This window comes from Paenibacillus sabuli (assembly GCF_014705605.1).
In the GTDB taxonomy this organism is placed as follows: domain Bacteria; phylum Bacillota; class Bacilli; order Paenibacillales; family Paenibacillaceae; genus Paenibacillus_D; species Paenibacillus_D sabuli.
This window is the reverse complement of the sequence record NZ_JACXIZ010000055.1, coordinates 1-43,533: the sequence shown is the minus strand read 5'-3', so window position 1 is coordinate 43,533 and position 43,533 is coordinate 1. Positions and strand designations below refer to the sequence as shown.

Below are 43,533 nucleotides of genomic sequence, written 5' to 3'. Positions count from 1 at the left end.
ATTTTGGCGGCTATTCGGCGTCCCCGCGCCGCTTCCCCTCCTGCAGCCGCCATTTTGGCGGCTATTCGGCGTCCCCGCGCCGCTTCCCCTCCCGCAGCCGCCATTTTGGCGGCTATTCGGCGTCCCCGTGCCGCTCCCCCTCCTGCAGCCGCCATTTTGGCGGCTATTCGGCGTCCCCGCTCCGCTTCCCCTCCTGCAGCCGCCATTTTGGCGGCTATTCGGTGTCCGCGCGCCGCTTCCCCTCCTGCAGCCGCCATTTTGGCGGCTATTCAACCTCCCCGCGCCGCTTCCCCTCCTGCAGCCGCCATTTTGGCGGCTATTCGGCGTCCCCGCGCCCGTCTCCTCGCCCGGCAAAAGGCCGATGCGCAAGCGCATCGGCCTTTTGCCATTATGATTCGGTTAGCTGGCCAGCCAGCGATCGTAGGCCGCCTGATAGATTTCGGCCATGCGCTCGCCGCCCATCTTCTTGATGGTATTCAGGTAGCTGTCCCAGTTCGAGAGCGGCTCCGCGCCGGTGACGAACTTGGCCTCCATCTGCCGCACGTACGTATTGAGATCGGAGGTCATCTGCGTCACCTCGGCCTGCTCCTCCGGCGTCAGGAAGAGCACCGGGAACGGGATGCGCGCGCCGCGGTCGAGCAGCTTCGTCTTGGTCTCGTTTTTGATCCAGTCGTCGACCTCGCCCAGCAGACCGTTGTCGATCTCCGCCAGGTTGATCGTCGGCGCCGGGATGCCGTAGTTCGGCGTGATCTTGGAGCGATACTCCTCGCGATCGCCGCCGTCCGGTACAGGCAGATATTCCTTCTCATACGTGTCCTCGTCCGTATACTGCCACAGCACGCCCTCGGGCCCCTTGTTGAACATCGTCGCGCCTTCGATCGAGTAGATGTAGTCCACCCACCGCATCGACGCTTCCGGCGACGGATTGGTGCTGGAGATGGCGTAGGCGCCGGTATTGATGCCCTTGTTCTTGGCGATCGCCGGCTCGTCCACGCCCTCGCCCGTCACCGGCAGGAACATCGGATCGTCGGTATTGGGCTCCTCGCCCATCATCTGGAACGCCGTCCAGGCCGAGTACAGGCCGAGCTGATTGTTGCGCGCCTTGGCCTCGCGCTGCTCCGCCGTCTGGGAGAAGCTCTCCTGATCGAGCAGCTCGTCCTCCCACAGCCGGTTCAGATAGGTCAGGTAGTCCTTGTACCCTTCTTCCATCGGGGTGTAATGCACCTGGCCGTCGTCATCGACGTAGATCTCCTCCTCGTAGATGCCGAATGCGCCGAGCAGCCACGTGCGGATATCGCGCAGGCTGTTGCCGGGCGAGGCCGAGGAGAGCGGGATCTCGTCGGCCTGACCGTTGCCGTTCGGATCCTCCTCCTTGACCCGCTTGAGATAATCGTACAGCTCCTCGGTCGTCTGCGGCAGCTGCTCGACGCCGAGCGCCTCCAGGAATTCACCGTTGTACCAGAGCGGATTGCGATACCACGGCTGGTTGAATTCGATGACCGGCAGCGCGTAGATGTGGCCGTCCGGGGCCGTGATCGATTTTTTGATGTCCGGATTCTCGTCGAGGATCGCCTTGACGTTGGGCGCGTAATTCTCGATCAGATCCTCCAGCGGCAGCAGGATGCCTTGTCCGCCGTAATTCATCTGCTCCGCAGGCGTCAGCCCGGCCGCGTAGAAGACATCCGGGTACGTGCCGCTCGCGAACACGAGGTTTTTCTTCGTCTCGAAGCCGTCCTTGGGCGCATTCTGGAATTCCATGTGAATCCCCGTGAGCTCCTCCATCTCCTCGAACACGGGCATCTTGTCCCAGCTCTGGATGCCGACGTCCGGCGCCATCATCGTGAGCGTCAGCGGCTCGCTGACAATCGGGAAGCCCTCCTTGCTAACCGTGCTCGCAGCCTCATTCTCCGCGCCGCCTGTCGCGCCGCCGTTGTCATTGTCCGCCGAGCTGCATCCCGCCAGCACGCCCCCTAGCATGGCGCCGGCCAGCAGCAGCTGCAGACCTTGTTTTGTTTTTGTCATGGTGGTGCCCCTCCCTTGGGTCTTAGAACCCTTGATTGTATCATAAACGGAGCTGGCGGTATGCTGGCAAGCGCGACCAGGCAGCCTCGCCTCGGCGATCCCCGCCCCGCGCTTCCCGTCCTCCCGCAGCACTCCGGTTACGAGCGTAGATTCATCGCATGGTGGCGGCTCTCGGCGTACAACCCTCCACGCAGCACGATCGCTCGCCCCGCTCAGCCCTTGACCGAGCCGATCATCACGCCCTGCACGAAGTAGCGCTGCAGGAACGGATAGACGGCGATGACCGGCAGCGTCGAGACGATGATGACCGCGTACTTCACCAGCGAAGCGACCTCGGCCTTGCTCGCCGCAGCCGCCGCCATGTCCGAGCTGAGCGCCTCGTTGGTCTCCGAGCCCATCTGCTGCAGCACCAGGATCTGGCGCAGCACCATCTGCAGCGGATACTTGGACTCGTCGTTGAGGTAGATCAGCGCGGTGAAGTAGCTGTTCCAATGCATGACGCCGTAGAATAGCGCCATCACCGCGATGATCGGCGCCGACAGCGGCAGCACGATCCGCACGAACAGGCGCAGATTGGTGCAGCCGTCGATGTGCGCCGCCTCCTGCAGCTCGCGCGGGATCGTAGACTGGAAGAACGTCCGCGCCACGATCAGGTTCCACACGGTGACGGACACCGGCAGGATCAGCGCCCACATCGAATTGATCAGCCCCAGATCCTTGACCACCAGGTAGAGCGGCACCAGGCCGCCGTTGAAGAACATCGTGATCAGGATCAGGATCATGAACAGATTGCGCCCGTAGAAGTCGCTGCGACTGAGCGCATATGCCGCCGGCAGCGTGATCGCCAGATTGATCAGCGTCCCGATCGCGGTATACAGGATCGTATTGCCGTAGCCGGTCCAGATCTTGGCATTGTCGAAGACGAGTCGGTAGCCGTCCAGAGTGAGCCCCTTGGGCCACAGCCACATCTCGCCGGAATTGACGAACTTCGGCGTGCTGATCGAGGCGCTGATCATGTAGAGCAGCGGATAGAGCACGACCAGCAGCGCCGCGCTCAGGAACAGATACACCAGGACGAGGAAGACCTTGTCTCCCCTGGATTCCTTGATTGCCGATACCATATCGGGACCTCCTTTACCACAGACTGTTGCCCGTCCTCTTGGCGATGCGGTTGAGCGTGACGAGCAGGATGGCGTTGATGACCGAGTTGAACAAGCCGACCGCCGTAGAGAAGCTGAGCTGATTATTCACCAGACCGGTCCGGTAGACGAAGGTGGCGATGACGTCCGAGGACTCCATGTTGAGCGAATTCTGCAGCAGCAGGATCTTCTCGTAGCCGACGCTCAGCATGTTGCCGACATTGAGGATCAGCAGGATCGAGATCGTCGGGACGATCGTCGGCAGATTGATGTGCAGCACCCGTCGCAGCCGGCTCGCCCCGTCGACGATCGCCGCCTCATGCAGCTGCGGATCGACTCCGGCCAGAGCTGCCAGGTAGATGATCGTGCCCCAGCCGGTGCTCTGCCACACCCCGGAGACGACGTACACCGTCTTGAACCAGCGCGGGTCCTCGAGGAAGGCCGGCGTGTCGATGCCGATCCCCTCCAGCATGCGGATCAGGATGCCCGACGACGGACTGAGGAAGGTGATGATCATCCCCGCCATGACGACGAGCGAGATGAAGTGCGGCGCATACGTAACCGTTTGCACGCCGCGCTTGAACAGGCCGTCCTTGACCTCGTTGAACGCCAGCGCCAGGATGATCGGCAGCGGGAATCCGACGGCCAGCTCGTAGAGACTGATGCTGAACGTATTCCAGAGCAGGTCCCAGAAGTAATAGGAATTGAAGAACCGCTCGAAGTGATCGAATCCGATCCACTCGCTCCCGGTGATGCCCTTGGTCGGCAGGAAGTTCTTGAAGGCGATCTGGATGCCGTACATCGGCAAGTAATGGAACACGAAAAAATACAGCAGACACGGCGCGATAAACAGGTACAGCTCCCAATTGTGCATGATGCGTCTGCGCCACTGGTTGCGCTTGCGTCCCGGCTGCGGGGAATTGCGCTTTGGATGCGACCGGGTCGTCGCAGACTCCGGGCTTGCTTGCGCTGGCACGCTGGCTTTCACAATCGAACGCCTCCTTTCTGTGAGCGTATTCATCGCCGGCTTGCTCCGGCTTATGGTCAAATTGTAAAGAGGCCGCGCAGTCATCGTAAATATGTCGTCTGTGCATTGTCACGCCAAAAAGCCCGCAGCGCCAGGCGCAGCAGGCTTTTTGAATAAACAGGAACCGGCGTAAATGGTCCGTGACAAGGCTGGCATTGCCGGTGAAATGTGTAGAATTTGACCGTGCAAGAGCGGCCTATCGAGGGCTATGAGACCCTATTGGCCTATGAGACCCTGTTGAGTCCTATTGAGGCCTATCGAGGGCTACGAGACACTATTGAGGCGTAACGGGCGTGCGGGAGCATGCAGGCGGCGAGCGCGGAAGCGAAAAAATTTCATCCGCGACCAGCCGGGCTCGCTGTACAAAGCCATATGCGGCAGCTGGCATAGCGGCGGAGCATCGTATGACGCGCCATCGCGTCACGATTGGGCATCCCGCTTCGCAGAATTGATCCACATTGTTGTGTAGCGGATAGTAACGGACATTTTTGTCCGTTAGCCATTCTTTTCCACGGAAGCGGGCCTTCTAACAGACATTTTTGTCCGTTAGAAGGCCCGCTCATTGGCGAAATCATCGTTTTCTCACGCTAATGGTCAAAAATGTCCGTTAGGAAACGGAATATTGCCAAAAAGCCCGCTAGCGGACATTTTTGTCCGTTAGCACAGACTCAGCAACCTTCACCACAGTCTTTGCTTGAGCCGCTTTGAGCCGCTGGTCTACTGCACCTCCACGTAATCCCGCCAGCGATGCTGCGGTTGCCAGCCCAGCAGCCGCTTCGCCTTGGAGCTGTCGAGCAGCGTCTCGTAGCCCTCGAGCGGCGCGCGAATGTCGGCGACGTCAGGGTACCGGGCGGCGAGCAAGTCGCGCGTCGGAATATCCATGCTCGTCTCGTCGTTCGCGAGATTGAGCGCGACCGAGCCCAGCCCCTCGGCTTCGAGGGCCAGTCGGCAGGCCGTGCCCGCATCGCGCGCGTCGATGTAGCTCCACAGGATGACTTCGCGCTTGGCCGGCTGATGAATGAAGCCCGGAAAATTCGCATACATGTCCGGCGCGATTACGTTTCCCAGTCGGAACGAGACGACCTGCATGCCGGTGCGGCGGTGGAACATATCGGCGGTCTGTTCGTTGACGATCTTGGACAGCCCGTAGCTGTCCTCCGGGAGCTGCGGATGCGCCTCGTCGATCGGCACGTACAAGGGCTCCAGTCGTTTCAGCGGGAAGACGAGCCCGTACGACGACTCGGAGGAGGCGATCACGGCTTTGCGTATGCCCAGTCCCGCCGCCGCTTCCAGCACATTGTACGTCGTCATCACATTGTTGCGAAATGTGCGCTCGTTGGCATGGGTGTAAGCCTGCGGGATCGCCGCGAGATGCACGAGGGCGTCGGCGCCTTGCAGCACACCGTACACTTCGCCGAGGTTCTCGAGATCCGTCACGACAGTACGAACACCCGGCTCCTCGGAGCGGCGCTGATCGGCATTGACCACCTCGTATCCGCTCGCCAGCAACTCCTTCACGACCCACACACCTAGCCGACCGCTGCCTCCGGTTACGACGACCTTTTTTTTCATGATGTTAGCCCTCCTCATGGCAAGTAAAGTCCGCGAAAGGCGGACGCACTTGTTGTGCTTAGTATGGTCCGCGCACGTGCAGACGCACTTGTTGTTCGTAGTTTTAATCCATGCATTCCAGTGGGATGCGATAGCCGCACCCAGACTCCCTGACAGCGTAAGGGTGCCCGGAGCCAAAAGTGCAAACCTGATACCAGTATACATTTTTTTGAGTTAGAAAAACGAGCCTTTTGTCCATATTTGATGAATTTTGAATCGGGTTTCAATCCACGCATCCCAGCGGGATGCGACTAAAAAGTGTTCTCAGACCTTAACTTAGTTGAGATGTTTCAATCCACGCATCCCAGTGGGATGCGACCACTTACGAGCGGGTTTGTGGGCTGGACAATGCGGTTTCAATCCACGCATCCCAGTGGGATGCGACTTAAGACAAATTCTTAACCCAACTGAGGAGACGATGTTTCAATCCACGCATCCCAGTGGGATGCGACTTAAAAAATGGAAAATACAATCAATGATCAGTTGGTTTCAATCCACGCATCCCAGTGGGATGCGACGCGGAATTTATATCGGATTATGACTTAGGTGTTGTGTTTCAATCCACGCATCCCAGTGGGATGCGACTTGATTATATCGCTAATGGAACGGCGCTATATGTGTTTCAATCCACGCATCCCAGTGGGATGCGACATTTGCTAATGGAAGAGCTTACAATTAGAATTATGTTTCAATCCACGCATCCCAGTGGGATGCGACCAAACTGCTCGAGCGACTCGACAAGCGACGCGAAGTTTCAATCCACGCATCCCAGTGGGATGCGACTGCCGAGCTTCATCATGTATCGGCCCGGCTGCGCATGTTTCAATCCACGCATCCCAGTGGGATGCGACACTTTGTTCGCGTTCCAAGAAAAATCCATCTCCGTTTCAATCCACGCATCCCAGTGGGATGCGACGTGTCAATTGTAAAATCTCTAATTGTAATATCAGGTTTCAATCCACGCATCCCAGTGGGATGCGACTGATAATTCCGTCATTATTTTTTACCCAACATGTGGTTTCAATCCACGCATCCCAGTGGGATGCGACTCAAAGAGGCATTAGCCGCCGTACCAAGCGCCGCGTTTCAATCCACGCATCCCAGTGGGATGCGACGCGCCGTCAGGATTGACGGTGATACCGGGCGATGGCGTTTCAATCCACGCATCCCAGTGGGATGCGACCCGCACCGCCCCGATGCGGAGCTGCTGTTGACGGTTTCAATCCACGCATCCCAGTGGGATGCGACGCAAGATCGATCACAAGGCGATCGGGAGGGCTTGTTTCAATCCACGCATCCCAGTGGGATGCGACAGCGGCGCCCGGGAGCCCTTACGGGGCAAGGGCTCCCGGGCCCAAAAGTGCGAACCTATTTTTAGTATACGTTTTTCGGCCGCAAAAGACGAGCCCTTCCCCAAAAAAGCCAGTGCTGGCGCGGGGTGCGAACCTCCCGGGGAAATCATGTGCACCTGGGGTTCGCACCGCCGGCTCGCCAGTTACTCGTTAGTCACTTACCAGTCACTCTCCGTTCAAAAGATAACCGGCCCCTCTACATCGATCGATGCCTTGGCCCCGACATGCTCGACCTTGCTCTTGTAGTTATTGCCCAGCCTATAGAAGCGAAGGCTGTCGCTCTCTTCGTCAATCAGCTCAAGCAATCGGATCTTCAACGAGGCGAACTGCGCAGCATCGACGATGCATTCGAAGACCGAATTCTGTACGCGCTGTCCGTACGCTTGGCAGGTCTTGGCCACCTGGCGCAGGCGGCGCTGGCCGGCCGGCGTCGTCGTGCTGACATCATAGGTGATCAGCACCAGCATCGTTCCTCACCTACTTCCACAGGAATGGCGGGTATTCATCGAGATCGCCGCGCAGGTAGCGGGCGAGCAGCAGCGCCTGCACATGCGGCACCAGACCCCAGGTGATCTTCTCGCCCAGATACGGATGGGTGAGCTCCTCCTGCTTGCGCTCCTGCCAGGCCGACAGGAAGGCCCGACGCGGCTCGTCCTTCATGACGACCGCCCCGTTCTCCTTGGTCAGAAAGTCGTCCTTCGCCACCTGCTTGCGATTGATCATCGACAGCACGAAGCGGTCCGCCACGACGCCGCGCAGCTCCTCCATCACATCAAGCGCCAGCGATTCGCGCCCGGGACGGTCGCGGTGCATGAAGCCGACATAGGCATCCAGTCCGACGCCCTCCAGCGCGGCGCGCATATCATGGGCCAGCAGCGTATACGCGAACGACAGCATCGCATTGACCGGATCGAGCGGCGGACGACGCGTGCGCTGCTTGAACGCGAAGACATCCTTTTGCTGCAGGATCATCTCGTCGAACAGCCGATTGTAGACCACGGCGGCCTGCCCCTCCAGCCCGCGCAGCCGATCCAGGTCCGTGCACGCGCGGACCTCCGCCATGACCAGCGATAGCTGACGCGAGCCTTCCTTGAACGCCTCCGCATCGATACGCAGCGCATAATCCCGGGCCGTCCGCTCGAGCATCCACTTGTGATTGTACAGCTTGCCGAGGATGAAATTACGCGCGATGACCGCCGAGGACGGCTCGTCCTCGGACAGCAGGTATTGCCGCTTGCGCAGCACGACGTTGCCCTTGCTCTCGCCGATCACCCGGGCCAGGAAGCGCCCGTTCATGGTGAGGAAGACGATGGCGATATTGCGCTCAGCGCAATAGCCCATCAGGGCGGGACTGGCACCGGCATAGCCGAAGGCGACGATCGATTCGAAGTTGTGCAGCGGCAGCTGCGCCACCTTCTGCTGCTCCCGCTGGAGAACGACGTTGTCGCCCTCCAGCGACAGATACGTGGACGGCTGCGTGACGAACAGCGTATTGAGCAGCTTTTTCATTCGCCGACCTCCCCTTCTTCCCCGGCCTTCCCTTCTTCCCCGAGCTTCGCTGCGATGTAGCTGCCGACCGAGCGCTTGCCCAGCATCCCCGGCAGACAGCGATGCTGGAGCGAGCAGCTCCGGCAATGCGGCCCGGTCTTCACCTTGGGCGTATGATTGCGCCGGCGGTGCTCCTGCATCTCCAGCACCGTCTCCTTGACCTGCGCCTTGAGCACGGCCGTGAGCGGCACCGGGACGCGCTGTCGAATCTCGTGATAATACAGCTCGCCCCGCCCGACCTCGCATAGCAGCATCTCCTCCAGGCAGACCGCCTGCGCCGCCAGCTGCAGCACATCCTCGGCACCGCGCTTGGGCTTGCCGCGCTTGTACTCCACCGGCACGGGGAGATGGCGCCCGTCGGCGCCGTGGATCGGCACGCCCCGCTCCTCGTCCCGCAGGAATTCGACGACGTCGCAGCGCCCGCTTAGCCCCAGCTCCCGCGACTGCACCGCCATCGCCCGCACGACCAGCTTGTCGCCGCGCTTCTCGCGCACGAAGGGCTGGTCGGCCTTCTGATGCAGATGCTGCCCCTCCACCGTTCGGACATTCTCTTCCCATTGCTGCTCGATATGGATGAGTGCCCACTGTCTTTTGCAGAATTGGAAGTGCTGAATCTCCGAGATCATCAAGAAGTCGTCTTCGTCGTTATAGCCCATCGAGGATCTGGACTTCGAGTCCGTCCAGCGGAGCTACCGAGAAGGTATAGTCCTCATAGCCCCGCGGCTCGTCGGAGATGCGCTCGGCGAGCAGCGAACGGTGGACCTTGGCCGAGGAATACTGCCCCAGCTTGGAGCCATGCTCCCACCAGTACACCGTGCGCACCTCCATGCTGCCCTCCGGCCGCGCCGATGACAGGTCGTTCTCGAACAGCGTCCGCAGCGTCTGCTTGAGCTTCTCGGCATCCTCGATCGTGAAGCCGGTCTTCTCCGCCAGTTGGGTGTTGATGCTGCCATAGAAGACGTACACGCCTGAGTCGACGCGGTGCTTCATCCCCATCGTATCCGAGCCCCGGGACGTGCCCGGCTCCGAGTTGACGCTCTTGGTGATCTGCGTGCTCGTGATGTCGATCGGATGCAGACTCGTCGCAGTATGGATCGAGACCGGACCGCGTACAGGGACTGAGACGCCGGTGCCGCTCTTGTCGCCCTTGAAGGCGAACACCTGGCCGAAGCTGCGCACATCGATCCAGGTCTGGCAGGCGAGCTGGGCGAATTCGTCGGCTGAGCCGTTTTTCGACTTCATGATCTTCTCCAGGTCCGGGTTGCCCTCGGCCCGCTCGCGCAGGCTGTTGTAGCTGTCGTTCTTGCGGTCGTTCGACTGGACGAAGACGGCCTCGCCCATGTCCTGCAGCCGATTGCGGATTTTGCGCTTCAGCGCGACGTCGGAGATTTCCCCGTAGCCGTCGTAGTTTTGACGTGGGCGGTTGCCGTTGAGCGGGTCGCCGTTCGGGTTCGCTTTTTTCACCGACAGGACGACGGCGAAGTCGATTTTATGGTCCAATATAGTCAAGTTAATCGCTCCTTTAGATTGGCATTAAGACGAGCTGGTATCTGTATCCGCTGCCAGCTCGGGCTTCGGCTCCTTGTCCTTCTTCTGATACAGCTCATGACGCTGGCTGTAGAAGCCGAGCAGGTACAATTCCGATAGCGGCTGATTATTGAACTCCTTGATCTTGAACTGGAACCCGATTTCATCGATGATCTTGGTCCAGTAGGTCGCGGTCACACCGAGCCTTGCCTGGTACGGCTGCAAGCATTGCTGAATCGTGCTCCAGGTGCGCGCCGGATGCTTGGCGAATTCGTTCATGTACCGGATCGCGTTGGTGGCGCGCTTCTCGTCGCCGAGCGCGCGGCGCTCCAGCACGTCCGCGACGGCGAGCATACGCCCGAACAGATAATTGCGGTTGTCGTTCTCCAAGTCTAGTGCCACATGCGTCTCCTCCTCTTGATTGACTAAAGCGCAGGCGATGCTCAGCGTCTTCTCCCATTCCCACGTATCCATCGCCACCGGATTGGAAGCGCGCTGCACGGCGCTACGGACGATATCCACCGGCACCCTGCGCCCGTCCAGGATACAGGGCAGCATGCGCTCCATCAGGCCCTTGACGATCTTGTCATCGGCGCGCGGACCGTACGCCGCGAAGGCGATATCCTTCGTTGCAGGCGCGCCGTAGAATTCGATATACTTGCCCTCGGCATCCTTGCGGTAGCGGTGCAGCCATACACAGGTGGAATGCCACTCCACCAGACGGTCGATATAGGTATCCTTATGAAGATTCCGGTAGTACAGCACGGCCATACGCCCGGTCGTCGCCGAATCGAGGATCAGCAGATTGACGTTGTCCTGCTCGTCGAAGCCCGGTTCCCCGACCTTGTTGCGGTAGCCGCTCAGCCCCTTGGCGAATTCGACCGCGAATTCCCGCCACGTGTAATGGATGCGCTCCGGCGTCGCCACCGCGCCCGGGTCCAGCTCGAACGCATCCTCCGTCGGATCGGCCGTATCCGGCGCCGTGTTGCCCCATACCAGGAAGACGCGCTGATCGTGTTGCTTGCCCTGGCGGTTGATGAGCCACTTGAGCGCATTGTGCGCCTTCTGCGAGACGTCGTAGCTGATGCTCGCCGCCTCGCTGCCGGTCAGGAACCGCCCGCGGAAGGTGAAGCCCGACGTATCGTTGGAGGAGATGAGCTTGGCATTATCTCCGGCGTGCCGGATGCGCTTGGCATGACGCTCGGTCGCCGGCTGGCGCTCGCCGGTGACGTAGCAGACATCCTCGTCGCCGAGCACTTCTTTATAATAGGAGATGAATGAATCGTACATCTCCGGGTCCTTCCACACATCGGTGTACAGGCCGGTCGTATACACATTGAAGCGGACGAACGCATCCTCCTGGGGCCCGGCCACCACGCCGAAGATGTCCGGCTTGACCGGCGCGAGCGACTCGTGGGTCTTGTCCCACTTCTCGATCAGCTTGCCGTCGCCCGGCTCCAGATGCAGGATCGGATTGGGCTGATGGACGAGGTCGTGAATGAGCGTCCCTTGCTGCAGGTAGCGATAGATGCTCCGCACCTTGGCATTCGCATGCTCCGAATTCGCCCACTTCGCGAGTTCTTCGATGTATTTCGGGTAATGGGGGAATTTCTTCGAATTGCGTCCATAGGTCGCGAAGTCTCCGGCCACATAGCTCAGCTTGTCATGAAGCGGGAACGGGAAGACCGAGCTGCCCGCACGGCTCGACGAATCCTCCGTCGTCGGAATGAGCGTCTCCAGCTCCGCTTTGCTCAGCACCCTGGCCGAGTGGAAGCCGCCGTCCTCGGTGACCAGCACTTCAATATGCGCATTTTGCGTCGTGTGGGCGATCGGCAGCAGCGTGAACTCCTGGTCCTTGCGTCTTTTCTCAATCTTGCCAATCCGGCCCGTGTTGGCCTCGTATGTCTGATACAGGTTGAGCAGCCAGCTCATCCGCCTTTCACCTCCTCTTCCAGCTGCGCATGCAGCGTATCCACGCGCTCCATCTCGTTCAGTCCGAATACCTTGGCCTTCATCGGCCCGATCGTTCGCACGAGCTCGCACGCCTCCGGACGAATGAAGGCAATAACGCCGTTGTCCATGACCGGCCGCCATAGGCGAATCTCCAGCGCATCCCGGCCTGTCTCGTCCGGATAGTTGAAGCCGTGCACCATCGTCCCGAGATGCTGCTCGCCGGCTTCGTCATAGGCTCCCTCCCCCTCGCCGAACACGCATGGCTCCACATAGCCCTGGCACTCGCGCGCGCCGAGGAAGATATCTCTTCGCCCGCCGGCTCGCAGCGAGCGCTTGAGGATGTTGTGGTGCTTGTGCTCGTTGCGGTCATCCGCCAGCTCGGGGCGGTGCTCGTTGAATTCGAAGTAGGCCCGCACCTGATAGCGCACATCCCGCAGATACGTATAGTTCGCGAGCGTATTGCCGCCCCCGTACTCCAGCGGGCGGATGCCCTTGGACTCCATCCGGATCGGCTTCATGATGCGCACCGCATCGATGTACATGATCAGAGTCGGCTTCCAATATATTGATTCCACGATCCCCTTCAACGCTTGGTATGTAGGTACATGATAGGACAGCTTCTCGCCGCCGATCTTGGTGAGCGGGTCAGTAAAAAGGGCATACGTGCCGCAGAGTTCAAATTCAATGGCATTGCGAATCTTCTTTGTGTCTTGCGTCGTTTTGATGTTGGTTCACCTCCTTTCGCGTCTAGCAGATCGCCGCCTCGAACCTACCGTCATTATTCACATTCAGCCCATACTCCTTGCTGTACGCGCCTTCCTTCAGCACCAGCACCTTGCCGTCCAGCAGCGCCTCCAGCCCGCCGTTCTCGCTCAGTCGGCGCTGCTCATGCGGCATCAGATTGACGGTGAACTGCTGGGCAGCCCGCAGCTCCCGGCCCAGCTCCTGGATCGACAGTCCACTATTCAATGCCGCGATCAGCCGCTTGCCGTCGCCATATGGCGCGATAGCGGACACGCCATGCGTAGCGATAACCTCGAAGTGATCGGCCGCCGTACGAGGGGCATTGGTCATGAATAGATTCAGCGGCCCTTTTTGGCGGTGCGCCTTGTACGCATCATAGTAGGAGTCCTGGGATGTGCGCGATTCGATCAGCAGGCTGGTCATCGTCTGACCGAGTCGCGGAATCGGATAATTCAGCTCATTCTCCAGCTTCCGATAATACCGTTGAAAATACAGACGCATCGCCCCGGTGGACAGCATATGCCCGCCGTGCAGCTCGGGATTGCCGCGCAGATCGATCAGGATCGGCTCGGTGCTGCTCTGCCCCGCGCGGATCTCCGGCAGATGGCGCAGATCCTCCTCCGCGTGCCGGATCACGTCGACCTGTCCCGTCCCCTTCTCCCCGTGCCGATTGCACCGCCCGGCCGCCTGCGCGATCGAATCGAGCCCGGCCAGCGAACGAATGACGCGGTGGAAGCTGACGTCTACGCCAGCTTCAATGAGCGGCGTACTCACGCATACGACCGGCTCCTCCCGGTCCAGATGCTCCCTGATCTTGGCCAGTTCCGACTTGCGATGGTCCGCGCACATCGCCGTGCTCAGATGATAGACCGGCACGCCGCAGCCCTTCAGCCGGACATAGAGCCGCTGCACGACCGACTTGGTGTTCAGTATGACGAGCGTGCTGGGCGTCTCGTCCAGTGGGGCCAGCACGCTTGCCGCCAGACGTTCGGTATCGTAAGGCTGGTCCGCCGTGCGATCGTGCACGTCCACGCGCTTGAAGTCATTCGTCACCTCGTCCAGCGCCTGCACGATTTCGCCGTCCAGGTCCTTGTCCAGCTTGTGCTCGACGTATTCCAGCGCAGGCTGTGTCGCCGTACATAGCAGCATACTCGTATCGGCATGCTGCTTCAGGAAGTTGAGCGCGCGATTGAATAACGACACGCACGGAATCGGCACCTTCTGCACCTCGTCAAAGACGATGACGGCCTTGCTCAAATTGTGCAACCGACGAACATTACGCGTCCCGCGGGCGTAAAACACATTCAGAAACTGCACCATCGTCGTAAAGACAACCGGCGCGTCCCAATTATCCTTCGCCAGCTTGAGATTCTGACTCGTCCCGGGCAAGCCGTCCAGGTACTCGTCGTCCTCCCGCTCGTCCTGCACCACGTTCGAGTGGTGCTCCAGCAGATGTGCGTCGTCCTCGATTATTCTTCGAATCTCGTCCGCATTCTGCTCGATGATCGTCGTGTAAGGGATCACATAGACAATATGGTGCTTGTCCGTCCGCATGGCATGCCGCAGCGCATAGCGGAAGCTGGCCAGCGTCTTGCCGCCGCCGGTCGGAATCGACAGCGAATAGATGCCGGACGCGCGCTCGGCGAACTGCTCGCACTGCGCCGACATCTCCCGGCGCAGCCGGTTGATCCGGCTATCCGCGTCCTCACGCTCCAGATAGCTCGCCATGTGCTGCATCAGCTTGTCGTAGTAGGACTGGAACCGCATCCGGCGAGCCTCGGCGGCCTCCGGCTCCGGTGCGGCGGATGACGCTCCCTCTTCGAACAGTCGCGTATTCGTGCGGTCGGCATCGATCAGCGCGCTGAATACGAACTTCGTCAGCAGCATGATGCGGCTCTCCAGCGGCTCGGTGGAGGGCTGTACGCAGAAGGCCTCCAGCTCGCGGACTGCCTCGTCCACATACGCTTGCCACTGTGCCTCGGGCATGACGGTTACGAAGAAATCGTCGCGCGCCGTCTCGTAGTCCAGCTTGATCGGGTCCTTGTCACGCACGCGCCGCAGATAATCCGACTCCAGCTCCGGGCTCAGGTAATCGTGCAGGTACCCGTGATGCGACACGATGCAGTTGCCGACCACTTCCGACAGCAAGTAGCGCAGCCGATTAGCCTTGGGCGCTCCAATGTGCAGTCGCTCATACATCAACCGCCCGCCCGCCGTGGAGTGATCCACCTCGCCACGCTTCGCGCCCTGCTCTGGCTCGAAGACGGCCCTGCGGATATAGTCGCGAAATAGCGGCGTGCTCTTGCCCATGTCGTGCATCAGGCCCGCCAGTCCGGCAATATGCGCCACGCCCAGCTTTGCCCCGTAGTGCTCGGCCAGCGTCTTCACTTCCAGCAAATGCTGCCGGACAGACTGAATGGCATGGTCGCGCTCCCGAATATGGGCAATGTATCCCACAATTACCCTCCTCTCCATCGAAAAATAAGTCTTAAAGACTCACTATCATGTTATGGAATAGGCGTATAGACGCGTTTATCTAGTTATTTCGACATACCATAACATTTTCCTGCATATCCATATAAATTTTTTCAAATTTAGAGAGGTTGGTGGGAAATGACACGGGGGTGACGGGGAAAACAACAAAAAAAGCCTTGACCTCCGCTAGGAATGGACCAAGGCTGAACTACATGATTAAACGATACATATTGGGCCTCTGAAAACGCCACATTAACAGCCTGCATTCATAAAAATGTCTCGGGATAAAAGGGATCGATTCTTCTCGCCAAGACATCAGGATCAATGTTTACACCGATTCCCAGTCGATCCACAATCAAATTTCGGATGGTACTTTTACCGCTTCCGTTGTTGCCCGCGAACACATACATAACCGGCGATTGCTCAGTCATTGGCGCCCTTGGTCTTCGCAATTGGAATAATATCGCCGTTCGTATATTCTCTCACGATTTGCCCCTCAGAAGTCTTATAGACAATATAGGTATCGTTGGCTTTTGCATCCAGCTTGGCTCGATCACCTGTAAGCTTAATAAGCTTCTCCAGTTCTGTAAATCGATTCACAAGGCCACCATCCTGCCGTCCCAATTCCGATTTCATAATGGTCCCTCACTCCGCGCTATGTTGGCTGGTTAGTCTGTTTCAATCCACGCATCCGCGAGGGATGCGACAGCGGCGCCTCTGAGCCCTTTTGACGTATGGGATACCAGGCTCAAAAGTGTGAACCTATTTTTATCCTACATTTTTTGGAACAAAAAACGAGCCTATTTATAAAAAAGTCAGTGCTGGCGCGAGGTGCGAACCTCCCAGGAATTTTCATGTTCAACTGGGGTTCGCACCGGCTGCCTCACTTACTTATATGAGCAGTAGCTTGATGTCGAAGCCCGAGCCGCGAGAAAAAAGAACGTCGATTAAGCAGGCGTTCCTCAATCATCATTATGAATTGGCACCAACTCTAGTAACGAGCAAACGCCGAATATTGTCCATTTTCGTTAAAAAAACTTTAAATCTTCAAAATCAGCGGAGTGATTATTAAACCACCTCTGAACGAAAGTAACAAGTGTCTTACTGTTCTGATAGCAATGATTAACATCCTCCAGTGTACAATCGTATCCTAGGTATCTGGACATTGTAGAAAAGTTGGTAGGCTGCATAGCAGGCTCGATTACATCTGGATCTGATTCAACTCCAAGCGAAGACAATTCCAAGCTCCAAATCATGCGTAAATGCTGATTGATGGTAATGATAACAAGAGGTATCAAATTCACCAGATGCTTTTAACACCTCAGCTGATCTCCAGTCGCCCTTACTTTTATTAAACCATTCCAGACAGTCGTTATTTTTCATAAACAACAATTCCCTCCTGATAAACAGCGTCTCTAAAGAAGAACTTGTTGTCTAACTCCCACTCCGTGAGCGGCAGTAAGTCTATCCCTACAGTTCTCAAATTTCCTAATCGCGCCTTCAAATCAGACATTCGATTGGGCCACGAGGGATCGGTGAAGTCACCTAGCACGACAAAATCAAAATCGCTATCTCTTGTAGATTCTCCCCTGGCTTTGGACCCGAACAAGATGATACGCCTTACTAAAGGTTCCCCACTCACTCTATGCACAAATTCCTCTACTATAAATCGATCAGATGGACTTAGGTTTAGCCACTTCTTGCTTCCTGTGATCAATTCGACCCCTCCCTATGCAGGGGGCCTAGCGCACGCATCCGCGAGGGATGCGACTACGACCCATTTTTTGGAATTTGGATGTGTGTTTTAATCCACGTTTCCATTGTAGCAAAACTACTGACTGCAATCCACGCATCCCAGCGGGATGCGACTTTTCTTCGCGTTTGCCGCTGCCCTCGGACACTTAGTTTCAATCCACGCATCCCAGCGGGATGCGACAAATAATGCCACTCAAGCAGCTGATGATTCAGCGGTTTCAATCCACGCATCCCAGCGGGATGCGACATCAATTCAGAACAAATTGTCGGAGATTGAAGCGGTTTCAATCCACGCATCCCAGCGGGATGCGACATCTGTTTTCATCTGTAATGGGGATACTTATCGTGTTTCAATCCACGCATCCCAGCGGGATGCGACCGGGCCGCATGTCCATACCGTGCCCGTAGAAGTGTTTCAATCCACGCATCCCAGCGGGATGCGACGGACGGGCGCGCCGCTCACCTTGATCGTGATCTCGTTTCAATCCACGCATCCCAGCGGGATGCGACCCTATCAGCAGGCGAGCCGGTGCCGAACCTGGACGTTTCAATCCACGCATCCCAGCGGGATGCGACCGTCAAACGGCGTCACCGACTCGATTTTAACGCGTTTCAATCCACGCATCCCAGCGGGATGCGACAGGTCATGGCGGATATGTCCGTCGGCGAATTTACGTTTCAATCCACGCATCCCAGCGGGATGCGACTACATATTGACTAGACATGCTGCAATTCGCATTGTTTCAATCCACGCATCCCAGCGGGATGCGACGTGCTGGACGATATCGGAGAAACCGTATATGAAGTTTCAATCCACGCATCCCAGCGGGATGCGACGCGCTTGGAGCAAGACTACCTCAAGGACACCGCGGTTTCAATCCACGCATCCCAGCGGGATGCGACCTTCTAAAGCTGCCGTTCATATAGCAGCAGAAGAAGTTTCAATCCACGCATCCCAGCGGGATGCGACGGGCCTGTCAGGTCGTTCTCCGACAGCGCAGCAAGTTTCAATCCACGCATCCCAGCGGGATGCGACGATCGTCCATGGCATCTTTAAGCTCGGCTTCTCTGTTTCAATCCACGCATCCCAGCGGGATGCGACACGGTAACTGTCGAAGAAACGGAGGATGTTGCGGTTTCAATCCACGCATCCCAGCGGGATGCGACGAGGCTTGAAGCGAATAAAAATTAACCGCCGCGAAGTTTCAATCCACGCATCCCAGCGGGATGCGACTTGGCCCGCCGCCCTAGACCGGTATTCTGCGAGGTTTCAATCCACGCATCCCAGCGGGATGCGACGGAACTTTGCGACTTATTTCCTGTGCCGAGGTCCGTTTCAATCCACGCATCCCAGCGGGATGCGACGACCTGCGCCCACCTCGCCCCCCTCCTCCTCGAAGTTTCAATCCACGCATCCCAGCGGGATGCGACTCATTACGGACTACGCTGGCCGGCCCGGAATCCGGTTTCAATCCACGCATCCCAGCGGGATGCGACCTGTTTGCGGGCGAGAAATTCACCGGCGAGGGATGTTTCAATCCACGCATCCCAGCGGGATGCGACTCGGGCTGCTCCTTTCTTATACCAAAGGAGGAACGTTTCAATCCACGCATCCCAGCGGGATGCGACTATCGATTCGTTTGCGGTCGATTACGAAATTACGTTTCAATCCACGCATCCCAGCGGGATGCGACAGGCTGCGAAGCAGCTGGACCGTAGCCGCGAAGGTTTCAATCCACGCATCCCAGCGGGATGCGACTTATTCACGTTCTTTCTATCTACATTTACAAAATGGTTTCAATCCACGCATCCCAGCGGGATGCGACTGGAGATTGCGGACATGTTCGGCCCAGTGATCGAAGTTTCAATCCACGCATCCCAGCGGGATGCGACGTGCGACTACGGTACGCTTGTGCCCATCAACGACGTTTCAATCCACGCATCCCAGCGGGATGCGACACCACTCGCTACGAGATCGCGCAAGCCCTTGCTGTTTCAATCCACGCATCCCAGCGGGATGCGACGCTTGATGTCCGCCTGCTGCCGGGAGATTAAGCGGTTTCAATCCACGCATCCCAGCGGGATGCGACAGCCTGTGTACGTGGAAATGACTCCCGCGCAGAAGTTTCAATCCACGCATCCCAGCGGGATGCGACAAAAGGTTATATCCGGTCGTATTCGGACGGTTGGTTTCAATCCACGCATCCCAGCGGGATGCGACCAACAAACCTTGTCATGATGATTGATTTATCAATGTTTCAATCCACGCATCCCAGCGGGATGCGACGCTTGCATACAACGTGATCGCCCCGATGTCGACAGTTTCAATCCACGCATCCCAGCGGGATGCGACGACCATTTCGACAAGCACTTTTCAATCCATGAAAGTTTCAATCCACGCATCCCAGCGGGATGCGACTGAGGGAGTGTTGGAAAATGCACTGGACTGTTGTAGTTTCAATCCACGCATCCCAGCGGGATGCGACCCGGGCGCTGCAAATGATCCCGGCTGCCCGGAGGTTTCAATCCACGCATCCCAGCGGGATGCGACCATCTTGAAGGTGACGGAGAGCAAAAAGGAGATCAAGTTTCAATCCACGCATCCCAGCGGGATGCGACAGCGGCGCCCGGGAGCCCTTGCCCCGTAAGGGCTCCCGGGCCCGAAAGTGCGAACCTGATTTCAGTATACATTTTTTAGGATAAAAAAACGACCCCTTCCCCAAAAAATCCAGTGCTGGCGCGGGGTGCGAACCTCCCGGGGATTTCATGTGCACCTGGGGTTCGCACCACACCGACCACCAGCCCCGGGCGGCTCGCTGCCGCAGCACAACACCTGCAACGCTCGACGCAGGTGCCCGCAATCGTCAGCTTACAGACTCAACAGCTCACGAATATCTGCTTCCGACAAGCTCGACGTGCCCTGCTCCCCGGCCGTGACGACCGTGTCGACCAGATCCTTCTTGCGCTGCTGCAGCTCGTACATCTTCTCCTCGATCGTGCCCTCTGTCACGAAGCGGAACACCTGCACCACCTGCTGCTGCCCGATCCGATGGGCACGGTCGGCCGCCTGCTGCTCGACAGCCGGGTTCCACCACAGATCGTAGAGGATGACCGTATCCGCCCCGGTCAGATTCAGCCCCGTGCCGCCCGCCTTGAGCGAGATAAGGAACAGGTCGCCCTCGCCGCCCGCATTGAAACGCTCGCACAGCTCCACCCGCTCCGCCGGCTTGGTGCTGCCGTCCAGGTACAGGCACGGCCACCCCCGCTGAGCGAAGGTCTCCCGGATCAGCGCCAGCATGGAGGTGAACTGTGAGAAGATCAGCACGCGCCGGCCACTGGCCAAGCACTCCTCCAGCACCTCGAGCAACTGCTCCAGCTTGGCCGAACCGCCGGCATAATCCTCCAGGAACAAGGACGGGTGGCAGCAGATCTGGCGCAAGCGCGTCAGTCCCGCGAGAATCTTCATCCGGCTCTTCTGAAAGCCTTCGGCCGCTAACTGATCAGCCGTCTCCGACTTGAGCTGCATGAGGTAGGCCATGTACAGCTTCTTCTGCTCTTCGTGTAGCTCCGATACTTGCAACGCTTCGATCTTGTCCGGCAGCTCCGTCAGCACATCCCGCTTGAGCCGGCGCAGCAGGAACGGACGGATCTTGCGCGCCACCTGCTCCGGCTTCAATTGGCCGAAGGCAGTCCGACTGGGGAACAGACCCGGAAATACCGCGTCATAGATCGACCACAGCTCTTCCAACCGATTCTCGATTGGGGTGCCGGTCAGCGCGAAGCGATGCACCGCATCGATGGACTTGACCGCCTGTGCCGTCTGGGTCGCGTCGTTCTTGATCGCCTGGGCCTCGTCCAGGATGAGCGCATGGAACGTCCGTGCCGCGTACCACTCCTGATCGCGCCTTGCCAGCGGGTATGATGTGATGATCACGTCGCGGTCCATCGCCTGCTCTAGCACCGCGTCGCGCTCCGCCTTGCCGCCCGCCGCCACAGCAACGGCAAGCTCCGGCGCGAAGCGCTGCAATTCATTGCGCCAATTGTAGACAAGCGAGGCCGGGCATACGATCAGCATCGGCGTGCCGCTCCAGTCAGAGCGTTCCCGTTCGGAGAGCAGATAGGCGATCGATTGTAGTGTCTTGCCCAGCCCCATATCGTCCGCGAGGATACCGCCAAGGCCATAATGACTGAGCATCTTGAACCATTGGAAGCCCTGCGTCTGGTAATCCCGAAGCACCGGCGTCAGCGTCGACGGCAGCTCGAAGTCCAGATTGTCGGGATGCCGCAGATCATCCAGCAGACGACGCAGCGTCTTGCCGACCCGCACCGCCCCCTTGCTCTGCTCGTCCTGCGCCTGGAGCGAGAGCCCGCGCACAGCCGGGAGCTTGACCCCGCCGCCCTTGACTTCCTTGCGTTCCAAGCCCAATTCCTCGAACAACCGTCCCACTTCGTCGAAGTCCTCGCCCTCGAGCGAGATCAATGCGCCGCTGGAGAGCCGATAGTACTTCTTCTTCTCCATCAGCGAGCGCAACAACCGCGTCAGCTCCCGCGTATCGATGCCATCCATCTGGAAGCTGACATCCAGCCAATTGCGCTTGTTGTCCAGTTCCAGCTTCACACGCGGCGCCGGTGTACGCTGCACGCGCGTCGCCTCTACGCTGGAGGTCGCATAGACCTCCGCTACCTGCTCCAGATGCGCCAGACAGTTGTAGAGGAAGTGATACTCCGCCTCATCCCCCTCGAGCATGTAGCGCTCGCCGTTCTCCTGGAAGCCGGATTGCAGCAGCAGCGTCTTGACCTGCTCCTCCCTGACGGGGTCGCGTATGACCGTGTGTCCGGCATCTGCAGCCGGCGCAGTCTCACTCCCCGATCCTCGGGAAGCCTCCGCCGACGTCCCTTCGACCAGCCGCCCCTGCGGCGTGTAGGCGATCGCGCCATAATGAAATTGAACACGCGCCTCCAGCCGCTGACCTGTACGGTCAAGGTGAACACGAGCACGCAGCGGTTCATCAATCACCTGTACGGTCAACTGGCGATCCAGCTTTAGCTGACCCAGATGCCGGAGCGAAGGCGCGACCTTGTGCATGAAGGCCTCCGTCTTCGTGGAAGGGACGATCAGCACGCCCCGCTCGCCTTGGAGGGCGAGCGTTTTGAGCTCTGCCAGCTTGCGCACGGACGCCTTGTCCATCGCGTGAAGCGGCTCATCCAGCCCGGTTGCGAGGCCGTAGGAAGGCAGCAATTCATACGTCAGCAGCTCTTTCAGATGCACGTTATAGGCGGTCTTGTCCTTCCCCCGCTTCAGCTCGAAGGAGAGCGCCGGAGGCTGCTCTGTGACCGGGACAGCGCCTTGATCGACGCCGCGCACGACGATTTTATAGGTGATCGAGTGGTTACGCAGCAGCGGCAGCAGCGCATCCCAGCTCCGGCTCGGGAGCAGCATCGTCTTGCCGTCCTTGGGCTTGCCCGAGCCGCTATGACTGCCCCAATACCCGGCCGATTGCTGCAGCTGAGCGTAGTAATACTTTTCATCCCTCATGGCAGCGACCAGCGCATTCAGCGCATTCGTATCCGCTTCGCTGAACGTCTGATGCCGTGGATCGTATGTGTAATTCTTGGTAAAAACAATCGGTTGCCCATGATCCATTTGCTCCAGAAATTCGCGAATCTTGTGCACCACATAGAGACGGCCAGCGCCGATCTTCAATTCCACCTGAAGCAAATCCGGAACCGCTCCAATGTGTATCGTGAATTCGGCGCGCGCCACCTCCTTCTCAAGCGAAATGGCCCTGTCCGTACCCGGAGAGTAACTGTCCTCGAACAAGTCGAGCATGCGCTGCGCCAGCTGCTCCTCGAATCGTGCGGCAAGCGAAGCTGCATCCGGCAGAATTGTCCGATTACTTACTCTGGACTCCCAATCACTCAGTGCCTGCCCGAAGGTGCGCCCCGACGGAGAATTCACGACGTTAGCAGGCCCTTGCCGAGTCGCTTGTCGCATCTCCAGCAGAACAGCCGCCACATGCTTGCAGCAATAATAGTGGTTGCTGAATGCTGGACAATTACACTCCACCTCGCGCACTTCGTTATCCTCTACCCAGACCGCGACGGTATAGGTCCGACTGCCTCTTACCGCCGCTTTGAAGGCCTGCTCTCTCGCATTAAACGGCAGAAGCTTGACCCGCCCGGCCTGCTGGTACTGCCTGCCGCGCGAATAAGAGGTTGAGCCGCACATCTCTTTGATGTCTTCAATTGTAATGTTCATTAAGCCTTCACTTTCCTTGTCGTGTGAAGATGTAGTAGAGGTTAATCCGCACATTTGCGGGAACCCGACAGCCCTGCTTTTAAAATATAGCCGTATTATAACACGTTTTTTTCATTTCCGTATGGATTGAGAGAGAGAGACGCCCCAACCGGCATTCCGGCCAGTGGGATGCGACGGAGAGATCCGCGGCGACCGCTCACATGATGTCGAGTTTCAATCCACGCATCCCAGCGGGATGCGACCACGGACGGCGATCGGCGCCGGAACCAGCAGCCAGTTTCAATCCACGCATCCCAGCGGGATGCGACTCTGAAACGTGTCCTCTGTCTTTTCAGCCTCGATGTTTCAATCCACGCATCCCAGCGGGATGCGACCGCTGCCCGGCCGATCAGTCTTCGCGATGATATCGTTTCAATCCACGCATCCCAGCGGGATGCGACTTTCGAGCGTCCAGATTAAGACGGTAGCGCCCTGGTTTCAATCCACGCATCCCAGCGGGATGCGACTTGCCGGACGTGAGCGCGACTTTGTGGGCGGCCGGTTTCAATCCACGCATCCCAGCGGGATGCGACTATTCATGGAGATGCGATTGATTTTGGTAAATCAGTTTCAATCCACGCATCCCAGCGGGATGCGACGCAGATGACGTAAGGGGGAGACATACATGCAAACTGTTTCAATCCACGCATCCCAGCGGGATGCGACCCGATCGGTTCGGATTGCCCGCAAGTGCTGCTTGTTTCAATCCACGCATCCCAGCGGGATGCGACTTATTGCACGACTATGGCAGACTGCCGCAGGCAGTTTCAATCCACGCATCCCAGCGGGATGCGACAGGACCGCAAATACTACAGCAGATGCAATTATCGTTTCAATCCACGCATCCCAGCGGGATGCGACATACAAGCATTCATCGATTCGGCCCAATCAATTAGTTTCAATCCACGCATCCCAGCGGGATGCGACGCGAACGATTGCGCGGGATAGTCCGCCGATAGCCGGTTTCAATCCACGCATCCCAGCGGGATGCGACCTACGGCGTGCTACAGCACACCGAGACTATCAGCGTTTCAATCCACGCATCCCAGCGGGATGCGACGGCCGGAAACGTCGTTTCGGTGAGCAGATCGCAGTTTCAATCCACGCATCCCAGCGGGATGCGACGCCTCGGGCTGAATTCAGCTTTGGGACCGGCTCAGTTTCAATCCACGCATCCCAGCGGGATGCGACGTACACGTTTTAATCTTCCCTTTTGTTGGACGATGTTTCAATCCACGCATCCCAGCGGGATGCGACATGATACGCAATGTATATGGTAGGGAGTGGGAGTGTTTCAATCCACGCATCCCAGCGGGATGCGACGGGATACGGCTCCGCAAGGGCGTTAGAGCGATTGGTTTCAATCCACGCATCCCAGCGGGATGCGACTGTTCGACGTCAAGCCTGACTACCGTGGACACAAGTTTCAATCCACGCATCCCAGCGGGATGCGACTGAAGCTGCTGAAACTACTAAGATCATAAGAAAAGTTTCAATCCACGCATCCCAGCGGGATGCGACTCGTCCAGCAGCAACACACACCCGAAGTATGTTTGTTTCAATCCACGCATCCCAGCGGGATGCGACGAGAGTTGGGAGCGACAACCGCTTTTTCTCCTCTTGTTTCAATCCACGCATCCCAGCGGGATGCGACCCGCGCACCCGTCAATCACAATGCGCAAAAATAAAAGTTTCAATCCACGCATCCCAGCGGGATGCGACTGCGCCCGGCTTGCGTGGCCCACATCGGGCCGGGGTTTCAATCCACGCATCCCAGCGGGATGCGACAGCGGCGCCCGGGAGCCCTTACAGGGCAAGGGCTCCCGGGCTCAAAAGTGCGAACCTATTTTTAGTATACATTTTTCAGGATAAAAAAACGAGTCTGTTTTCAAAAAAGCCAGTGTTGACGCGGGGTGCGAACCTCCCAGGGATTTCATGTGCACCTGGGGTTCGCACCGGTCGTCCTTCCTGTCGTCATGATGAGCATCCCTCACCGCAGCCATGCATGAGTAACAAACATTATTGTCCGTTCGAGCAGACTTTCGCTAGTGAGCCCCCCGACTCATACTCGAGAACACTGTAGCGAATAAACAGCGCGGCCTGCTCGATCTATCATCGGCTGGATGATCGGCCACGAACAACGGAGCTATCCGCGCCAGCTATAGCTTGCTGTCTCAGGAACTTACATGCAACTCAAATCGTCACCAATCAAGCTCAGCCGCATTCCAAACCCTACATCCGTCGATTCGCGCGGTGCGGCACCGCGTCGCACGTCTCCTGATAGAAGGTCAGCATGCGTTCCTTGAGCTCCGCCAATACCGTGGATAATGCAGGGTCTTGAATGCGGTTCACCGTCTCTCCGGGATCCGAGCCCAGCTCATACAATTCGTCCTGCTCATACAGGCGACGCACGTATTTGTGCGTGTGGGTGCGACACATCACCGCCTTGGTATGCTCCGGCCCCTCCTGTAGCTGCCACTGGATACGCGGCGAATACAAGCCCGAATTGCCCGCCGAGGCGCTCTCCCGCTCCATGCACTGCTGCTCGCCGTGGCGCCGCCCTCCCTCGCAGAATACGGCGTCGCGATGGCTGTCCGTCTCGCCCGCTATCAGCGGCAGCAGCGAGCGGCCATAGTGACTATGCGCCGGCTCAATCCCGAGCAGCGCTTCCACCGTCGCGGAGAAATCGATCAACTCCACCAGCGCGTCGGACACGCGCGGCTGCACAGGCTCCGCTTTCGGCGGCTTGACGACGAAAGGCACGCGGGAGAGGCAATCCTCGAACGTGTTTTGCGTCTTTTCCACGAGCCCGTAATCCCCTGTAAAATCGCCGTGGTCGGAAAAGAAAAAAACCGCCGTCTCGTCGTACATCCCGACCTCGCGCAGGGCGTCCATCACCATCCCGAATTGCTGATCGACACGGGCGCACATGCCGTAATAGGTCGCACGAAGCTCGTTCCAGCGCGTCTGGTCCCAGCCTTGGAGCCGCTGCTTGTCATGGATGCCTTTGAGCAGACTCGGCTTGCCGCTCCAGTCGGTCGGCGCCGGGATGCGCGGCGGCAGCTTGGCGCGATCGATCATGCTGAAGTACGGCTCCTCCACGCCATAGGGCGGATGCGGATACAAGAGCGGCAAATAAATGCAGAGCGGTTGGTCGGCCGGCGCGTTGCGAATTTGTTCAATTGCGCCGAGCACATTGGCCCAGTCTCCGTCGTAATAAGCATCCTCCGTTTCTGCCTTCTCCAATTGGCCGGCATAGAACGAATAGTAGTTATCTCCTTCCGGATCGCCGCGCCAGGCGTCGCGGGCGTGCAGATTCGTCTCCGGACGCGGCGTTCGCTCGGGCTCGTACTTGACATCGCAGTAGGCCGAGTACCCATTCTCGGCGGGCACAAGATCGTTTTTGCCGCCCCACCAGACGAAGTAACCGCGCGCCTTCAGCGTCTTGAGCAGGACCGGCTCGTCCGGCTGCATCATATGATACATCGTGCGGTGTCCCCTAACGTGCGGATACCAGCCGCTCATGAACGAACAGCGGCTCGGCGTGCATACTGTATTCTGACAAAACGCGTTGCGAAACGAAACCCCGTCGGTCGCCGCCATGCGGTCCAAATTCGGCGTGATTGCGGCCGGATTGCCCAGATGCCCCATCACATCGCTGCGCCATTGATCCGGATTGAATATGACAATATGCGGTTGCTTGACCATCCCGATTCCCTCCCCAGCTTGATTCATCCTTTAACGGAGCCTGATATGCCTTCAATGAAGAAGCGTTGAAAAACAATGAACACCACGATGACCGGCAGCAAGGAGATCGCAGCGCCTGCGGCCATGCCGGACCAATCGACCGTATGCTCGCCCACAAAAGCGTACATCCCTACCGCGAGCGTGCGGATTTCTGGCTTGTTGATACTGAAAATCAACGGCACAAAAAACGAATTCCAGGTCCAAATGAATTGCATGATGGCCGTAGTGGCTACAATTGGCTTGGCCAGCGGCAGCATGACCTGGACAAAGGTTCGAAAAAATCCGCATCCGTCGATTTCCGACGCTTCCTCCAGTTCCTTTGGCAAGTTAAAAAAATAGGTCATGAACAGCAAAATGAAAAGAACATGCGCCCCGGACGATTCGGCCAAAATAATGCCCGGCAGCGTATTTAACAGGCCGAGGCTTTTGATAATTTGATAAATCGGAATGATCGTGTAGCCCTTCGGAATAAACATCGTGGCCGTAATCGCCGCGACAAACCAATTGCGCCCCGGGAACCGCACCCTGCCGAGCGCGTAGCCGGTTAAGGCGCACATCGCGATGACGATGACGACGGTCGTGCATGTAATAATTATGGAATTGCTGAAATAGACCGAGAATTGGCCGACATTCCAAGCGCGTCCGTAATTCTCCCATCTCGGAACTTCCGGCAGCAGCTTGAAGCCTGCATTCATATATTCGGTATTGGTCTTGAGCGAGGAGAAAATCATCCACACGAACGGATAAATCCAGATGATCGCCAGTCCAATGAGCAGCGTGTGCATCGCGCCGCCGAGCCACCGCCTTCTCTTCGTCGGCATGCTTATATTCCTCCCTTGGCACTCGCGGCTTCGCGGGCGCTCTGACCGTCCCTGGACAGCTTCACCAAGCCGCCGAGCGCTGCTGTGAGCAAGAAGATCGTCAAGCCGAACACGATGCCCGCCGCCGACGCATAGCCAATCTGGGGAAACCCGCTCGCGCTGAAGGCGTAGTTGTAAATATACAAATCGACGGTCTCCGTCGCGAAGTACGGCCCTCCGTTCGTCAGCGTCTTGACGAGATCAAAAACATGCATGCTGTTGACGACCGTCAGCAGCAAAATCACGGTGCCGACAGGCAGCAGCAACGGTAGTGTAATGCTACGCAGCGTCTGCCAGTAACCCGCCCCGTCCACAGTCGCTGCCTCATATATGTCGCCGGGCAAAGACTGCAGGCCGGCCAGCCAGTAGACCATCATCATGCCGAAAAATTTCCACGAACCAACCAGGATGAGCACCAGCATCGCCGTCCCGGCCTGGCCCAGCCATGGCACCGGCTCCTTCAAGATCCCGAGCGAGAGCAACGTTTCGTTAAACAACGCGTTTTCGTTGCCGAAAATGAATTTCATAATAATGCCGACGATAGAGGTCGTTGTGACGACCGGTAAAAAATAAAGCGTGCGGTACACAACCTTGCCTCTAAAAAAGGCCTGATTTAAAATAAGCGCCATCAAGAGCGTCGTCGGCATCAAGATGACCGTCTTGGAAAAAATGAAGACAAGGCTGTTGCGAAAGGCGTTCCAAAACTGATCGTCCTGCATCAGCCGCGCCAAATTCTCCAATCCGACAAAGTTGGAAAGCGGGCCGAACCCGCTCCAATCAAAGAACGCATACACGTAGCTCATGATAATCGGGTATATGGTAAACACCAGAAAAAACAATAGCTGCGGAAAAATAAACGCATACGCCCACGCAAAACGGATCCGATTGCGACGGCCGGACAACGATTGGGCGGCGCCGTCTCGCCGCCTGGCTGCGGTTGTAGCTGCGCGCATCTTATCCAGCTCCTTTAGTCGTCGAGCTCATCGTATTGGTCTTGCGTGTACGGTTCGAACGGCACCCAGTTCGGGAACGTATAATCGTCCAGGCTGACACTTGTCCCGCCGGCCGCCACCTTGGCGATGGACGCTTCAAGCGCTGCGTTGTAGTCCGCTGCGAGCTGGCCCAGCGCAGTTTCCACATTCGGAATTTGACCGGCCAGGTAACCCTCGAGAATCTTTCCGTAATTCTCCTTCGGCTTTTTGCCGTTCAGCTCCGTGTGTACCTGAATGGTCGCCAGGTTGCGGCTATACTGATGCGGACTGAGAATGAAGGTCTCGTCTTGAATGGTCTGTGCTTGCTTGAACTGGGCATTGTCCGAAGGCAGCGCCTCGTTCTGCGCAATGATCGGCGAGCCTTCGATGCCCTCCTCCATTTGCAAGGCATAGATGCGATCCATATAGAAGGAGAGGAACAGCTTGACTTCTTCATAATGCTTTGTCTGTTTGCTGACATGCACCGCGGCCTTGGTCTCGCCTTGGAAGGCGTAGTATTGCGGCTTGCCGTCCTTCGTCGGCAAGGGCGCAACGCCAAAGCGATCGAACTGGTTGTTTTTTTGCAGCTCCGAGGTTAGGAAGGTGCCGTCGATGACAAAAGCCGCCTGGCCGCCCGCGAACAATGCGGAAGCTTCCCTGTAGTCGATGACGAGACTGTTGGGATGCAGCAGTTTTTCTTCCTGCAGTTGCTTGATGAACTCCATCGTCTGCACAATCCCTGCCGAATCCTGCTCGTAGGTGCCGGTTTGATAATTGAATCCGGAGTAAGCGGTGTCATTTGGCAATACATCGGGATTGATCGCCGAGCCCATCTGACCGATCAGACCGTTCATTAACCAGTCCGTCTTGATGCCGAGGATGAGCGGATAGACTCCCTCCGTCGCACGTCTGATCTTGCCTCCGACCTCCTCCAGCTCAGACCAGGAGGCGGGGACATCCGCTTCTGTCAAGCCAGCCTGCTCCAGCACGTCCAAATTATAAAACATGACATTCGCGAAGCGCCGTGGCGTAAAATGCGGCAAGGCGTATACGTTCCCATCCATTGTCGTAAAGCCCTCTGTCCACGTGCCTTCGTAGAAGGCCGCTTTCTTTTCCGGAGGAAAGAGATCATTCAGATCGCGAATCAAGCCAAGTTGAACGAGCTGGTCCGTCGGAATGGAGGCGTGATTGGAGAAAATGTCCGGCAGATCGTTGCTGGCTACCGCCGCCTGAAGCTGAGCCGAATATTGACTGGAGGCGATGCTTGGAAAAGAAATGTGAATATTCGGGTGCAAGTCCTCGAACTCTTGAATGGCTTGCTCGAAAACAGGCTGCGATTCGGGCCAGCGACTCCAGAACGTCAACGTGACCTCCTCTTGCCCGCTTGACGGATCTCCGACATTGTCGGCTCCGCGCTGCGGCGCTTCGTTCTCGCCACTGCAAGCGGACAAAAGCGTGCCAAACGCCACTACCATTCCCAGCCATCCTGTTTTTTTCATCCTGTTCACACTCCCCTTATCTTCGTAATCGGTCGCGACACCTCCAGTATACGCAAGGCCGATTTTTGCAAACAGGTGAATAATTTAGTGCCAGGTGCGAACTTTTTAACCTTTCTCCCGGTGCAGGTGCGTCTTGCGATACGCCGCGGGACTCGTGCCGTGCATCGTTTTGAACAACTGGCTGAAATACCGATAATCGGCATAGCCGACTTCCTCCGCAATTTGGCCGGCCTTCCTATCTCCCTCCTTCAACAAGCGCGCCGCCAGATTCATCTTGTAGCGCACGACATAACGTACGAAGTTCTCCCCGGTCTCTTGCTTGAACATTCGACTAAGCGTCACCGGATGTACGCTCAGCGAAGCCGCAACTGCTTCGAGGCTGATTTCGGAGCCCTTGGCCTGCTGCAGCGCCCGCTTCGCGCGATCGACGAGCTCATTGGGAGAAGGATTCGCGTCCAAGTCAGCCAGCGCGCTTGCGCCGCCCACAACGAATCGATCGATACTGCGGCGCAGCACTGCCCAACTGGTGTGGCCCATCGTCCAAGCCGTCCAATAGGCAAGCCGGTCTTCCTCAACAATCGTCACATCATGTCCAATCGTCAAATGCTCATCCAGCGCCGCCATCAAAAACGCACAGGCCTTGCGAAGGCGGCTCAGTTCGAATCCGCCAACCAGGTCCAGGAAAGCATGCAGCTCAAGTGTCAATCGTTCAATATTCAGCGCTTTCATCTCCAGCAAGATACGATGACGCAAAGCCGCGGCTTGACTCGGATCGTCCCCATTTTTGTGTCGACATGCGCTAGTGTCCCGAAAAAAGCTTTCGCTCTCCCAATGCGCCACTTGCTTCGCCAGGACAGCGGCGAACTGCTCGGCATGCGTATAAGATCCCGTCTCGCTCCAATTGCAGCGCTTCACCACGCCATAGAGACCGGGCTTGATTTGTAGGATGGCAACCGTATCCTCCTCGCCCCCCCTGATCGCCGCGGCATCCGCTCCTAGCCGAATGTGCTTGGGGATTCCCGCGTCGAACCATTCAGTCGGCCTGTCGATCGTCAGCGCATCCAAGTAATATTGATGCTGAAGTTCCGCATTCAATCGCCGCAGGTCGCCGGCCACTCTCTCTTGCCACTTGCGGTTGACCGTCTCCACCAGCTTGCTCAGCTCTTCTTTAGCCGCCGGCTTTAGCAAGTAGCCGTCCGCTCCGAGCTGAATGGCTTTGCGAGCATATTCGAATTCGGAATAGCCGGTCAGTAAATAAACGCTTGCGTTCGGCAACTCCGATTTGACATGGCGCAGCAATTCCAGCCCATCGAGCCCCGGCATCATAATATCGGCAATAATGAGCTCCGGACGAACGACGCGAACTTGCTCCAATGCCACCTGACCATAACCCGCATCAAACACGTCCATCGATTTCCCCAAGCTGTTCAGCTTAAAGATAACCCCCGTACGAACCGCTCGTTCGTCATCAATGACGCAGATTTTCATGGCAATCGCTCCTCGTGCTGGACTTTATAAAGGCGAAACGGCGAGGATGTCTGGTTGCGGCCGCCAATTCTTTCCGCGCGCAGCTCCCAGCCCGCGGGGACCGGCGGCATGACGGCGGCCAGACAGCTCAAATAAGAAATCGCTTTCATTTTTGCGAGATGAACGCTATCCTTAGTTAACCACATTTACAACCAAAGTAAAGGCAATTCCTTGCTACTGGAAATTTCTGTCGAGGACGGTGCTGCTGGATATGCGCTATTTTTCCCTTCGAAGCAAGCTGTTTGTGCTACTGATCGTACTTTCGCTCGTACCTGCAATCGCCGTCAGCGCGATGTCTCAATATTTATTCGTGCACTCGAGCACCCGTTACTCAGCCACGCTCTCCTCTCAACTAGTCGAGTACGTAACCGGGGAAATCGACAATTATTTAAGCGGGATCAACGAGACGCTTTTACCGGTCTATATCAATTCCGAGTTTCAGAAATTTTTATCCGTACCGGCCGACAATGTTCCGTTGATCTCAAAATACTCGCTCAGCTTCCGGCCGCTTCTTCAGTTGCTGATTCAATCGAAATCGGAGATCCTCAGCGTGCTTTACCTGGACCCCTTGGGCAAGGTTTATTCAGAATCGCAAAAGCTGCACATTCAATATGAATATCCGTTTCGAGAAGATCCGCTTTTCCAGCAAGTGTTTGCGTCAAAAAAAGAAGCCTTGCTTGGGCCGCATCCGATGCGCTACGCGCTCTACCCGGCCTCCGAGCGGCAAGTCATCACATTTGTGAAACCTGTCATCGACCTATCCAAGCAGGCCATCGGAGGATGGCTGTTGGTCGAGATTGACGCGTCATGGCTAGAACGACTGTTGCAGCACACCCAGTTGGGGGAAGGGGGGCGAATGTTCTTGATCGACCGAAGCTCGGGAGCCAGCTTCCCTTCAGGCTCGTTCGATCCGCTTAACGATCAAATCTATGCCCATTTGAACGCAAGGCCGAATTTGAATACATGGACGGTTGAGCCATTTGTCCTTCACCAGAATGGAGCACGGTATCAGGTCATGCATCATCCGATTGCCATCGGGGACTGGTCGCTCGTTGGCGTATCCAATATGAACGAAGTGAACCGAGCGATTAAGCAGACGAGGAGCTGGACCATCTTCGTGGCGGCAGTGAGCCTTCTGATCGCCATGCTGATCGCTTATCCGATCATGCGTATTGTCCTTAGCCCGCTATACCGGCTCAAGCACGGCATGCAAATGCTCGGGAAAGGCCGCTCGATCCCGATTGCGCATACGACCCGGGATGAATTCGGGTTCCTGATTCGCACCTATAATGCGATGTTGGACAATTTGGAGCAATTGAAGCAGGAGGTGCTTCAGTCCCAGCTAAGAGAAAGAGAAAAAGAGCTGCTCCAATTGCAAGCCCAAATCAATCCTCATTTTTTGTTCAACACCTTGGAAACCATCGACTCGTATTCACTTCATAATGACGGCAACGCGGTTAGCGACATGCTGCAGACCCTCTCGAGACTGATGCGATACAATGTCCGGCAAGACGACGGATATGCGCCGCTGACAGACGAGCTGGTATACATTCGCGATTTTTTACGCATTCACGATTACCGGTACGGGGAACGGGTGGAGGTGGATATCGACATTTCCGACGAGCTGCTGCGCCTCAATATGATGAAGCTTAGCCTTCAACCGTTTGTGGAGAATGCGTTAAAGCATGGCTGGAGCCCGAATGAGAGGAACAAGACGTTTCGGCTTCGCATTGCCGGGAGAATCGAGGAGCATGATGTCGTATTTGTCATTGAAGACAACGGACTCGGGATGCCCCCCGAGACTCTCAGCCGACTCAACAAAATGACAGCAGGCGAAGATGTCGCAGCCGACCCCTTTTTTCGCCGACACACGGGCATGATGAATGTCCATCGCCGATACAAGCTCACTTACGGCAGGAAGTTTACTATGAGCATTCGTAATCAATCGACCACGGGGGACGGGACCGTTGTCCTGTTGCGCTGGCCGCGCGACATAACGGGCGGGACCTAACGGTTCGCTCCGCGCGAGGCGCTTCACGTCAGGCACCCGCGCAGGTGGGGCTGGCCGCCCCACCTGCTCAAGTGGTCCATGATCAAATCAGTCTCGCTGCTTCCAGCATCCTCATGATTATCGTCGCTGCTTCTGCACGGGTCAAATTGGATTTCGCATGCAACTGGCCATGGCTGCCCACAACGACTTCGGCTTGAACACAAGCCGCTGCAGCCAGTTTCGCCCAGTTGCTAACATCCGTTCCATCCTGAAATGCCGCAAGAATCTGGTTGGCTTGACCGTCAGATACGGTCGTCTCCATGCCAGCGAGCTTCATCGCGTTGGCTATCATGACCATCGCTTCTTCACGTGGTACTGCTGCATTCGGTTTGAACGTGTGGTCCGCGAAGCCTTGGATCAGACCGTATTCCCGCCCAATCTGGACCTCATCATAATACCACGCCGTACTGTACACATCCGTAAATGCCGGAATGTCGGGATGCCCGTTCAATCCGAGCCCCCGATTCAACATAGAGACGAACTCCGCACGCGTTACGCGGCCGTCCGGATCGAACGTCGCAGCGTCTTTGCCGCTGACGATCAGACGCGATGCCATGTCATCTACAATGGACTTCGACCAATGCTGTGCCTCGTCCGCAAAGGATGCGGTATGATACACAACCGTATACGTGCTATTCGTCAGACTTTGGATCGCGGCGTAATACCGGCCATCCTTCTCCGTCACCTTCGTAGGTACATGGCGGAACGTCCCGTCCGACATCCATACGACGCCGGTCGTGATTTTACTCGCATCTATTCCCTCCGGCATGGTAAAGGTACGGGTGATGTAAGTGTCAAATCGCGAGATTTCCGCAGTATTCTTCCCGGCGTCGCTCGCCGTTATGGTGAACGTTACCGGTGGAACCAACGTGGTAAGATGCGCTTTGGCCGCCTGATCGGCTCCCTTCTGGCTTTGCTCCTCCGTCCAACTATCCACATTCACCCGCAGGTTCAAATGACTCAGATCGTCAAGACTCAGCTTGCGCATGGCCCCCTCCAAGTCTAATTGCCGAATCGGGAGCGTGTAGGTTACATTGTCGGTCTGAATATTCAATACTGCGTCAAGCGCGTTCATCTTGCTGACGACATCACCATCCACAAGCGCAATAATCTGGCCGAAAGCCTGGCTGATTGGAAGGGTAATCATCGTGTGCTCGCCTTCCTTGTCGAGCTCGGCGTTCAGCTTCTCGGCATCCAAGGAAATCGTCAACCGGCTTTGACCATTCGGCGCGAGATCTTCATTGTGCCTGCCGATGTCATCCTGCTCCACTCCGTTGACTACCACCGGGAACGAATCATTTGAAGGCACATATGAGCCGTCGAACGTGGAACCTGCTGATCTGCGCCATATATCCACATGATACGACGTCGTCGTCCCGTCTTCTGCCGTGACGACAATGTCAACCGGGTTGCTGCCGCGATGCAATGAAATCAAGGCCGACTGCGAGCCTGCGACTCCTCCTCCGCCATGAACACTTACATTCGCATTCGTATCGGCGGCTGTCGCCGTTACCGTAAGTTCGGATACCGATGAAGCCACCGTTGCATGGTAGGACGTCGTACCTGAGTCGAAGAGCGGACTCAGCGTTCCTGACGAAAGAGTCAAATGACTGAGGTCGGCATCACTGCTCAGCGGCTCTACGTTCACCTCCACTGAATGGCTCTGTCCGCCGTATATCGCCGTCAATACGGTCGATCCCGCCTGGTCGCCGTGCAGCATGCCTGTCGAAAGGACCCTGGCAATGCCGGTCGGATCAAACGTATACGCGCTCCCGCCGGTGACATCCGCCGAGCTGCCGTCCGAATACGTCAAGTTGACCGATAACGGAAGCGATTGATTCACCTTCAAGGTATACTCCGCAGCATCAAAGCTTAATCCCACCGGCTTGGCAATCACATGCACTGTTCGCATCTTCTCTACTGCTGCATTGCCCGCCCAATCCGTCGCCTGATAATACAAGGTGTAGGTGCCTGGCTTCGCAGTGTCCACAGCTCCGGTTACCGTCGCATGCAATCCCGTTGATTCATTATCCGTTACCGTCGCCCCCGGATCCGTGAATGTCTCATTCATATAAACCGACATCTCTGGACTTCCGTTCAATGCGATCACCGGCGCGGTCAGATCGATCTTGATGGTGGCTTGTGCAATGGCACTCAGATTGTGGGCTGCATCCGTCTGTCTGGCTTCAAAAAGATACTGGCCTTCGGTTACCGAGACCACAGGTGCTGTATACGCCAGCCAGCCTCCGGAAGCGCCGACACGGTACTCCATCGCGCTGCCTGCTTCGCCATATACACTGACCGTCACGGCTGTATTCGTCCAATCGCTCGGGTCCAGCTTAATGATCGGCGCATTCGGTGCGACGTTATCGAGAACATGAATAGACACTGTCGCCGTATTGGAGTCCGACTGACCGTCGCTCGCCTTGTACGTGAAGCTGTCGCTTCCATGGTAGCCCGCCTCCGGCGTATACGTGAACGAACCGTCGCTGTTCAGCGTCAACGTGCCGTGCGACGGATCGCTGACCTTCGTCGCCGTCAAGGGGTCCCCGTCCGCATCCGTGTCGTTCGCAAGCACGCCGCTGCCCGCATTCACCGTCAGCACCGTATCTTCGTTCGTGCTGTAGGGGCCGTCGTCCAGGGCAACGGGAGCCGCATGGGTCTGCACATCCAGCTTCGTTGGTGTAGATTGCAAATTAAGCGCGCCATCTTCCGCGACGACATATACATCGTAGCTTGTGTGTTCCGACAGGGCGCTAATGGGTATCGTGGTGTCGGTACCCGCACTGATAACCGACAGGCTTCCGCTACCTACCGCCGCCGCATCCGACGCATTATGTCCCGCCCTCACTTGCGCCGCGCTCGGAGCTGCTGCTCCGTCTGCCAGCAACACATAATAAACGATTCCCGGCTCGCTTAACTCTACGTGCAGCGTCAAGCTGCTGGTAGTCACATCGTCAACGCTCGGCGTACTGGTGTTGAAGACCGGCGCCACATCATCCACTACCGTGATCTCGAACGCTTTTTCATACGTATTGCCCGTGCTGTCTGTCGTACGGATTCTAACGCTGTATGTTCCTGCGCTCATCGACGACGGCGACTTGGCCTCCAACGTAGTACCCGATAACTCAAAGAGATCGTTGTCCGTATCGCCCGTCCCACTTACCAACGTATATGTAAAGGTGTCTCCTGTGTCCGCATCCGTCGTTGTCAGCGTCCCTACCGCCGCATGATCGGTTGCACTCTGATTCACGCTTGTTTGGCTCAAGACAAGGTCAGTGGGCGGGCTGGAACTGGCATTAGCCAAAGTAAAGCTATAAAACGTGACATCCCAAATGGCTTGACCAGCGACGAAGCCATTATTAGCTACTTCAATCTCAAAACCATAAATACCAGTCATCGTCGATAGCTGCGGTGCTGTGGTTGTGTTAATTTCGGCATCGGCATTGCCATCATTCAAGGTCGTATACGAAACGGATTTCCCTGGCTCTCTAGCCCCGGTTTCATCCAGTCCATATAAGGTAATATCAAAGATTTGAATCGATGTAAATGTGTTAAAGTTCAAACTCGTAAGATTAAACGTCCCTCCGACAAAATCCTCGCCCGTCATAATTTTGAAGCTCTGAGGGCCTATGCTACCGCTGTTCATATAAATGCCATTCGGGTATTGACTCATAGATCCGTGTGTAATGTCAGTTACAACAAATCCATTGGAATTGTCACTCAACCAGGAGCCGCCCAAATTTTGTGTGCCGTCAGGCACAGCGGCAGCGACGTTCATAGGCATAACCGACATCACAACGGCAACAATCAGAAATAAATTGAAAAAGAGAACAGTCTTAAATCTTCTCACCCCAAACTTCTCCCCTTTAGTCAGACATCGCTTCAGATTAACGTATGTAATAGTAAATTACTATATTAAGGAAATAATAAAATCAAGATAAAGATAAGGCTACCTAATTACTATGCGCTCAGCGCTGTTCCCGCTTCAATCCGCGCATCCGCGAGGGATGCGACGGATCGTGACGAGTGGCCGATGGCCATGTGCGCCGTTTCAATCCACGCATCCGCGAGGGATGCGACTGATCCACAAGATCCGGCGACATGAAACGAAGGTGTTTCAATCCACGCATCCGCGAGGGATGCGACCAATGCCGCCGCTGTGATTGTCTGGATCTCCAGGTTTCAATCCACGCATCCGCGAGGGATGCGACCTGGCGCTCCGGGCGGCCGAGGACGTCGCCCGGATGTTTCAATCCACGCATCCGCGAGGGATGCGACAACCTATTTCCCAACGTCGCCCACGTGAGCGACGTGTTTCAATCCACGCATCCGCGAGGGATGCGACGGCGAGCGCGTCGGCCGTCTTCGCAGACCCGTCCTGTTTCAATCCACGCATCCGCGAGGGATGCGACTAATAGTCGCGCTATTTTTGAAGAACTTTTAATGTTTCAATCCACGCATCCGCGAGGGATGCGACCAGTTTGTGGAGCATACATTAAAACTACTTCAAGTTTCAATCCACGCATCCGCGAGGGATGCGACTAGTCCGGTACGATGTCACGGATTATCACGAGTGTTTCAATCCACGCATCCGCGAGGGATGCGACTAAGTGCGGCTGCAGCTGGTCGATTCGTTTACTAGTTTCAATCCACGCATCCGCGAGGGATGCGACTTACATATTCAAAAATACTGTATATTTATTCATGTTTCAATCCACGCATCCGCGAGGGATGCGACCAAACGGAGGCAAACAAGCGATCGGTCATATCTGTTTCAATCCACGCATCCGCGAGGGATGCGACCTACGTCATCAAGTTGTCGCAGAATAAATTTGTAGTTTCAATCCACGCATCCGCGAGGGATGCGACGACTGCAGGGTGACGAATTCCGGAGCATCATGGAGTTTCAATCCACGCATCCGCGAGGGATGCGACTTGTAAAGATTTTTATTCCAGCTTACACCATTAAGTTTCAATCCACGCATCCGCGAGGGATGCGACAAGAAGATTCCAATTATACATGGGATCAATATATGTTTCAATCCACGCATCCGCGAGGGATGCGACACGGCCGGCGCGTTATACTTCGAGGTTCCGGCCAGTTTCAATCCACGCATCCGCGAGGGATGCGACACCGAGCGTCTGACGAAAACCGTGAACGAGTGGATGTTTCAATCCACGCATCCGCGAGGGATGCGACCTGCACAAGCGCGCATAACATGCGCCAAAAAATCGTTTCAATCCACGCATCCGCGAGGGATGCGACCGGCGTGTCCATTCGTCCAGACGACTTTATGCAGGTTTCAATCCACGCATCCGTGAGGGATGCGACATTTGCAGGAACGGAAGGTGCTTTGCACCAAATGGTTTTAATCCACGCATCCGCGAGGGATGCGACGAGATGGTTTCGGACGTCTCGTAATGCGCCACCAGTTTCAATCCACGCATCCGCGAGGGATGCGACTCGCAACGCTGCTTAATGCCGTCGTCGCCGCTCTGTTTCAATCCACGCATCCGCGAGGGATGCGACGCGCCATTGCGGGCGCGGCAATCGGGGGACGGAAGTTTCAATCCACGCATCCGCGAGGGATGCGACTATTCGTCGTGCCCCCAACAGGTGGAGTAGTCGCGTTTCAATCCACGCATCCGCGAGGGATGCGACCTGCCGGCGCAACGGGCTGAACATCGATCGCCAGTTTCAATCCACGCATCCGCGAGGGATGCGACATGGGATATATGGGACATGCAGGACGAGTACAACGGGTTTCAATCCACGCATCCGCGAGGGATGCGACAGCGGCGCCCGCGAGCCCATATGGGGCAAGGGATTCCGGGGTCAAAAGTGCGAACCTGTTTTTAGTATACATTTTTGGGGCTAAAAAAACGAGTCCATTCGCAAAAAAGCCAGTCCCGGCGCGGGGTGCGAACCTCCCAGGGATTTCATGTGCACCTGGGGTTCGCACCAGTCGCCCTTTCTTTCGTCACGATAAGCCTCTTTGCAGTATCCTTGTGTAATGGACATCTTTGTCTATGCTTGACCCAGAACGATTCCAGTAAATGAATGATTGAAATAGGGGTACCCAACTCCAGATGAAACCCCTATGATGGAAGGACTATGAGATAAGGCAGGGATCGGACCACATGTATACCTCACATCCTTCTATGGCAACACCAGATTATTCCTTTTTCCAACGCATCCCGCTCGCCTCGGGACATTTGGTCAAGCGGTTTATCCGAACGATGAACACCCTGGCTCGTCAACCGGGGATGCTCATTTCTGCGGCCAGTCAAGATGCGGCGGAAGCCAAAGCCATCTATCGGCTGCTTAAAAATTCCCAACTGACCGAGGAAGTCGTGCTGCAGACGTACCGGCAGGAGACGTTGCGCCAAATGAAAGCCACCGGCGAGTCTGTCTTTCTGTGTGTGCAAGACACGACCGAGATCGACTACGGCGCTCGCGCCAAGACGACGGGGCTCGGCGAGTTCCGCTCCTCCAAATCAAAGGGGCTGCTGGCGCATTCGGCCTTGGTGCTAACGCCATCGGGCCTCCCGCTAGGCGTGCTGCATCAGAAGATCTGGGCGCGCGATCCCGCCTTGAAAGGCGAGCGCCAGGTGAGCCGTCCGTATGAAGAAAAAGAGAGCTACAAATGGACGGAGTCGGCGAAAGCCAGCATGCACGATCTGCCTGCGTCGACCCGTCTGATCCAGATCGGCGACCGGGAAGCCGACTTCTTCGAATTCCTCCATACGCTGGAAGAAGACGGGCAATCCTACGTGGTGCGCAGCGTGCAAAATCGCATCACGGAAACGGACGGCGAGCGGATGTGGGATCACGTGCGTGCGCAAGAAGAATCCGCGCGCATCGTCGTCTCCCTCCCACGGGATACCCACCGCGAAAAGCCAGCCCGCGAGACGACGCTGGCCATTCGCTATGTGTCCGATACGGCCCAAGTGCCCGGTCACTTGAAACGCAAGAAGGCCGGTTACATGCCCTTAACGTGTAGCCTTATTCATGTGGTCGAGGTCACGCCGCTACCGGACCAGGAGCCGATTGAATGGTTTCTGGTGACGAATCTGCCGTTGGCGGACGGAGCAGCGGCCTGTGAGAAAGTGGGCTGGTACGTCAGACGGTGGCAGATCGAACGGTTCCATTACATCTTAAAAAGTCGGTGCGGGGTGGAGAAGCTGCAGCAGCGCGATGCGAACGCCTTGCGCAAGCTCATCCTGATGTATTCGATCATCGCCGTGGACCTGCAACGCTTGACCTACCTCGCTCGTCTAGACCCGGATGCGCCGTGCACGCAAGCGATGAGCGAAGAGGAGTGGCACGTCCTCTATCGCATCGTGCATCAAACCAAACAACTCCCGGCCCAGCCCCTACCTTGCGCGAGGTGGTCAGGGCCATAGCCAAGCTCGGCGGGTTTTTAGGTCGGAAGAGCGACGGCGAACCCGGCGTGAAAGTGATCTGGCGTGGCCTCCAAATGTATCGCAGCGTCTTTGACACGTACCAATTCCTGATGTGAAATTTTGGGAGCATAGTGGGTCAAGCATAGAACATCTTTGTCCGTTGGCCAGACTGGTGCAACGACTCGCGGTGGCACACAGTGGCAGGCGGCGATGCGCCCGGGTCGGCGATACTCAACCGGCACACAGCATTCGGTGATAGGCACGGGTGCATGATGGCTCGTGCCGATACACAACCATTTCACCGCTTTCCCGACCAAACGAGCGCACCTGCCTCGCTCATCGGCCGTGTAACCCATCGTCATGCCTGCCTCGCTCACCGTCGTGACCAGCTCCATCGCCCGCATCACTTAGCAGCCAGGCCCGCCCTTCACATCGCCCTGCCTGTCATTCACTCCCCGGCCGCAAAAATCACCCGGTCCAGGTTGCCCAGGTACATCTGGCCGGAGATGGTGGAGCCGGTGAAGACGAGGCACAGCGTCTCGGTGCCGCTGAGCGGCACATCCAGTGCCGCTCTGGCCGTGAGATATGTGCCCCAGCCAGTGCCGGTCTGCGGCAGGGCGACGCTGCCGAGCAGCTCGCCCTCCTCGTCACCGCGCCGGATCTCCAACAGGACATCGTTCGGCGCCTTCTGCGACGGTGCATCGTACTCAACCGTCACCTCGGTCAACGACTCCGGTCCCAGGTCGACGTCGTCGAAGCGCAGCCACATGCCGTCGTAGGTGTTGGCGACGACCGTGCCGCCGTGATTGCTCTCGGTCTTGAGCGGATTGCCGTTGAAGGCATTCATGCCGCCCGACCAGGCGCTGCGGTCCTCCAGCTCGATCGTCACCGCCGTCGGCTCGACAGGTGGGTCGACGGACGGATCGACAGGTGAGTCCGTCGGCCCTTCTCAGCCGCCCGTGTCGGTCAGCGCGAAGGCGGCGCGGTCGAAGTTGCCGATGTAGCGGTACGTCCCGTCCGTCGTGCCGGTCAGGAACAGGTACAGGTCCTGCGTGCCGGTCACGGTGCGCGTCAGCTCCGCCGTAGCGGTGGCATAGGTGCCCCAGCCTCCGCCCGTTGGCGGCGTCTGCACGGTGCCGACCAGTTCGCCGGTCGGCGCGCCGAGCCGAATCTGCACGGCCGCATCGGCAGCGGTGTTACCGGCATTGCCCGCGTAGAGGATCTCCACCTCATTGACGCCCGCTGCGCCGAACTGCATGCCCTTGTAAGCCAGCCAGGCGCCGTCGAACGTGTTGGCCACCTGATCGCCGCTCTGACCGCCTTCGGTCTTGAGCGGACCGTTGTTGGCCGGATTGACGTCGGTCGACCATTCGTCATAGCGCTCCAGCTCCAGCGCCGCGTAATCGCTGCGCAACGTCTGCGGCCACAGCTCCACACGGTCGAAGTTGCCCAGGTACGGATGTCCCCCGTCCGTCGTGCCGCGCAGCACGATATACAGGTCCTGCACGCCGCTCACGCTCGCATCGAGGTAGCCGCGCACCGTCTCGTACGTGCCCCAGCCGTCGCCGGTCTGCGGCAGCGCGAGCGTGCCCGCCAGCTCGCCGTCCGGCGAACCCAGCCGCAGCTCCAGCCGCACATCGGCAGGCGCGCGGGAGGTCGGGGCGTCGTAGGTGACGTCGATGCCGCTCATGCCGGCCTCGCCCAGGTCGATATCGCCGAAGTGCAGCCAGGCGCCGTCGAACGTGTTGGCGACGACCGTGCCGCCGTTGCCGCCCTCGGTCTTGAGCGGATTGCCGTTGCCGGGGTGATTGTCCTCCAGCCAGGCGTCGCGCTCCTCGAGCTGCAGCGTCAGTGCGGTCGGCTCCGGCTCCGGCGCGGGACCCGGATCCACCGGCGGGCCGACCTCCGGATTGGCCTCCGGCTCCGGCGCGGGCTCCGGCTTGGGCGCGGGCATCGGCTTGTCGCCGGGCTCCGGTGCAGGCTGCTCGCCTCCGCCCCCGTCCGGCCGCGGCGCCGGC

The 43,533-nt window shown here is 57.4% G+C and carries 26 protein-coding genes, 2 pseudogenes and 4 CRISPR repeat arrays; of the genes and pseudogenes, 3 read left to right on the top strand and 25 right to left on the bottom strand.

Annotated elements, in window-relative coordinates; genetic code table 11:
* From IDH44_RS26800 to IDH44_RS23350, 22 genes and pseudogenes are all read right to left on the bottom strand, one after another.
* A pseudogene (locus IDH44_RS26800) lies at positions 1-369 on the bottom strand (hypothetical protein); the annotation flags it as partial.
* A gap of 30 nt (positions 370-399) precedes the next feature.
* Entirely contained in the window at positions 400-2,022 is a 1,623-nt protein-coding gene (locus IDH44_RS23450; protein ID WP_190921262.1) for a type 2 periplasmic-binding domain-containing protein, read from the bottom strand.
* Between the two features lie 212 nt (positions 2,023-2,234).
* Positions 2,235-3,143 carry a carbohydrate ABC transporter permease gene (locus IDH44_RS23445; protein WP_190921261.1) on the bottom strand — a complete coding sequence of 303 codons (909 nt, stop codon included), beginning with the start codon at positions 3,141-3,143 and terminating at the stop codon, positions 2,235-2,237.
* Positions 3,144-3,156: 13 nt separating this feature from the next.
* Positions 3,157-4,149, bottom strand: coding sequence for an ABC transporter permease (locus IDH44_RS23440; RefSeq protein WP_317890243.1), 993 nt, complete (start codon positions 4,147-4,149; stop codon positions 3,157-3,159).
* Between the two features lie 756 nt (positions 4,150-4,905).
* Complete coding sequence (locus tag IDH44_RS23435) at positions 4,906-5,760, bottom strand: NAD-dependent epimerase/dehydratase family protein (protein WP_190921259.1); 855 nt, start codon at positions 5,758-5,760, stop codon at positions 4,906-4,908.
* Between the two features lie 259 nt (positions 5,761-6,019).
* Positions 6,020-7,112: a CRISPR direct-repeat array (repeat unit 32 nt; unit sequence GTTTCAATCCACGCATCCCAGTGGGATGCGAC).
* A 215-nt stretch (positions 7,113-7,327) separates the two neighbouring features.
* On the bottom strand, positions 7,328-7,618 hold the full coding sequence (gene cas2, locus IDH44_RS23430; RefSeq protein WP_190921258.1) for a CRISPR-associated endonuclease Cas2: 291 nt from the start codon (positions 7,616-7,618) through the stop codon (positions 7,328-7,330).
* Between the two features lie 10 nt (positions 7,619-7,628).
* A complete protein-coding gene (gene cas1c, locus IDH44_RS23425; RefSeq protein ID WP_190921257.1) occupies positions 7,629-8,660 on the bottom strand; it encodes a type I-C CRISPR-associated endonuclease Cas1c in 1,032 nt (343 codons plus the stop codon).
* On the bottom strand, positions 8,657-9,355 hold the full coding sequence (gene cas4, locus IDH44_RS23420) for a CRISPR-associated protein Cas4 (RefSeq protein WP_190921256.1): 699 nt from the start codon (positions 9,353-9,355) through the stop codon (positions 8,657-8,659). Before cas4 ends, cas1c begins: the two co-directional genes overlap by 4 nt.
* Complete coding sequence (gene cas7c, locus IDH44_RS23415) at positions 9,345-10,208, bottom strand: type I-C CRISPR-associated protein Cas7/Csd2 (RefSeq protein ID WP_190921255.1); 864 nt, start codon at positions 10,206-10,208, stop codon at positions 9,345-9,347. Before cas7c ends, cas4 begins: the two co-directional genes overlap by 11 nt.
* A 24-nt stretch (positions 10,209-10,232) precedes the next feature.
* Positions 10,233-12,158 carry a type I-C CRISPR-associated protein Cas8c/Csd1 gene (cas8c, locus tag IDH44_RS23410; protein ID WP_190921254.1) on the bottom strand — a complete coding sequence of 642 codons (1,926 nt, stop codon included), beginning with the start codon at positions 12,156-12,158 and terminating at the stop codon, positions 10,233-10,235.
* Positions 12,155-12,877: a type I-C CRISPR-associated protein Cas5c gene (cas5c, locus tag IDH44_RS23405; protein WP_190921263.1), complete on the bottom strand. Its 723-nt coding sequence runs from the start codon at positions 12,875-12,877 to the stop codon at positions 12,155-12,157. The genes cas8c and cas5c overlap by 4 nt, the downstream gene beginning before the upstream one ends.
* A gap of 49 nt (positions 12,878-12,926) precedes the next feature.
* Positions 12,927-15,380: a CRISPR-associated helicase Cas3' gene (gene cas3, locus IDH44_RS23400; RefSeq protein ID WP_190921253.1), complete on the bottom strand. Its 2,454-nt coding sequence runs from the start codon at positions 15,378-15,380 to the stop codon at positions 12,927-12,929.
* A 296-nt stretch (positions 15,381-15,676) separates the two neighbouring features.
* Positions 15,677-15,829, bottom strand: a pseudogene (locus IDH44_RS23395) (zeta toxin family protein); the annotation flags it as partial.
* Positions 15,822-16,034 (bottom strand): hypothetical protein, encoded by a 213-nt coding sequence (locus IDH44_RS23390; protein WP_190921264.1) that lies wholly within the window; start codon positions 16,032-16,034, stop codon positions 15,822-15,824. The pseudogene IDH44_RS23395 and the gene IDH44_RS23390, both read right to left, overlap by 8 nt.
* A 582-nt stretch (positions 16,035-16,616) precedes the next feature.
* Positions 16,617-16,781 (bottom strand): HEPN domain-containing protein, encoded by a 165-nt coding sequence (locus IDH44_RS23385; RefSeq protein WP_190921252.1) that lies wholly within the window; start codon positions 16,779-16,781, stop codon positions 16,617-16,619.
* Complete coding sequence (locus IDH44_RS23380) at positions 16,771-17,115, bottom strand: nucleotidyltransferase domain-containing protein (RefSeq protein ID WP_190921251.1); 345 nt, start codon at positions 17,113-17,115, stop codon at positions 16,771-16,773. Before IDH44_RS23380 ends, IDH44_RS23385 begins: the two co-directional genes overlap by 11 nt.
* Before the next feature lie 120 nt (positions 17,116-17,235).
* A CRISPR array of direct repeats spans positions 17,236-19,772; the repeat unit is 32 nt; unit sequence GTTTCAATCCACGCATCCCAGCGGGATGCGAC.
* 250 nt (positions 19,773-20,022) lie between these two features.
* Positions 20,023-23,412 (bottom strand): DEAD/DEAH box helicase, encoded by a 3,390-nt coding sequence (locus IDH44_RS23375; RefSeq protein WP_190921250.1) that lies wholly within the window; start codon positions 23,410-23,412, stop codon positions 20,023-20,025.
* Positions 23,413-23,622: 210 nt separating this feature from the next.
* Positions 23,623-25,239: direct repeats of the CRISPR family, unit length 32 nt; unit sequence GTTTCAATCCACGCATCCCAGCGGGATGCGAC.
* A gap of 444 nt (positions 25,240-25,683) precedes the next feature.
* Positions 25,684-27,159: a sulfatase-like hydrolase/transferase gene (locus tag IDH44_RS23370; protein WP_190921249.1), complete on the bottom strand. Its 1,476-nt coding sequence runs from the start codon at positions 27,157-27,159 to the stop codon at positions 25,684-25,686.
* A 23-nt stretch (positions 27,160-27,182) separates the two neighbouring features.
* Entirely contained in the window at positions 27,183-28,019 is an 837-nt protein-coding gene (locus tag IDH44_RS23365) for a carbohydrate ABC transporter permease (protein WP_190921248.1), read from the bottom strand.
* Between the two features lie 2 nt (positions 28,020-28,021).
* Positions 28,022-29,011, bottom strand: coding sequence for a carbohydrate ABC transporter permease (locus IDH44_RS23360; RefSeq protein WP_190921247.1), 990 nt, complete (start codon positions 29,009-29,011; stop codon positions 28,022-28,024).
* Positions 29,012-29,025: 14 nt separating this feature from the next.
* Positions 29,026-30,528, bottom strand: coding sequence for an ABC transporter substrate-binding protein (locus IDH44_RS23355; protein ID WP_190921246.1), 1,503 nt, complete (start codon positions 30,526-30,528; stop codon positions 29,026-29,028).
* A 105-nt stretch (positions 30,529-30,633) separates the two neighbouring features.
* The gene (locus IDH44_RS23350) at positions 30,634-32,016 is read right to left on the bottom strand and encodes a response regulator transcription factor (RefSeq protein WP_190921245.1); all 1,383 of its coding nucleotides are present in this window, start codon (positions 32,014-32,016) and stop codon (positions 30,634-30,636) included.
* Between the two features lie 238 nt (positions 32,017-32,254).
* Here IDH44_RS23350 and IDH44_RS23345 point away from each other — a divergent pair, with 238 nt between their 5' ends.
* On the top strand, positions 32,255-34,066 hold the full coding sequence (locus tag IDH44_RS23345) for a cache domain-containing sensor histidine kinase (RefSeq protein WP_190921244.1): 1,812 nt from the start codon (positions 32,255-32,257) through the stop codon (positions 34,064-34,066).
* An 82-nt stretch (positions 34,067-34,148) separates the two neighbouring features.
* Here the strand turns inward: IDH44_RS23345 and IDH44_RS23340 are convergent, their stop codons facing one another.
* The gene (locus tag IDH44_RS23340; protein ID WP_190921243.1) at positions 34,149-37,958 is read right to left on the bottom strand and encodes an Ig-like domain-containing protein; all 3,810 of its coding nucleotides are present in this window, start codon (positions 37,956-37,958) and stop codon (positions 34,149-34,151) included.
* 132 nt (positions 37,959-38,090) lie between these two features.
* A CRISPR array of direct repeats spans positions 38,091-39,903; the repeat unit is 32 nt; unit sequence GTTTCAATCCACGCATCCGCGAGGGATGCGAC.
* Positions 39,904-40,249: 346 nt separating this feature from the next.
* On the opposite strand from IDH44_RS23340, the gene IDH44_RS23335 reads away from it, so the two are divergent.
* Together IDH44_RS23335 and IDH44_RS27475 are read left to right on the top strand one after the other, a co-directional pair.
* Positions 40,250-41,515, top strand: a complete 1,266-nt coding sequence (locus tag IDH44_RS23335) for an IS4 family transposase (protein WP_223869974.1) — start codon at positions 40,250-40,252, stop codon at positions 41,513-41,515.
* Positions 41,431-41,631: an IS4 family transposase gene (locus IDH44_RS27475; RefSeq protein WP_397326833.1), complete on the top strand. Its 201-nt coding sequence runs from the start codon at positions 41,431-41,433 to the stop codon at positions 41,629-41,631. The genes IDH44_RS23335 and IDH44_RS27475 overlap by 85 nt, the downstream gene beginning before the upstream one ends.
* 332 nt (positions 41,632-41,963) lie before the next feature.
* On the opposite strand, the gene IDH44_RS23330 is transcribed toward IDH44_RS27475, so the two are convergent.
* Both IDH44_RS23330 and IDH44_RS23325 read right to left on the bottom strand, forming a co-directional pair.
* Positions 41,964-42,404 carry a carbohydrate-binding protein gene (locus IDH44_RS23330; protein WP_190921242.1) on the bottom strand — a complete coding sequence of 147 codons (441 nt, stop codon included), beginning with the start codon at positions 42,402-42,404 and terminating at the stop codon, positions 41,964-41,966.
* A gap of 60 nt (positions 42,405-42,464) precedes the next feature.
* On the bottom strand, positions 42,465-43,533 hold a 1,069-nt coding region (locus IDH44_RS23325), incomplete at its 5' end, for a carbohydrate-binding protein (protein ID WP_190921241.1).

Bases quoted from the DNA above. Each gene is read 5' to 3' on its own strand.
- IDH44_RS23365 (WP_190921248.1), bottom strand. From the start codon at position 28,019: ATGCCGACGAAGAGAAGGCGGTGGCTCGGCGGCGCGATGCACACGCTG.
- IDH44_RS23350 (WP_190921245.1), bottom strand. From the start codon at position 32,016: ATGAAAATCTGCGTCATTGATGACGAACGAGCGGTTCGTACGGGGGTT.
- IDH44_RS23375 (WP_190921250.1), bottom strand. From the start codon at position 23,412: ATGAACATTACAATTGAAGACATCAAAGAGATGTGCGGCTCAACCTCT.
- cas2 (WP_190921258.1), bottom strand. From the start codon at position 7,618: ATGCTGGTGCTGATCACCTATGATGTCAGCACGACGACGCCGGCCGGC.
- IDH44_RS23450 (WP_190921262.1), bottom strand. From the start codon at position 2,022: ATGACAAAAACAAAACAAGGTCTGCAGCTGCTGCTGGCCGGCGCCATG.
- IDH44_RS23435 (WP_190921259.1), bottom strand. From the start codon at position 5,760: ATGAAAAAAAAGGTCGTCGTAACCGGAGGCAGCGGTCGGCTAGGTGTG.
- IDH44_RS23370 (WP_190921249.1), bottom strand. From the start codon at position 27,159: ATGGTCAAGCAACCGCATATTGTCATATTCAATCCGGATCAATGGCGC.
- IDH44_RS23360 (WP_190921247.1), bottom strand. From the start codon at position 29,011: ATGCGCGCAGCTACAACCGCAGCCAGGCGGCGAGACGGCGCCGCCCAA.
- cas4 (WP_190921256.1), bottom strand. From the start codon at position 9,355: ATGGGCTATAACGACGAAGACGACTTCTTGATGATCTCGGAGATTCAG.
- IDH44_RS23335 (WP_223869974.1), top strand. From the start codon at position 40,250: ATGTATACCTCACATCCTTCTATGGCAACACCAGATTATTCCTTTTTC.
- cas1c (WP_190921257.1), bottom strand. From the start codon at position 8,660: ATGAAAAAGCTGCTCAATACGCTGTTCGTCACGCAGCCGTCCACGTAT.
- IDH44_RS23445 (WP_190921261.1), bottom strand. From the start codon at position 3,143: ATGGTATCGGCAATCAAGGAATCCAGGGGAGACAAGGTCTTCCTCGTC.
- IDH44_RS23355 (WP_190921246.1), bottom strand. From the start codon at position 30,528: ATGAAAAAAACAGGATGGCTGGGAATGGTAGTGGCGTTTGGCACGCTT.
- cas8c (WP_190921254.1), bottom strand. From the start codon at position 12,158: ATGAGCTGGCTGCTCAACCTGTATCAGACATACGAGGCCAACACGGGC.
- IDH44_RS23390 (WP_190921264.1), bottom strand. From the start codon at position 16,034: ATGAAATCGGAATTGGGACGGCAGGATGGTGGCCTTGTGAATCGATTT.
- IDH44_RS23385 (WP_190921252.1), bottom strand. From the start codon at position 16,781: ATGAAAAATAACGACTGTCTGGAATGGTTTAATAAAAGTAAGGGCGAC.